At 43.5% G+C, this 57,671-nt stretch carries 41 protein-coding genes and 2 pseudogenes (1 of these 43 running past the window's edge); 29 read left to right on the top strand and 14 right to left on the bottom strand.

Features of this window, described 5'->3' with window-relative positions; all coding sequences use genetic code 11:
• The 3 genes from H6F42_RS17455 to H6F42_RS17445 all read right to left on the bottom strand — a co-directional run.
• Positions 1-243, bottom strand: partial view of a type II toxin-antitoxin system RelE/ParE family toxin gene (locus H6F42_RS17455; RefSeq protein ID WP_190400651.1) — the 5' portion only. 30 nt of this gene lie to the left of the window's left edge; the window shows 243 of its 273 coding nt (coding positions 1-243); the start codon lies at positions 241-243; the stop codon falls past the left edge of the window.
• Positions 244-430: 187 nt separating this feature from the next.
• Positions 431-1,471, bottom strand: a complete 1,041-nt coding sequence (locus tag H6F42_RS17450; protein WP_190400650.1) for a 30S ribosomal protein S1 — start codon at positions 1,469-1,471, stop codon at positions 431-433.
• 279 nt (positions 1,472-1,750) lie between these two features.
• A complete protein-coding gene (locus H6F42_RS17445; protein ID WP_190400649.1) occupies positions 1,751-3,124 on the bottom strand; it encodes a 16S rRNA (cytosine(967)-C(5))-methyltransferase in 1,374 nt (457 codons plus the stop codon).
• A gap of 256 nt (positions 3,125-3,380) precedes the next feature.
• Here H6F42_RS17445 and mraY point away from each other — a divergent pair, with 256 nt between their 5' ends.
• The 13 genes from mraY to H6F42_RS17380 all read left to right on the top strand — a co-directional run bounded on the left by mraY (position 3,381) and on the right by H6F42_RS17380 (position 21,703).
• Positions 3,381-4,481, top strand: a complete 1,101-nt coding sequence (mraY, locus tag H6F42_RS17440) for a phospho-N-acetylmuramoyl-pentapeptide-transferase (RefSeq protein WP_190400648.1) — start codon at positions 3,381-3,383, stop codon at positions 4,479-4,481.
• A gap of 225 nt (positions 4,482-4,706) precedes the next feature.
• Entirely contained in the window at positions 4,707-7,226 is a 2,520-nt protein-coding gene (locus H6F42_RS17435) for a filamentous hemagglutinin N-terminal domain-containing protein (protein ID WP_190400647.1), read from the top strand.
• A 61-nt stretch (positions 7,227-7,287) separates the two neighbouring features.
• Positions 7,288-7,638: a heterocyst frequency control protein PatD gene (gene patD / locus H6F42_RS17430; RefSeq protein WP_190400646.1), complete on the top strand. Its 351-nt coding sequence runs from the start codon at positions 7,288-7,290 to the stop codon at positions 7,636-7,638.
• Positions 7,639-7,807: 169 nt separating this feature from the next.
• Positions 7,808-9,679: an NAD(P)H-quinone oxidoreductase subunit F gene (locus H6F42_RS17425; RefSeq protein WP_190400645.1), complete on the top strand. Its 1,872-nt coding sequence runs from the start codon at positions 7,808-7,810 to the stop codon at positions 9,677-9,679.
• Between the two features lie 201 nt (positions 9,680-9,880).
• Entirely contained in the window at positions 9,881-11,404 is a 1,524-nt protein-coding gene (locus H6F42_RS17420) for an NADH-quinone oxidoreductase subunit M (RefSeq protein WP_190400644.1), read from the top strand.
• 217 nt (positions 11,405-11,621) lie between these two features.
• Positions 11,622-12,263, top strand: a complete 642-nt coding sequence (locus tag H6F42_RS17415) for an LON peptidase substrate-binding domain-containing protein (RefSeq protein WP_190400643.1) — start codon at positions 11,622-11,624, stop codon at positions 12,261-12,263.
• A 223-nt stretch (positions 12,264-12,486) separates the two neighbouring features.
• Positions 12,487-14,790 (top strand): MASE1 domain-containing protein, encoded by a 2,304-nt coding sequence (locus tag H6F42_RS17410; protein WP_190400642.1) that lies wholly within the window; start codon positions 12,487-12,489, stop codon positions 14,788-14,790.
• Positions 14,787-15,869 carry an alanine dehydrogenase gene (gene ald, locus H6F42_RS17405; RefSeq protein ID WP_190400677.1) on the top strand — a complete coding sequence of 361 codons (1,083 nt, stop codon included), beginning with the start codon at positions 14,787-14,789 and terminating at the stop codon, positions 15,867-15,869. Before H6F42_RS17410 ends, ald begins: the two co-directional genes overlap by 4 nt.
• Before the next feature lie 304 nt (positions 15,870-16,173).
• Positions 16,174-17,235 (top strand): hypothetical protein, encoded by a 1,062-nt coding sequence (locus tag H6F42_RS17400; RefSeq protein ID WP_190400641.1) that lies wholly within the window; start codon positions 16,174-16,176, stop codon positions 17,233-17,235.
• 72 nt (positions 17,236-17,307) lie between these two features.
• Positions 17,308-18,078 (top strand): tetratricopeptide repeat protein, encoded by a 771-nt coding sequence (locus tag H6F42_RS17395; protein WP_242018497.1) that lies wholly within the window; start codon positions 17,308-17,310, stop codon positions 18,076-18,078.
• 23 nt (positions 18,079-18,101) lie between these two features.
• The gene (locus tag H6F42_RS17390) at positions 18,102-18,905 is read left to right on the top strand and encodes a dolichyl-phosphate beta-glucosyltransferase (RefSeq protein WP_190400640.1); all 804 of its coding nucleotides are present in this window, start codon (positions 18,102-18,104) and stop codon (positions 18,903-18,905) included.
• Entirely contained in the window at positions 18,898-19,641 is a 744-nt protein-coding gene (locus H6F42_RS17385) for a class I SAM-dependent methyltransferase (protein WP_190400639.1), read from the top strand. Before H6F42_RS17390 ends, H6F42_RS17385 begins: the two co-directional genes overlap by 8 nt.
• Positions 19,634-21,703, top strand: a complete 2,070-nt coding sequence (locus tag H6F42_RS17380; protein WP_190400638.1) for a hypothetical protein — start codon at positions 19,634-19,636, stop codon at positions 21,701-21,703. The genes H6F42_RS17385 and H6F42_RS17380 overlap by 8 nt, the downstream gene beginning before the upstream one ends.
• Before the next feature lie 126 nt (positions 21,704-21,829).
• Here the strand turns inward: H6F42_RS17380 and H6F42_RS17375 are convergent, their stop codons facing one another.
• Positions 21,830-23,212 (bottom strand): phospholipid carrier-dependent glycosyltransferase, encoded by a 1,383-nt coding sequence (locus tag H6F42_RS17375; protein ID WP_190400637.1) that lies wholly within the window; start codon positions 23,210-23,212, stop codon positions 21,830-21,832.
• 154 nt (positions 23,213-23,366) lie between these two features.
• On the opposite strand from H6F42_RS17375, the gene H6F42_RS17370 reads away from it, so the two are divergent.
• The 4 genes and pseudogenes from H6F42_RS17370 (at position 23,367) to larC (ending at position 28,217) form a co-directional block, all read left to right on the top strand.
• A complete protein-coding gene (locus H6F42_RS17370) occupies positions 23,367-24,488 on the top strand; it encodes a DnaJ domain-containing protein (protein WP_190400636.1) in 1,122 nt (373 codons plus the stop codon).
• Entirely contained in the window at positions 24,478-25,461 is a 984-nt protein-coding gene (gene queG, locus H6F42_RS17365) for a tRNA epoxyqueuosine(34) reductase QueG (protein ID WP_190400635.1), read from the top strand. Before H6F42_RS17370 ends, queG begins: the two co-directional genes overlap by 11 nt.
• 182 nt (positions 25,462-25,643) lie before the next feature.
• Entirely contained in the window at positions 25,644-26,741 is a 1,098-nt protein-coding gene (locus tag H6F42_RS17360; RefSeq protein ID WP_190400634.1) for a pentapeptide repeat-containing protein, read from the top strand.
• Between the two features lie 106 nt (positions 26,742-26,847).
• Positions 26,848-28,217, top strand: a pseudogene (gene larC / locus H6F42_RS22360) (nickel pincer cofactor biosynthesis protein LarC).
• 249 nt (positions 28,218-28,466) lie between these two features.
• Here the strand turns inward: larC and H6F42_RS17350 are convergent.
• Entirely contained in the window at positions 28,467-29,069 is a 603-nt protein-coding gene (locus H6F42_RS17350) for a superoxide dismutase (RefSeq protein WP_190400633.1), read from the bottom strand.
• A gap of 99 nt (positions 29,070-29,168) precedes the next feature.
• Between H6F42_RS17350 and msrB the strand changes: the two are divergent.
• Positions 29,169-29,543: pseudogene (gene msrB, locus H6F42_RS17345) on the top strand (peptide-methionine (R)-S-oxide reductase MsrB); the annotation flags it as partial.
• Between the two features lie 169 nt (positions 29,544-29,712).
• Here the strand turns inward: msrB and glgB are convergent.
• The gene (glgB, locus tag H6F42_RS17340; protein WP_190400631.1) at positions 29,713-31,971 is read right to left on the bottom strand and encodes a 1,4-alpha-glucan branching protein GlgB; all 2,259 of its coding nucleotides are present in this window, start codon (positions 31,969-31,971) and stop codon (positions 29,713-29,715) included.
• Between the two features lie 316 nt (positions 31,972-32,287).
• Between glgB and H6F42_RS17335 the strand changes: the two genes are divergently transcribed.
• Positions 32,288-36,106 (top strand): PAS domain-containing protein, encoded by a 3,819-nt coding sequence (locus H6F42_RS17335; protein WP_190400630.1) that lies wholly within the window; start codon positions 32,288-32,290, stop codon positions 36,104-36,106.
• Positions 36,107-36,130: 24 nt separating this feature from the next.
• On the opposite strand, the gene H6F42_RS17330 is transcribed toward H6F42_RS17335, so the two are convergent.
• The gene (locus H6F42_RS17330) at positions 36,131-37,018 is read right to left on the bottom strand and encodes an MBL fold metallo-hydrolase (protein WP_190400629.1); all 888 of its coding nucleotides are present in this window, start codon (positions 37,016-37,018) and stop codon (positions 36,131-36,133) included.
• 578 nt (positions 37,019-37,596) lie between these two features.
• On the opposite strand from H6F42_RS17330, the gene H6F42_RS17325 reads away from it, so the two are divergent.
• On the top strand, positions 37,597-39,963 hold the full coding sequence (locus tag H6F42_RS17325; RefSeq protein ID WP_190400628.1) for a heavy metal translocating P-type ATPase: 2,367 nt from the start codon (positions 37,597-37,599) through the stop codon (positions 39,961-39,963).
• Positions 39,964-40,070: 107 nt separating this feature from the next.
• Here H6F42_RS17325 and H6F42_RS17320 read toward each other — a convergent pair whose 3' ends face one another.
• The 3 genes from H6F42_RS17320 to H6F42_RS17310 all read right to left on the bottom strand — a co-directional run bounded on the left by H6F42_RS17320 (position 40,071) and on the right by H6F42_RS17310 (position 44,808).
• Complete coding sequence (locus H6F42_RS17320; RefSeq protein WP_190400627.1) at positions 40,071-42,743, bottom strand: tetratricopeptide repeat protein; 2,673 nt, start codon at positions 42,741-42,743, stop codon at positions 40,071-40,073.
• A 13-nt stretch (positions 42,744-42,756) separates the two neighbouring features.
• A complete protein-coding gene (locus H6F42_RS17315) occupies positions 42,757-43,629 on the bottom strand; it encodes a hypothetical protein (RefSeq protein WP_190400626.1) in 873 nt (290 codons plus the stop codon).
• A 144-nt stretch (positions 43,630-43,773) separates the two neighbouring features.
• Entirely contained in the window at positions 43,774-44,808 is a 1,035-nt protein-coding gene (locus H6F42_RS17310; RefSeq protein WP_190400625.1) for a hypothetical protein, read from the bottom strand.
• A 524-nt stretch (positions 44,809-45,332) separates the two neighbouring features.
• On the opposite strand from H6F42_RS17310, the gene sugE reads away from it, so the two are divergent.
• Positions 45,333-45,653 (top strand): quaternary ammonium compound efflux SMR transporter SugE, encoded by a 321-nt coding sequence (gene sugE / locus H6F42_RS17305; protein WP_190400624.1) that lies wholly within the window; start codon positions 45,333-45,335, stop codon positions 45,651-45,653.
• 22 nt (positions 45,654-45,675) lie between these two features.
• Positions 45,676-47,304, top strand: a complete 1,629-nt coding sequence (locus H6F42_RS17300) for a type II CAAX endopeptidase family protein (RefSeq protein WP_190400623.1) — start codon at positions 45,676-45,678, stop codon at positions 47,302-47,304.
• 101 nt (positions 47,305-47,405) lie between these two features.
• On the opposite strand, the gene tilS is transcribed toward H6F42_RS17300, so the two are convergent.
• Positions 47,406-48,413 (bottom strand): tRNA lysidine(34) synthetase TilS, encoded by a 1,008-nt coding sequence (gene tilS / locus H6F42_RS17295; protein ID WP_190400622.1) that lies wholly within the window; start codon positions 48,411-48,413, stop codon positions 47,406-47,408.
• 582 nt (positions 48,414-48,995) lie between these two features.
• Here tilS and H6F42_RS17290 point away from each other — a divergent pair.
• On the top strand, positions 48,996-50,048 hold the full coding sequence (locus H6F42_RS17290) for a hypothetical protein (protein ID WP_190400621.1): 1,053 nt from the start codon (positions 48,996-48,998) through the stop codon (positions 50,046-50,048).
• Between the two features lie 89 nt (positions 50,049-50,137).
• On the top strand, positions 50,138-50,827 hold the full coding sequence (locus H6F42_RS17285; RefSeq protein WP_190400620.1) for a hypothetical protein: 690 nt from the start codon (positions 50,138-50,140) through the stop codon (positions 50,825-50,827).
• Positions 50,828-50,909: 82 nt separating this feature from the next.
• Here the strand turns inward: H6F42_RS17285 and tyrS are convergent, their stop codons facing one another.
• The 3 genes from tyrS to H6F42_RS17270 form a co-directional block, all read right to left on the bottom strand.
• Positions 50,910-52,130 (bottom strand): tyrosine--tRNA ligase, encoded by a 1,221-nt coding sequence (gene tyrS, locus H6F42_RS17280; RefSeq protein WP_190400619.1) that lies wholly within the window; start codon positions 52,128-52,130, stop codon positions 50,910-50,912.
• Positions 52,131-52,199: 69 nt separating this feature from the next.
• The gene (locus tag H6F42_RS17275; protein ID WP_190400618.1) at positions 52,200-53,111 is read right to left on the bottom strand and encodes an Rpn family recombination-promoting nuclease/putative transposase; all 912 of its coding nucleotides are present in this window, start codon (positions 53,109-53,111) and stop codon (positions 52,200-52,202) included.
• 32 nt (positions 53,112-53,143) lie between these two features.
• Complete coding sequence (locus H6F42_RS17270) at positions 53,144-54,850, bottom strand: ABC transporter ATP-binding protein (protein WP_190400617.1); 1,707 nt, start codon at positions 54,848-54,850, stop codon at positions 53,144-53,146.
• Between the two features lie 326 nt (positions 54,851-55,176).
• Between H6F42_RS17270 and rpmE the strand changes: the two genes are divergently transcribed.
• The 5 genes from rpmE to H6F42_RS17245 all read left to right on the top strand — a co-directional run bounded on the left by rpmE (position 55,177) and on the right by H6F42_RS17245 (position 57,536).
• Positions 55,177-55,404 (top strand): 50S ribosomal protein L31, encoded by a 228-nt coding sequence (gene rpmE, locus H6F42_RS17265; RefSeq protein ID WP_190400616.1) that lies wholly within the window; start codon positions 55,177-55,179, stop codon positions 55,402-55,404.
• 3 nt (positions 55,405-55,407) lie between these two features.
• Positions 55,408-56,514 (top strand): peptide chain release factor 1, encoded by a 1,107-nt coding sequence (prfA, locus tag H6F42_RS17260; protein WP_190400615.1) that lies wholly within the window; start codon positions 55,408-55,410, stop codon positions 56,512-56,514.
• A gap of 17 nt (positions 56,515-56,531) precedes the next feature.
• A complete protein-coding gene (locus H6F42_RS17255; RefSeq protein WP_190400614.1) occupies positions 56,532-56,753 on the top strand; it encodes a DUF2442 domain-containing protein in 222 nt (73 codons plus the stop codon).
• A gap of 79 nt (positions 56,754-56,832) precedes the next feature.
• Entirely contained in the window at positions 56,833-57,069 is a 237-nt protein-coding gene (locus H6F42_RS17250; protein ID WP_190400613.1) for a hypothetical protein, read from the top strand.
• Entirely contained in the window at positions 57,066-57,536 is a 471-nt protein-coding gene (locus H6F42_RS17245; protein WP_190400612.1) for a type II toxin-antitoxin system VapC family toxin, read from the top strand. Before H6F42_RS17250 ends, H6F42_RS17245 begins: the two co-directional genes overlap by 4 nt.
• Positions 57,537-57,671: the final 135 nt, after the last annotated feature.

Raw genomic sequence — 57,671 nt, 5'->3', positions numbered from 1 at the left:
AGCATGACCGTCTTTAAACCTAAATGTAATTCGCCAGTTTCCAGTTGCTTTTATTGCCCAAACGCCTTTTTTATTTCCTTTTAGTTCATGTAAATCATATCCAGGTAGCTTAAGGTTTTCTATTTTTGAAGCTGAGTCGATATGTTCAAGTCTCTTTTGTAGTTTTTTTTGTTCTTTAGTTGTTGCTTGTATTTCACCATTTAGTAATTTCTCAAGCAATTTATCTTTAAAATTTTTTATCATTATTTGCTATTTCATTCCTAAGTACGACTGCTCAATGTATTCATTAAAACCTCTGATTTGAGAAATGGTTAACTATGGTTAAAAATGTAATCTTATAAGTTACAGTTGTCAACGTTAAAAAATAAAACAAGGTAAGAGAATCTTACCTTGCTTGTAGAAACTATTATTTTTGTCGAAATGTAGATAACTAAGCTTCAGCTACAGGTTCTTCTACTGCTTCAGCTTCAGCGACAACTTCTTCAGGAATTTCAGGCTCTTCCATTGCATCAGGAACTTCATACTCTTCCTCTTCAACTGCTGCTACAGGAATTTCCATTACGGCAGGAGGTGCATTCAGTTGTTCGCGATATTTCGCAGCCATCTCTTCAGCCTTAGCGTAAACCAGTTGAGGATCTTTGACCATATCTCCAGGCTCAGCTTCGAGTTGCTTGGTGGAGAGGGAAATGCGTCCGCGCTCTGCATCAAGATCAATGATCATCACCTTCACTTCGTCATTGACGTTGAAGACGTTGTGAGGAGTTTCGATATGCTCGTGGGAGATTTCAGAGATGTGCAGCAAGCCACTGACACCACCGATATCGATGAATGCACCGTAAGGCTTGATGCCGCGTACCACGCCGATGACGACTTCGCCAACTTCGAGCTTGTTCATCTTACGCTCAACCAAGGCGCGACGATGACTCAGGACGAGACGGTTACGGTCTTCATCCACTTCTAGGAACTTGAGTGGCAACTCTTCGCCAACTAGTTCTTCCTTAGGCTTCCGAGTGCTGATGTGTGAACCAGGGATAAATCCGCGTAGTCCTTCAATTCTGACCAATGCGCCGCCACGGTTGGTAGCAAAAATAAGCGATCGCACGGTTGCATCTTCTGCTTGCAACTGACGTACGCGCTCCCATGCTCTCATGTACTCAATGCGACGAATCGAAAGGGTTAATTGTCCTTCTTCGTTTTCGTCAGCGAGGATGAAAAACTCACGGGTTTCATTATTTTGTAAAACTTCTTCAGGTTGATCAACGCGATTGATCGACATTTCCTGAATCGGGATATAGGCTGCTGTCTTTGCACCAATGTCAATAAGTGCGCCTCTTGGCTCGATGCTGAATACTGTGCCTGCAACGATGTCGCCAGGGCTGAAGTGATAATCGTATTTATCTAAAAGTTTTGCAAAGTCTTCATGTGTGAAGCCGACATTGGTAGCTGTAGCAGTTTTGGCCCGATTGATCATAACTAAATTTTTCCTTGTTCCTGTTTTGAATTTATCTGGATTTCCTCCCAGAAATGTAAGAGCAGTAGCTATTTACAGCTTGGTGCGGTTTACATCCTACGCCTATTTGTGTCGTTAATATTTTTAGTAAAACCTATAGGCATAGGTTTGTAATTATAGCGTATTTAAGCTTCATCGCAAAAGTGTTAGGGAATATTTTTTTGATAACCTTGTAGGCGATCGCTATTAAAGACTCGCAATTAAGAAAGAACCAATTTTTTGTAGCGAAGCAAAGCCGCGCTACAAAAAATTGGTTCTTTGACGTTTTTGTAACTTCACCATGAAAAAGCCATCCATATCATGCTCATGGGGCAGGACTTTTATCCAGCCCCGATCGCTTGCAAAGTGAGCCGCAGGATTATCAGCATCGGGCGGGACAATTTGCCAATCAGGATAATTTGCTAAAAATTGCGTAATTACTTCTTCATTTTCCGCAGGATGAATCGTGCAAGTACTGTAAACAATTACACCCTCGGGTTTAACCCATTGCGTAGCACGTTCCAGAATTTCGGCTTGGGTTTTCGCAAGTTTATAAGGTTCATCAGGAGTTTGTCGCCACCGCGCATCGGCGTGACGATGTAATGTTCCTAAGCCAGAGCAAGGCACATCTAATAAAACGCGATCGCATTTTGCCTCTAACACTTTTTCCCCATCAAATTCGCGGGCATCGATCTCAACGGTTTGCACATTCGTGATCCCCAGACGTGCCGTATTTTGATCAACTTTTTTGAGTCGGTTAGCTAAGCGATCAAGGGCATAAACTTTACCCGTGTTTTTTAGGCGATCGCTAATATGCGTAGTCTTACCTCCGGGGGCAGCACAGGCATCAATAATAATTTCATGGGGTTGCGGATCTAGTAGATAAGTCACTAACTGAGCGCTAGCATCTTGAACTGACCACCAGCCCTCTTTAAATTTAGGCAATTTACTGACATCGCCCGACCCTTGAGCTACCCGAATCCCGTCGGGTAAATAGGGAATGGGGGCGGCTTCAATTGAGGCTTCGGCAAAGGCGGCGAGTACTTGCTCCCTTGACGCATGGAGCAGGTTAACGCGCAAATCAAGGTGGGGCGTTTGATTAAACCAATTACCAAGTTTGGCGATCGCCTCTTGACCAAATTCTTTTTGCCATAGCTCAATTAGCCATTCAGGGTAGCTATAAAAGCTGGCGGGATCACTAATATTTGCCAGAATATCTTCCTTCTCTTTGGCTCGGAGTATGGATCGGAGAATGCCATTAGTAAAGCCAGAGAGACCTTTTAAATTATTTTCTTTGACTAACTCGACGGTGGTATGAACGATCGCTGACGGTTTAATGCGATCGAGAAAACATAGCTGGTACACACCTATCTGTAGAATTATTAATAGATCTGGTGGTAATTTTGTGGTTGGTTTTTGTGAGAAGTTTTGCAAAACCGCTAACAAGGTCTTTTGGCGGCGTGTGCATCCATAAACTAACTCAGTAATCAGACGGCGATCGCTTTCTGGAAGGGTAATGTTATCTTGTCTCGCCCGTGAAAGTGTACAGTCAAGTGCAACGTCAGCATAAGCGTTTCGTCTTTGGATCAAGCGGAGAGCTTCTAAAGCAATCTGTCGAGAATTCTTACTCGTCATCGGGAATTTATAAAATCAAATTAAAGGGCAAATTCAAAAGCTGTTTAATGCCAATATTTTATTGAGTGCTTGGTGTCAGGGTGTAGGATTTAGCAAAACTCAATGATTTCGCAGTAGACAAATGCAACCATTATTTGGTATTTAAGTGCGTAGATTTAGGTAATTTTTAATTACCTAATACCAAAGCTGCATAACAGCTTGCGATCTGAAAGGAATATGACAGTTTATTGTGGTTATTTGGGTGTGAGGAGTGGCAATGGTTGATACTGGTGTAAGAGTTAGGAGAGCAAAATTCCCGTCAGGGAGTAGCCTAGCACTTGGGTTAGCAATTGGTTTAATAAGTTTAATCGTTGGTGTTGATCTTTTACTGAATCCTAATATAAGTTCAAGTCTTTTGCTTCCCTTTACCTTCGGTGGTGCTGGTGTTGCCATGCTTGGCACTTTTGCAGTACCAGTTTTACGCAACCTCAAGGCTGGACAAATCATCCGCGAAGATGGTCCCCAAGCTCACCTCAAAAAACAAGGCACACCCACGATGGGGGGGATATTCATTATACCCGTCGGGATTCTGCTCGCTTTGGTCTGGTCGGGTTTTAATGACAAAGTAATAGCCTGTAGCTTACTAACCCTATCTTTTGCCTTTATCGGTTGGCTGGATGATTGGAAAATTTTACGCCGCCACTCTAATAAAGGTCTATCACCTCGGGCTAAATTAATCTTGCAAGCTGGGTTTTCGGCTTGCTTTTGTGCGTGGTTAGCCTTCACTCAAAACTGGCAGGCGATCGCCACAATCAATTTGCCACTAAAGTTTGCTATTCCTCTCGGACTTTTATTTTTCCCTCTTGCCCTATTTGTGTTTCTGGGCAGTAGCAACGCGACCAACCTCACCGATGGTCTAGATGGCTTAGCAGGGGGTACGGGGGCGATCGCTTTGTTTGGGATGGGTTTATTACTATTCCCTGCCAACAAAGAACTGGCTATTTTCTGTATGTGTCTCAGTGGTAGCTATTTAGGATTTCTCTGGCACAATCGCTATCCTGCAAAGGTATTCATGGGGGATACGGGATCGCTTGCTTTAGGTGGTGCACTTGCCTCAACAGCAATTCTTGGTAATTTGCTTTGGGCTTTTCTGATTGTGGGGGCAATTTTCATTTGGGAGTCCATTTCAGTAATTGCACAGGTTTCCTACTACAAGGCAACTAAGGATGAAACGGGGATGGGTAGGAGACTTTTTAGAATGGCTCCTTTTCACCATCATTTAGAGCTAAGCGGCTGGCATGAGTTGCACGTAGTTAAAGCCTTTTATATAACTGGGGGCTTTCTGGTAGGCATCGCAATTTTAATCAGTAAACTTTAAACACCAAAAAAGAAGCGGGGCAATGTCCCGCTTCTTTTTTGGTTTACTTCATTACAAATTTACAAAAGTGTGACAACACCTTTGTAAATTTGTAATGAAACCCTGTAAGGTTTTTTAAATTAAGAAATGACGTAGTCATTTCTTAATTTAAAAAACCTTACAAATAAAATAGGATTGCTATCTCAACTAATGATTACCTTAGAAACAGCGATAAGTTTATAAAATATGGCTGCTCCAGATCGTTTAAAGCTTTTATTTGTAATTGTTTTCGCAAGTCTTGTCCAGACTAAAGAAGCCTATGGACAGATTATTCCAGACGCTACGACAGGCACACAAATAATACCGAATATTCTCATTCAAGGGGTTTTAAGCGATCTTGTAGAAACTGGAACTTTGAGAGGCTCTAATTTATTTCATAGCTTCTCAGAATTAAATATTGCGAATAATCGCGGACTTTATTTTAACAATCCTGCAACTGTAACTAATATTTTTGCGCGAGTTACAGGAAACAATCCGTCAAATATATTGGGTAGATTAGGAGTCTTAGGAAATGCCAATTTATTTTTATTAAATCCCAATGGAGTTCTCTTTGGCGAGAATTCGAGTTTATCTCTATCAGGTTCTCTATACGTCACCACAGGCGATCGCCTCCGCTTTGCCGACGGTACAACCTTTAGTACCAATAATCCCGAACCCTCGGCTCTATTGACCTCAAGTATTCCTATTGGCTTAGGTTTCGGCACAAATAATAGCAACGCTAAGGGCGCAATCACCGTGCGATCGCAGGCTGATCCGATTTTCCCCTTGCCCTTACCTCCAGAAATTTTGCCAGTCATCCGTCCGCCGTCAGGATTGATTTTGCTACCAAGTTCCACGATCGCCTTAGTGGGAAATGCGGTCAATGTTGAAAATAATGGTTCTCTATTTATATTAGGTGGAGAGGTAGAACTGGGTGGGGTACGTAATGGCGAAGTTGCCTTAAGTCCCTATGGAAATAGATTTACGCTCTCTTATGAAAATGTAAAGAAGTTTGGCAATATTCAAGTCTCAGATCAAGCATCGGTGAGTAATATTGGCGCACAGGAGGGACAAATTAAGCTGATTGGCGATCGCGTACTTATACGAGATAAAGGATTAGTGTTGACGACCTCCCTCAGTCCTCTATTCAATGGCAAAATTTCTGTGCAGGCGAATAGCCTCATCGAGCTAGTTGGTTCTAATAACTATGAAAAATCCGTTAAAGGATTAACTTCCTTTAACCCTGACTTAAAAACTATTAATGGATTATTTAGCTTTAGCGTAGGTAATGGTAATGGCGGAGATATTAGTCTAAAAACTTCACAGTTAATTGCTCAAAATAGCTCTTTTATCGTTTCTTCGATCTTATTTGACGGTAGAGCAGGAAATATTACGATCAATGCTCCCGAATCAATCACCCTGAACTCTGGAGCAATTTTTAGTGGAACGGCAGCTACGGCTACAGGCTCTTCTGGAAGTATTGGTATTCAAACAGGTCACTTGATCTTGCGAAATAATAGTGCAATTTCTTCCACCATTTTAGGCTCTGGACAAGAGGGAGGCAATGTAACAATTGAGGCTACGAAATCAGTTGAGATCTTTGGAAGTAGTCCCATTTTTTCTGCTCAAGATATTGCAATCACTACTGGCATTATTACAACTACTGTAAATAAAGCGATCGCTGGAAACATTACTGTTAATACTCCCTTTCTGTCTCTACTAAATGGTGCTGTCCTGACTACGGAGACAAGAGGAGGAGGAAAAGGTGGCGCAGTGACGATCTTAGCCGATCGCCTTTATTTGTCGGGAATCGATCCGAGTCAGCAGGTCCCAAGCGCTATTTTGGCGGTTACTAGGGAAAGTTCTACAGGTGATGGCGGTAATGTGAATATTACTGCCAAAGAGATTAAGATTCAGGATCGCGCAGGTGTCAGTGTGGCTAGTTTTGGTTTCGGAGATGCAGGGGGGTTAAGTATTACCGCTAATAATCTTTCTTTGAATCGCCAAGGTTCTCTTGCGGCTTTGAGTTTGGTGGGTGCAGGAGGAAATATTAACTTGCAAATCCGTGATTTACTTTCTCTAAACAATAGTCTTATTTTGTCAGCCTCCGAAGGAACTGAAAATAGCGGCAACATTAATCTAAATGCGGGTATTGTCGTGGGTCTAAACCGTAGCGAAATTAATGCTAGTTCGTTCGGAGGAAATGGAGGCAATATTTTTATTAAGACCCAAGGCTTATTCTTTTCTCCCGATAGCCTTATCACTGCAAGTTCTCAATTGGGAATTAGCGGTAATGTTGCTATCTCTAATCTCGACTTGACTCCTAAAAATGCCTTTGTGTCATCGGTAGAAAATTTTGTCAAAGTGGATGCGATCGTTTCCAATAGTTGTTTAGCTAGACGCAATGCTGCCCAAGGTAGTTTTGTAGTAACTGGCTCAGGTGGTTTGCCCGAAAATCCTTACAATCTCTTAGTTGCGGAATATCCTGCCACTAAAATCCAGCCAATTCCTAGCATGACTAAATCGCCCTCTCCAGTGTCATCGAATCCCGCCTCTATTTCCGATCAAGCTCTCGATCAGGATAATCACCCTTGGCAGCTAGGCGATCCGATTGTGGAAATTAGAGGACTAAAGAAAGGAACTAATGGAGAGATTTTGCCTGTAGTTACCTATGCAGATGCGCGCTCTCTAGGATGTACAGAGCAGCCCAACAAGGAAAAATTTTAAAAGCATTGCGAAGCAATGCTTTTAAAATTTTTCCTTAATTCAATATTACAAGGTGGTTGAATTGTCAGAATCCTATTTAAATCTCATTCTTGATTTACAAGATCGCCTAGAATCTCTGCAAACAGCGATCGCTTCTCAACCAGAACCCGCACCTGCGATCGCTCAAGATTGGCAGCGATCGCTTAAGGAAATCCAAGCTTTTTTTCAGCAGCAAATTGTAAATACCAGTTTAGAGGTCACGCCCCCTCACCTATCTTTGCAAGTAGAAATTGATAAGCAGCTAAAAATGCTAGGGGTGGACTTAAGTATGTTGCAAACTTCGCGTAGTCTCGCCACTTGGCAGAAGCGCCATCAACAGATAAGCGATCGCTTTGTCACTTTGCAAAAGTATTGTCAAATGCATACTTCATGAATATTGGTACGCAGTTTCGCCGCTTACCAATATTCATGATAATGGTAGTACTTTGTACCGCCAATCTCTGGATTAGATAGCCTTCTAGACACGAAGCGTTTTGATGTAAACTTTTAAAATATTTGATAGATCTTAATATAAACATAGTAAAAACTCTATAGTAGAATCAATGATCCTAGAAACAGCTTGGCTACTTCCTTGCTATGGTTTGCTGGGCGCAGGCATCACCCTACCTTGGTCACTCAGGTTAGTGCGACGGACTGGCCCACGTCCTGCGGCTTATCTCAATATGTTGATGACGGCACTGGCGCTAGTACATAGTTGTGTGCTTTTAACCTCGATTTGGGGTGAACCTGCGAAACAAGTTGAATTTACTTGGTTTCAATCCTTCGATTTAAATATTGCCTTCTCGTTTGATATTTCGGAAATCAGCGTGGGGGCTTCGGTGATGATCGCCACGATGAGCTTAATTTCGCAAGTCTATGGACTCGGCTCACTGGAAACTGATTGGGCGATCGCCAGATTTTGTGCATTAATTGGCTTTTTTGAAGCCGCAATTACAGGCATCGCCTTTAGCGACTCCCTATTTTTTAGCTATGCCCTCCTCGAAATGCTCACCCTGTCCACCTATTTACTAGTGGGATTTTGGTATGCTCAGCCTCTGGTGGTAACGGCGGCTCGGGATGCTTTCTGGACAAAGCGCGTCGGTGATTTATTTTTGCTAATGGCTGTAGTGACGCTATCAAATTTAACCGATAGCCTAAATTTTACAGATTTAAAGGAATGGGCGGCGAATCCGCAAACGATCGCCTATTTTGCTGAGCATCAACAATTCGGAACATTATTAGGACTAGCACTAATTGCTGGTCCTTTGGGCAAATGCGCTCAATTTCCGTTGCACCTCTGGCTCGATGAAGCGATGGAGGGTCCCAACCCCGCTTCGATTTTGCGAAATTCGGTAGTGGTGGGTGCGGGAGCCTACGTATTGATCAAGTTTCAGCCCGTTTTATCCCTATTTCCCGTGGCAGCTCAGGTTTCTGTGATCATCGGCGCAATTACGGCGATCGGGACTACGTTAGTGGCGATCGCCCAAGTCGATATGAAACGCGCCCTGTCCCACTCTACCAGTGCCTATCTCGGTCTGGTCTTCATTGCTGTCGGTATGCAAGAGCCTGAACTAGCCCTAGGCTTACTCTTTAGCCATGGCATTAGCAAGTCTTTGCTATTCCTCAGTTCGGGAGCAGTGATGATGACCACCGTGACTCAAGATCTTACAGAAATGGGCGGCATCAAAACCCGAATGCCTGCAACCCTAATGGGATTTATTGTCGGCTCCTTAAGTCTGGTGGCGATGTTGCCCTTTGGCGGATTTTGGACGCTGTTGCGTTGGGAAGAAACCTTCTGGAATAGCGAACCTTGGCTAATTGCGATCGCCCTAGCCGTTAATTGCATTACTGCCTTTGGCTTGATGCGGATTTTTGCCCTCGTCTTCCTTGGACCAATCCAGCCGAAAACCCGTCGCGCTCCTGAAGTTTCGTGGCAAGTAGCCATTCCCCTAGTTTCCCTTACGATCATTACGTTACTGGTTCCAATCCTCTTGCCATCTTGGAATTTTGTAGATATTGACTTAAATACAGTAGATATTTGGGGCAGTGTCGTACTTGCAGCTTCAGGCTTAGTCGGTTTTGGTATAGGTGCATATATCTACATCAAGCCCTATGAGACGGGAAGCTCCGTACCCATGCCACCAAAACTTTTGCGTAGCTCATGGAAAGCCTTACAGGACTTGTTAGCCTATGACCTTTATGTGCAAGCAATTTATAAATATACGGTAGTTCTTATTGTGGGTGGCGGTTCTCGGCTCCTTGCTTGGATCGATCGCTATCTTGTTGATGGCACGGTTAACTTCTTTGGCTTAGCCTCGATTTTGAGCGGTGAGAGCTTGAAATATACAGTCACAGGTCGCTTACAGCAATATGTCTTGACGATCATGATTGGATTAATTGTGATTGGGTTTGCCGCCTTTTACGGACTTAAATAAATGGTGTTATGTGCGCGTCAAGCCCTCACCCCTAGCCCCTCTCCCGTAGGAGAGGGGAATAAGGAAAAAATAGGGTTTTGCTCCCCTTCTCCTGCGGGAGAAGCGAATGGGAAATGAGGGCAGATCTGCGCTCTGCTTAAATTGAATTAAATAAAAATTCAGATTTTAAATTCATCATAAATTCTTTTTTCTTTTTTCCTTATGCTAAGTACCTTAATCTGGATTCCCATCGCTGGGGCGCTTTTGGTGGTTTTATTGGGAGGAGTTCTCGACTCCAAACAGTTACGCAAAATCTCCTTAGCGATCGCGATCGCCACCTTCGGCTGGTCATTATTTTTGCTCACCAAATTTGATATGGGTGCTTCCTCAATGCAATTGAGAGAATCCCTCCCTTGGTTAGATCAGATTGGCTTGAGTTATCGCCTTGGCATAGATGGCTTAGCCTTCCCGCTCGTACTACTTAACGGATTACTGCTGAGTATTGCCATTTATATCAGTACCGACATTCAACGTCCAAGACTGTATTTTCCTCTGATGCTGATCATTGGGGGGGGCGTGAATGGAGCCTTCTTAGCTGAAAATCTCCTCCTGTTTTTCCTTTTCTTTGAAGTCGAACTGATTCCTCTATATCTTTTGATCTCTATATGGGGCGGCGAGAGACGGGGCTATGCAGCTACCAAGTTCTTAATTTATACCGCGATTTCAGGGGTATTGATTTTAGCGGCTTTCTTTGGGATGGCGGCTCTAGGCAGTGGCGATGGCAGTACTTTTGCTCTCACCTTTAACTATCAAGACTTACATCTGGAAAATATTTCCCAAAGCACAAAAGGGATTTTGCTAATTTTGCTAATTATCGGTTTTGGTATCAAAATTCCGATTGTGCCATTGCATACGTGGCTACCCGATGCCCACGTCGAAGCTTCTACACCCGTTTCCACCCTACTCGCAGGGGTTCTCCTGAAATTAGGAACCTATGGACTATTGCGCTTTGGTTTAGGGTTACTGCCCGACGCTTGGCAAGCGATCGCCCCATTTCTCGCAGGTTGGGCGGTGGTCAGTGTCATTTATGGCTGTCTGACGGCGATTAACCAAACGGACATGAAAAAAATGGTTGCCTACAGCTCCGTTGGTCACATGGGTTATATTTTACTAGCCCTAGCCACCGCCACGCCTCTATCCCTTTTGGGTGCAACCTTCCAAATGGTCAGTCATGGCTTAATTTCGGCGTTGTTATTTATTTTGGTGGGTATCGTTTACAAGAAAACAGGAACCCGCAATCTTAACTCCCTCAATGGTTTGCTTAATCCTGAGCGGGGTCTACCCGTGACAGGTTCGCTGATGATTTTGGCGGCGATGGCAAGTGCGGGTACGCCGGGGATGGTGGGATTTATCGCGGAGTTTATAATTTTCCGTAGTGGATTTGCGGTTTTCCCTGTGCAAACTCTGCTTTGTATGATTGGGACTGGTTTAACTGCCGTCTACTTTTTGATCATGCTCGATCGCGTATTTTTTGGACGATTCTCAGTTCGTAAGGATGGCAGCGATCAGCCGATTACTTCGATTCCCTTCGCGCAGTGGCAAGAGAAATTTCCTGCGATCGCCCTTGCCTTGATCATTGTCTTCTTTGGGCTATTGCCTAACGTTGCCACCAACTTGATCGAGAGTTCTGCCAAGGCGATCGCGCCTAACCTCACCTCAGTTAGCCAAGTCTCCAATATTGGTTAACCTCAAAACCGAAAACAAAAGAGGCGGCGCTTCGCGCCGCCTCTTTTGTTTTCGGTTTTGATTTGCTATTAAATATCCCCCTAATCTTCCGCACCTTTATTCCTACGGTACTATTGCTTACTAACTTTATGCCTTTACGATCGCAAATACTAACAACAGCCATAAAACTCAAGCTAAACTAAGAAGAACGTCTTAACTAGTGTCAAGTTTAGCCACAATGACTTCATCATCGGTTTCCGTTCGAGAATTACCTCTCTTCCCTCTACCAGAGTTAGTCCTGTTCCCCGGACAATCACTACCTCTACATATTTTTGAATATCGCTATCGCATGATGATCAATACAGTGCTGGAAAGCGATCGCATGTTTGGCGTACTCATGTGGGACTCAGAAACAGGTAAACCTGCTAACGTCGGATGTGTCGCTCAAATCTTGCAATATCACCGTTTACCAGACGATCGCTTCAAAATTTTGACTATGGGGCAGCAGCGTTTTCGCGTATTGGAGTATGTGCGCGAAACTCCTTACCGTGTGGGCTTAGTAGAATGGATTCAAGACGAACCAAGCAATGATGCCCCCTATTTACTTGCCACCGAAGTCCGTGAATTGCTAAATGACGTAATTCGTTTATCTCAAAAGCTCACCGATCAAGAAATTGAGCTACCTAAAATTCCTCGTAGTCCCGTTGAATTGTCCTACTGGGTTGCCAGTAACTTTCAAGGTGCAAGTTTGGAGCAGCAATCACTACTCGAAACTTGCGATACAGCCGCTCGGTTGCGCCGCGAAGCAGAAATTTTATCTTCTACCAGAAGTCAACTAGCAGCCCGTACAGTTTTAAAAGATACTTTCAAAGAGATCTAAATTTTTAGGTTTTTAGGGGCTAGTATCCTTTACCTATGGTTAAGGGGGATGTTAGGAATTTATAAACATCTAAAAATCAAATTAACCTTCCAAAAATATAGGTTTTAATGTGATGGTATAGTTCGATTGTCTGTCAAAATCTTAAGAATATAGGTTTGCAAATTATCTAACTTTCTAATTAACTTGCGATTTCTACATTATTAAGAAGAAGTATGGGGGAAAGATGTTTGTTCTCTCGCAGCAACGACTAAAATCATTCCCACGTATCGTAGCGATTGCCATACTTGCCTTAATTTACTATGGCACAGCAGAGCTATCACGGCATATTGCCTCTACGCCGCAATCAGTTACTCCCGTTTGGCCGCCCGACGGCTTTGCTTCGGCGGCGATTCTCATTTTCGGCATCCAAATCTTACCAGGAGTATTAATTGGCTCATTTTTAGCAAATATCTGGGCTTTTTTTAATTCTGACAATTTATATACGGCGATCGCCTCCTGTCTACAAGTTTTAGGAATTGCGATCGGGACAAGCATGGGGGCTTGGCTGGGGAGCTATCTTTTAAGAAAGTCAATTAAAGGGCGAAATCCCCTATTAAAATTAGCGCACGTTTATCGTTTTTTGGCATTAACAGGATTTTTAGCGCCGACGATTAATGCCACGGTAGGAGTTTTATGTTTGTGTTTAGGGGGAAATTTATTTTGGGCTAAGTTCCCGTCCGTATGGGTGACTTGGTGGATTTCTAATGTCGCAGGAATCTGTATTTTTACGCCCATGCTGCTGAGTTTGTATGAGTTTTATAAGCAGAGAATTGACAATCAAAAGTTCTTATCAAAAACAGAACGACAAAAAATCCAAATAGTGATTCTTCAGAAATTTCCAGAAGCGATTGCTTTACTATTAATTGTCGTTTGGATTAGTATTTCTTCTTTTTATCAAAGCTTAAATTTAGAATATATATTAATACCTTGTTTGTTTTGGGCAATAATTAGATTCGGACAACTATGGGCAACTACCTTAATAGTTGTAATGACTACTATTGCTGTTTCGGGAACAGTTAAAGGCTTAGGTGCATTTACAAGCTTTGATGCTAGTTATTCTTTGATTTTATTACAGATATTTATTATCGTTATAGTCGTTACAACATTGAGTTTAGGAGCAGTTTTATCGGAAAAACAACAGGCGATCGCGAATCTATTACATTCGCGATCGCGACTAATTGACAAATCAATTCAGCTTGAAAATAGTAGATCTAGTCTGGATAGAACTACCTTAATGCTAGAGCAGCAAAATGTCGAATTGACTGAATCAAAAAAGATTGCTGAAGCCGCCAGTCGCACTAAAACTGAATTCCTCTCTAATATGAGTCATGAATTGCGAACCCCTCTAAATGCAATTTTAGGGCTAGTGCAGCTTTTACAGGATTCTAAAAACATGGATATCCAAGAAAAAAAAGATATCCAAACTATCTATGATTCGGGTAATCATTTACTAAATTTAATTGAAGATATTTTAGATATTTCTAAAATAGAAGCTGGCAAAATGGAGCTTTATATTCAGGAAATTTCTTTAGTTTTATTTCTCAATAATTTAGTAAAAATAATTCAAGTGCAAGCTAATCAGAAAAATATTGATTTTCTTTACCATTTCTCCTCTGATTTACCGCCTTTAATTCGTGTCGATGGCAAACGTTTAAGACAAATCTTGCTTAATTTATTGAGTAATGCCGTTAAGTTTACGAATAAAGGCTATGTTATTTTTCGGGTTTCTTGCTATCAGTCGGCGATCGCCGATGTAGTTTTATCTAATTCTTCGATCACCCTTAATTTTGAAGTAGAAGATTCGGGCATAGGGCTTGAAACTGAACAATTAGAAGCAATTTTTCTGCCCTTTGAGCAAGTGGGAGAAAGCAAATTTCAGGTTCAAGGTACAGGATTAGGATTAGCTATCAGCCAAAAGATTGCCAAGATGATGGATAGCAAAATTACCGTCACCAGCAAAAAGGGGGTCGGTACTACCTTTCGATTGTCTCTGCTGCTAGAAGTGCCCGATCTTCAGTCTTTTCCTTCTTTCCATACCTACCAAAGTTCTAAATCAAGGGAAAAGTCTATTTTTGATGAAGATTTAGCAAGAAAACTGCCCTTAAATATTCTATTAGCTGAAGATAATATCGTTAATCAAAAGGTAGCTTGTAAAATGTTGAGCCGACTGGGGTATACGGTCGATATTGCCGAAAATGGCTTAAAGGTTTTGGAGGCGCTACATAGGCAATTTTATGATGTAGTTTTAATGGATGTGCATATGCCTATGATGGATGGGTTGGAGACGACTCGCCATATTGTCTCTGAGATCGATGTGCCGAAGCGTCCTTATATTATTGCGATGACGGCTAATGCGATGGAGAGCGATCGCCTTGCCTGTTTAGCCAGTGGCATGAATGATTACCTTAGCAAACCCGTTAAGGTAGATCTATTAATAGCTGCACTATGGCGATCGCAACGACATCATCCACAGGAGAGACAAGAATGAGAATTGGTGTACCCAAAGAAATTAAGGATCGAGAATTTCGAGTTGGACTCACTCCTGCGGGAGTGGCTACCCTAACTGCGCGATCGCACCAAGTTTTTATCGAAACTAATGCTGGGGTTGGCTCTGGTTTTAGTGATGCCGAATATCTGCAAGCGGGGGCGAAGATCGTCGCCACACCACAGGAAGTCTATGCCCAGCAAATGGTGGTTAAGGTCAAGGAACCCTTACCTAGCGAATATGACTTACTGCATCCAGATTTAATTTTGTTTACCTATCTGCATCTTGCCGCCGATCGCCAATTAACCGAGGCTTTACTGAAATCTGGCGCAACCTGCATCGCCTATGAAACGGTGCAGTTAGATAATGGTCAATTACCTTTGCTCGTACCGATGAGCATTATTGCAGGTCGCCTATCGGTTCAGTTTGGAGCGCATTATCTGACCAAACAACAGGGGGGCAGTGGGGTTTTACTCGGTGGTATCCCGGGGGTGCGATCGGGGCATGTGGTCGTGCTTGGTGGCGGCGTAGTGGGGACAGAAGCGGCGAGAATGGCGATCGGCTTGGGAGCAAGGGTGACTATTTTAGATGTCAGTCTGCAACGACTAGGCGAGTTAGAATCCCTCTTTGGCTCTCGTGTACAACTCCTCTATAGCAATGCCTTCAATATTACTGAGTCGGTACTATCCGCAGATTTGGTCATCGGGGCTGTGTTAATTACGGGCAGACGCGCTCCGACTTTGGTGTCTCGCGATTTGGTGGCAAGAATGCGATCGCATTCAGTCATTGTCGATGTGGCGGTAGACCAAGGCGGCTGCATTGAAACGGTGCGCCCCACTTCCCACACCGAGCCTATTTACGAGGCGGAAGGCGTATTGCATTATGGTGTCCCGAATATGCCGGGAGCCGTTCCTTGGACGGCTACTCAAGCTTTGGTTAATGCCACTTTGCCCTATACCTGTGCCTTAGCTGATTTGGGGTTAGATGCGATCGCCCGCGATCGGGCTTTAGCCAAAGGCGTAAATATTCAAAATGGGCAAATTGTCTATCCTGCGATCGCCGAAGCTTTTCCCGATCTTTAATTGCCAATCCCAAAATCGAGTGGCAGCAATCGATTTTGGAGTTTGTATGCCCACAAAGCTGACGATATAGCACTTTGCGCTTTCTTAAAAATACAAGAAAAAATTTTTAAGAAAGCGGCGATAGTCTATAGCTATCAAACCCAAACAAAAAAAGCGGCGCGATGCGCCGCTTTTTTTGTTTGGGTTATGTAAAAAAGTGGACACTATTGGGTAACATCGCCTTGTTAGAAAACAGAGCAACTATCAAACTCAACAGTTGCCAAGAGACGAAGACCTAATAGGGGTCTAAGGTGAGGATAAATTCATGAAAGCAGTGCGATTAAATCTTGAAGATAAACAAGCTTGGCAGAAACTCCAACATGTGCTGACTAGCCTTGCTTCCGATTATATGGATCTCGTGGCGGCTGAGCAAACAGAATATAAGTTTGAGCAGCAAGTTCTTTCCATTGCTTTTACCTTATTTTCTGCCGATACAAATCGCGATCGCCTTAACGAATTCACCCAAAATATTGATCGATATTTCAATCGTTTGCAACTGGTGGGAGTGCGACGCATTGAATGGGAATTTTATTTAATTGGCGAATCTGCTCCTATATTAGCTCAGGGACGCGATATTCAACTTATTACGGCTCCTGCGCCATTGCCTAGTAATGCCCTAGTCCGCAAAGATAACAAACGGGCGATCGCTAGTCCAGCTAAAAATAATGCCCTTACTAAAGGCAAATCGCAAGTTGCGAACTTAGTCCAACGTGTGCGGGGCTGGCTCGTTGATCCTCAGACCTTAGAGGCGGCTCGCACTGGCAGCAGAATTGCCATTCGCGATCCTAGAGGCGCATTAGAAGCTGTCAAAAATACGGCGATCGCTAAGTTCAACGACACCATTCAATGGGTCGATACTTTCCCTTGGGAAAATTGGACTAAGGAGAAGATGCAGCAAATCAAACGTCGCCATCAACGGAATTTAGCCCGTGCGGTGATCGAAGATTTGTTGATTTTAGGAGTGATGCTCTTTGCGGCTTGGTGTTTGGTGGAGTCCCTCTCTGCGCCAAACTTTAATTTGGCTCTGCTACCTAAGCAACACATTGATACCAACATGACCGAGGCGCGTTATCGTTGCGGCAATCCTGCGGTATCCCTCAAAAATTATGTTTGTTTGAGCAAAGGAATGCGCTATGACGAGGTGGTGAATATTTTGGGGGGTGATGGTAAGCCATTGGGCTTTGATCTCAGATTTGGTGATCCCAAGGTAGTTAAAGACAAAGCGGTGATCGTGAGTTGGGCAAGTCCTGAACTAAACTTAAATATCACATTTATCAACGATCGCCTAGTTTCTAGAGCCTACCGCCAATATACCGCAAGCAAATAAAAAACAAATCAAAAAGGCGGCGCGATGCGCCGCCTTTTTGATTCAGTTAAAGCTGCTATACTGCACTGCTGTATGAACAGAGTCCTCACATATAATTTTCGGTCTAATTTCCAAATTTTGAGTTTGGTGGTGATGCTTGCCGCCAGCAATCTTTTTGTTGACAAGGTGATGGGACAAGCGATCGCCGTAAATTCTAAGATTAAAACTTCGCAAACCGAAACATCACGCATTGATAAACGCGCGGCTGATGAATACCGTCAACAGGGCTTGAGCTATCGGCAACAAGAACGCTTTGACGAAGCGATCGCCAGTTTGCAAAAAGCAGTTAACCTTGATCCCCAAAATGTCGATGGTCGCATTATTCTCGGCTGGACTCAGCATCTCGCTAGGAAACCCGATCAAGCCGCCGCTTCTCTCTGGGAAGCCATTTATCGATCACCCACATCTTTACAAGCCTTCAATGCGATCGGCATCGTCTATTTAGTGCGGGGCGATCTGTCCCAGTCCGTTCTCTTGCATAGCTGGGCAGCATTGCTCAAAAATGATAATGAAATCGCCCATTACAATCTCAGCCTCGCCTATCAAAGACTGCAACAATACGACTTAGCGATCGCCTATGCCCAAAAAGCAATGGAACTAGAACCAAGTAACCCGCATCCCTTTGTGGCTCTAGCGATCGCCCAATGGACATCAGGTGATCGAACTGGCGCGAAGAAAGTATTTCGCGAAGCCGTGGGAATTGATGGGCGCTATCGTAGTCCTGAATTTTTAAGCTTTCTCAACGAAGCAGGCTTTAGCAACGATCAAATTCAAACCGCCAAACAGGTTTTATTAGCGATCTAAGTTCCCCATTAATTCTCAAAATTATGATGCTTTCGATCATTTTACCTGCCTATAATGAAGCTCGCTCTATCCGATCTTCGATGGAAGAGATGAGAGTGAAAATGCCATCTATTTGTGCAGAAATCACTAATCATTTGAGGGGTGAGCTATCAACATCCTTTGAAATTATCATCGTCAATGATGGCAGCACCGATCAAACGGGAGAAATCGTACGCCAGTATATAGCCGCCTTTCCGAGCTTTAATTTGCAGCTAATTGAACTATCGGCAAATCATGGCAAAGGCTATGCCGTTAAAGTGGGCATCGAGTCCGCTAAGGGAAAATATCTTGTATTTATGGATGCCGACCTGTCCACATCCCTGATGGAACTTCCAAAATTGATCTATGCAATTCAAAGGGAGAAATCCATGGCGATCGGATCGCGAGGCTTACATCAATCTCGCATCGTCAACCATCAACCGATCTATCGCGAATTGATGGGAAAATTTTTTAATCTCTTAGTCAAGCTATTGGTAATTAATAATATTCACGATACGCAATGCGGCTTTAAAGCATTTCGTTATGATGATGCCAAACGTATTTTTAGCCTTTTACAAACCCCTAGATTTGGGTTTGATGTGGAAATATTACTGATTGCCCAAGAATTAGGAATCTCGATCCAAGAAATTCCCATAACTTGGAGTAATTCTATCTATTCTAGTGTTTCGCCAATTCGGGACTCATGGGAAATGTTTGGTTCTCTCTTGCAAATGAAGCAACGAGTCCGACCACGAGTACGGCGATGTCTACTATCCGCACCATCTGAAGAGAAAATCTTACATGGATAATCAACTTTATCGAGAGATGCAGCATGTTGAGCATCAGCATTGGTGGTTTCGGGCTAGACGCGAGATTTTGACTAATTTAATTGCGCGATCGCTACCGCAAGGCGCAATCCTTGACGTGGGCTGTGGAACTGGATTTGTCTTAGAACTTTTGCAATCTCAATACGCATCTCAGTATGAATCGTGGGGGTTAGATATTTCCGCGATCGCCCTTCAGTTTTGTCATGATAAGGGATTAAAAAAAGTCGAGCAGGGGGAAATTGATCGCAATACTTTGCCAGCAAATTACTTTGACCTGATCATGTTTCTCGATATTATTGAGCATCTTGATCATGATTTGGAAACCCTGAAACGAGCTAGGCAATATCTTAAATCGCAGGGACAAATCCTGATTACCGTCCCTGCCTATCAATTTCTCTGGAGCGCCCATGACGAAATCCATAATCATAAACGGCGCTATACGAAGTCCCAAATTGGCAAACTTCTTCAGCAGGCCGGCTATGAAATTAGTTTTATCTCCTATTTCAATACATTTCTGTTTCCTTTGATTTTCCTAGCTCGCAGCATGGGTAAGCTATCCCGCCGCCACCATGCATCCGATGTCAGCCTCCCTTCAGCCTTAGTAAACCAGAGCCTCTATCAAATTTTTAGTTGGGAAAAAAATTTAATTCCCTCAATTTCTTTCCCTTTTGGAGTATCAATTCTCTGCCTAGCTCGTAAACTCGAAATCCATGACTAGAGATAATTTGTTTGTTCGCGGACTTAAATTTTTCCTCCTCAGTGTCGCCTCGATTGTGCTTTTGCCCATCATCGTAATTGATTCTATACGTTCACTGTTAGCCACGATCGCGCGTTTTCTAGTTGTTCAAACTCATTCCGCAATTCAGAAATTATTAATTAATGCTTTTTTCAAACAGATATTTGCTCTAGTTATTACTGCGATCGCGAGCCTCAGCGCCATGCGACCGATGCTAGTGGGTGGCTATCCCTCTAATCATTCCTTTGTATTTAATACGAGTTGGATCTTTCAATATCAACAACAGTTTTTGGCGGGACAAATTTATCCCCGATGGTTAGAATTTTCCTATTTAGGTTTTGGCAGTCCCACCTTTGTGTTTTATCCGCCGATGTTGGCGATCGCCACTTTGCCCTTTAGCTTGAGCGGCATGGAGCTATCGAGTAGCCTGATCGGGAGCATGGTATTAGCAGCCCTCACCCTTGGCTATGGAGTCTATTGCTACGCAAATTTATTTTTTCCTTTGGGAATCTCTCTGCTAACTTCAGGATTAGCGATCGCCTCGCCCTACTTTCTCCTTGATATCTATCAACGGGGATCGCTGGGAGAAGTATGGGCGATCGCTATCATTCCTTGGATCTTATTTTTTACCCAGAAACTGATTAATCAAAGGCATCTCCCACAGATGCAACGCCATCATGCAATTAGCCTCGCCTGCTCATGGGGTTTGCTAGGGCTAAGTCATTTACCGACTTTGTTAATCATGTTCTTGACATGGTTAATCATGCCCCTATGTCTAGTCCCCTTCCAATCAACCAAAAACTATCTGCTCGAAGTTGGGCGTTGCTATCTCAGTGCAAGTTTAGGATTTGTAGGAATTAGCTTTTTTCTATTACCCGTAATTCTCGATCAGAAACTTGTTCAAATTCAGCTAGTTCATCTTTCGGCGGAATATTTCCCACAAAATCGGTTGCTCCTTGACGGCTTACTCCGCTTCCATCCTAAGCTGTCAACCCATTGGTTTGAGAGTATGTCAGGGATGATTCCCTATTTCTGGATTGAGATCGCCATCATCACTCTCGGTGCGATCGCTCTCTGGCGATCGGCTCGGCATGAGCATACGACTCCCCCCGAACTAACCCCATCAGAAAAAGAAATTCTGGCTCCGTCTAGCCAAGAGCGATCGGTTTTATTTTGGTTAATTGCCGTAGCGATCGCCATCTTGATGACCACCGATATTCTGTCATGGATATATCAAGTGCTGCCCATCCTCCAAAAAATTCAATTCTCTTGGCGATGGTACGGCTTAACGGTTCCAATCCTTCCCCTAGTATGGGGCTACATCATCCGCCAAACATGGCAATTAGGGAACTCAATTCAACTCCAAGCTTGGCAATCCATCCTTAAAAGTTTCCTCCTTTTCGCACTCCTCTCCACCACCGCAGCGAGCTACATTTACACCAATCAAATTATGTTTCGCGGCACAGGATTTGATGCTTCCAGAATTGAGAATTTCTCAAAAAATGCTCAACAAATCCAAAAACCGCACCAAATTTCTCAATCATCGGAAAAATCGACACATACATGGCAAAACTGGAGCTTTCCCAAAGAATTAATCATAGCTGACGCTCAGGAATATCTGCCTGTCAGGGTGATTCCATTTGCCAATTATTCTCTAGAGGAAGATCGTCCCTTAGCGGCTTGGCAATCCTCTGATCAAGAAAATATCTCCACAGATAAATCAACCGACATTCAAATTAAACGCTGGCAATATGGATTGCGCGAAATTGCAGTCAACAATCAAAATTCAGATCGACAATCTCAATATTTAATCTTGCGAATGTTTTATTATTCTGCATGGCATAGCTGGATTGATGGAAAACCCGCCAAAGTAGAGCGCTCGTCTAAGCAGCAAGCGCAAATAGCAGTGCCAGCAGGTCAGCATTCGATTCTAGTGAAATATAGTGGCACTGCCGCAGAACGATGGGGCAAATTAATTAGCTACGCTGGGATAATTCTGGCTATATCCAGCTTGGTGCGGCTCCGCCGCACCAAGCTGGATTAAAGTCTGGAAGATTGGGACTCTGCTACAACCTAAGGGATACCAAAAAAAGTTGAAAGCACGGCGGAGCCATGCTTTCAACTTTTTTTGGTTTTAAGTCAGCGCAAAGCGCTGTAAGTGTCACAGCACTTAAATCCAATCAAATCCTTTAATAGCACTTTTGGGCTGAAACCACATTCTTTCGTAGAAAGCAGTAGGAGATAAAGGTAAGCCCAACCAAATTGGCATAAAAAATATTTGAGATGATAGGATCGCGGCGATCGCCATCACAGGAATTGTCCTCGCCCAAACTTGCTTTTGTTGATAAAGAGCCGCCATGATCATGGCTAACGCCACGAAGCTAAACACCAAAGGACTCATATAGTGATAAATAAATAAGCAACGCTTAACTATCAACCAAGGAAAATAGTTAGCCGCATATCCCACCGCTACATAAATTAACTCGCCGCGCACCTTAGCGATCGCCCAAATAGCGATCGCCACCATCGCCAAAGATGATAACCACCACAAAATCGGATTACCTAATGCATGGACATCTTGCCAAATATCTCCATTGACATGGAAATAGTAACCCACAGGACGCATCGACAAAAACCATGAAGCAGGGCTAGAGCAGTAAGGATGGATCGGATGATCGGGAGAGCCGACGGAGCTAGGCGAAGTATTCCATAAATAAATATTCTGATTACTAATGAGGAAATGGTACACAAAAGCCTTGAGCCATTCCCACCCCTGAGCATTGGGCGCAAACACCTTAAGCACCATGATGACGTGAGGAGTCCATTGTCCAACATAGCCAACTATGGGAAGGACAATAAAGCAAACTAAATATTGATACCAAGGTAAATCAGCAAACCTCTTTAAAATTCCTAGCCTGAAGAAGAGGGGCGGAAATAAGAACTTCGCAATTAAAGCGATCGCCATTAAACTGAAAGTCATTAACCAAAAGCCCAGCCCATTCCACTTCACGCCCGCACAAGCACCGAGCATGATTCCTGAAAAGCTCAATAAGAGTAACCGACCTTTACCTTGACGCTCTAATCCCGCTAATAAAAAAATCTGCGAAATTAAGCCAAAGGCAACCAAAAAAACATTCATCAGCCCATAGCGCGACTCCACTAAAAGCAAGCCATCCGCAAAGGTCAATAACCCTGCTAAAACCGCCACTCCCGATCGCCGAGTCAATTGATAAACTAGCCCAATCACCAATAAAGGGATCAGCGACCCAAATGTCGCGCTAGCAATGCGGTAACCAATTTCATTGTGACCAAACAATAAAATTCCTAAAGCAATTAAATATTTTCCTAAAGGTGGATGTCCATCATTAGGTGGATTGCCATTTAGGTAATTTTCGGCAAATTTTGGGAAATGGACTTCATCAAATACTGGGTAAGCAAAGCGATCAAGATCCCATAGCCTTAATCCCAAAGAACCGATTAGTATTAATAAAGCCCCAGTTATTAATAACCAGTTTTTAGGGGTATAAGATATTCTGTTTTCGTTTATAGCCATAAATAAACCATATCTAAATATAATTTGGGAATAACTATGGAAAATATGTAATTATTGCGATTACAACCTAATCATTGATGGGTAAGTTATTATTACTTATCTCGTTTAAAATCTAAAAAATTTTGTTTGGGTAACGAAACGCCGAGGTCAGATAGTGGAAAATCCAAGAACATTTCGTATAGATCGTGGCATCGGTCAATACGACTTTAATGATTACTATGCCGTACTAGGCTTACCACTAACAGCCGAAGCTTCTCATGTGCGAAAAAGATATCTACTTATAGCAAAGTCATTACATCCTGATATTCACGGACGCACACCAAACGAAAAACAGATAGCAACCCAGTATTTATCAAAGCTGGTAAATCCGGCCTATGATGTTTTGTCACAAGAGCGAGAAAGAACAGAATATTCAGCAATCTTAAAACTACTGGGCAAGCGCTTGATGAAGCGCAACCAAAAATTTATCCCCCAGTCTGAAATTGCTAATCGATATTTAACTGCTCCTAAAGACTTAAACTACGAACATACGGTTCAAGAAATAGCAAAAATCCAATATCAACAACTTGAGCTATCCCTAGACAATATTGGCGTATTAAGCGAACTTAACTTAGTTTACATACTATTACAGGAAGGATATAACCATAGTCCCAGTGCTTCTATGAGCAGTTCGGTTGCACCTTATGCTTCACCAGCGCAGGGTCAAGGGATGATTAATAAGAATTCAACCGCTAGCAATTCCGCTATTACTGGCGGCTCGGTTCCTAATTCGATGAGTAGTGGTAGTAATACAAGTAATTTAGGCAGTGATAGAACCAAATCTAGTTCTAGTAATACTTATCAGATGCGAAGTGAGTCAAAGGTTCCGCCGCGTAATGTTAATAATTCGACCAGTAGCTCTGGTACTACTAGTAATGGTCAATCCAGCACTAATGGCGCGGTTGGGTCAATTAACCAATATATTCAACAGGCCGAAGAATATATTAATCAGCAGCTTTGGGCTTTTGCCTTAAAAGAGTTGCGTAATGCAATTCAGATTGATTGCAACCATAGTAAATGTCATGCTCTCTTAGGATTTGTCTATATGAATCAAAAGTTAGCTGGCATGGCAAAAGTCAGCTTTCAGCAAGCGCTAAAGCTCAATCCAGAAGAGCCTTTAGCCCTGAAATATATTACTCAAGTTGGTGGTACTACCTCTGTTAATGCAGACAAAAATCAAGCAAAGCCGAAGAGTGATAAAAAGAATGGATTTTTTGGTTGGTTAGGTGGTGGTTAAAGCAGAACTCAAACAAGCGATCGCCCAAAAAGCTTTGGATTTAGGCTTTAGCAAAGTAGGGATCGCGAAAGCGGAGTCGGGTATTGAAGCAGAACGTCTACGCGATTGGCTTGAGCTAGGCTATCAAGCCGATATGGAATGGATGAGCAATCCTAAACGTCAAGACATTACGCAGGTAATGTCGGGCGTTAAGTCTTTGATCTGTGTCGCTTTAAATTACTACACCCCTCATCAACACGCAGTTAATCAACCAAAGGATCAACAAAACGAGCAACCAGTGGGCAAAATCTCCCGTTACGGTTGGGGACGTGACTATCACAAGGTTTTATCTAAAAAGCTCAAAGCTTTAGCTACTTGGTTAGAATCCCTAGGCGAAGTCGATGGTATCAAAATCCAAGCTCGTTACTATGTGGATACGGGGCCGATCGCCGAAAAAGCTTTTGCTCAGCGAGCGGGGATCGGTTGGATTGGTAAGCATAGCAATGTGATTACCCGTGAATATGGCTCTTGGCTATTTTTGGGCGAGGTACTGACTAATCTCGACCTAGAACCCGATCGCCCCCATACTGACCATTGCGGTACTTGTACTCGTTGTATCGATGCTTGTCCTACGGGAGCGATCGCTCAACCCTTTGTAGTTGATGCAAATCGCTGTATCGCCTTCCATACCATCGAGAATAAAGCCGCCCAAATTCCTGAAGCGATCGCTGCCAATCTCCAGAATTGGGTTGCTGGCTGTGACATTTGCCAAGATGTCTGTCCTTGGAATCAGCGTTTTGCTCAGGAAACTTCAGAACTAGACTTTCATCCCTTTCCCCATAATATCGATCCACTTTTAGCAGATTTAGCCACCATGACCGAAGAGGAATGGGATCGCAATTTTACAGGCTCCGCTTTACGCAGAATTAAACGCGATCGCTGGCAACGCAATGCCAAACAAATTCTTGAGCAAAATCCACCCCCCAAGAATTAGGGATGCGGTTGCCCTGCCCTCGCATCCCTAATTCTTGCCTAGCAAAGGAATAAGCCATAGAACTTAGGCAAATCTAATCCAATGCGTAAGTCCTAAGCCATTTAACGTATCTAGATTTATTAAAAAAAACAGCTTAGATTAGAATCGTTATCAAAACTTAATTCATTAAAGTAGTAACTCCCTTGGCTGATCTAAGAATTGTTAAAAATATCAAAGACGGCACTGAGTGCTGGAATGCTTGGCGCGAAAAGACGCAACCAGCAGCAATTGACTTACAAAAAGTCGATTTGTCGTCATTAAAACTTAGTGGAGCTGATCTAAGTCAAGTCAATCTTAGTAAATGCAATTTTAGTAAAACTGATTTAAGCTATGCCAACCTGTCAGGAGCAACCCTGAGTGAAGCAATTTTTGTCAATGCTAATCTGAAGGGCGCAAATTTGAGTGGGGCGATTCTAGGGCAAGTTAGCTTTCGTCAAACCAATATTCAAGATATCAATTTAACTAACACCGATCTGCGATCGCTAGAACTAATCGGAATTAATCTGGGTAATGCAAATCTGAGTGGCACAAATATGAGTGGCACAAATTTGAGTGGGGCAAGTTTCAAAAATATTAATTTTAGTGGTGCAAATCTCAGTGGTGCGAGTCTCCAAAATACAGATCTGAGTGGTGCTAATTTAAGCAATGCTAATTTGAGCTTAGCCAAACTGAGCCGAGCCAAATTGAGGGGAGCCTTGTTAACTCGGGCAAATTTGTATGGAGCTTTACTCGACTTTGCGGACATCAGCATGGCGGGATGTTTGATGGCAAATTTCAGCGAAGCGATTTTGAATAGAGCCACTCTTAATAAAGCCAATTTGGGTGGCGCAATTTTAAGTGGAGCGCAGTTGGTCGGCGCAGAACTATGCGATACCTTCTTAGGCGATACTTTTTTAAGTATGGCAAACCTGACTAAAGCCAATTTAAGCAATGCCGATCTGAGCCGAGCCTCTCTCTATAAAGCAGTTTTAGTTCAAGCTAACTGTTTTGAAACGAAATTTCGTCATGCCGATTTGCAGGATGTAGATATGAGTATGGCTAATCTCAAAAGTGCCAATTTTTCTGTAGCTCAACTTCAGAATGCTTATTTAGGAGGTGCAAATCTTAGTGGTGCGGTTCTCATCGGGACTAATTTCCAGAAAGCCAATCTGGCGGGAGCGAATCTAACGGGAGCAACTATTGAAAGCACAATTTTTGATGAGGCAAATCTCCAAGGGGTAATTGGGCTAACCCAAAAATAGTAGGATGCTAAAAGAAATAGATTTTTTGTGACGAGGCGAAGCCTTGTCACAAAAAATCTATTCTTAATTTTATGGTTGCTATTTTAGAGACTTGGGAAAGAACAGTATGGCAAATATTGCTTATTTAGATTGTCCAACGGGTATTGCTGGCGATATGTGTTTAGGTGCGCTGGTGAGTGCGGGCGTACCTTTAGAATATTTGCAAGATATTGTTCGTAAATTAGGGCTAGAGTCCGAAGTTAAGTTATGGACAGAGCTAGTAATTCGGGGCAGCCTTGAAGCAACAAAACTCCATGTGGAATTGTTAAATCATACGGGTGATGAACCGCCAACCGTAGCCGCTAAGCATTCCCATGAAGTTCATAGCCATCATCACGAGCATAGTCATGGAGAACATGCCCATGAATCCCATAGTCATGAACATAATCACGATTCCCATGAACAAAATCCCCATGCTCCCCATCGCCATTTGCCAGAAATTGAGAAGCTCATTCGGGAGGCTAAATTAGCCCCACAAATAGAAGCTAGGAGTTTAGCCATCTTTCGTCAACTAGCGATCGCGGAAGGAGCAGTACATGGTATCGCTCCTGAAGCAGTACATTTTCATGAAGTAGGTGCAATTGATGCGATCGTCGATATTGTCTGCACCTGTGCAGGCTTTGCATGGCTAGAAGTCAAAAAAATTTATTGTTCCGCTTTACCTGTGGGGGGGGGGTATGTGGATTGCGATCATGGGAAAATGCCTGTCCCTGCACCTGCGACACTGAAATTATGGGAGATGCATAACGTCACGATCTGCGATAACGGAATTCGCAAAGAGTTAGTTACGCCCACTGGTGCGGCGATCGCGGTAACTCTCAGTGAGAAGTTTGGCGAAGTTCCCTTAATGAAAATCAAGAAAATCGGTTTAGGGGCTGGTTCTCAAGATTTAGAAATTCCTAATGCTCTGCGGCTCTGGATTGGTAAGAGTAAGAAAAAAAAAGCCTAAATCTGGAAGACATTCATTTCTCTAAGAGAGAATCTCTTCACACTACAGAAACGATCGCAATTCTCGAAACCCAAGTAGATGATATGACCGCACAGGCGATCGCCTTCACGATGGAGGAGCTATTGCGGCATGGGGCTTTAGATGTCTATACCCAAGCGATCGGCATGAAAAAATCGCGCACTGGTATATTAATTACGGTAATTTGTCTAGGTGATCGCCTTGCTATTTGCGAGGAGATTCTCTTTCGGGAGACGAGTACTCTCGGTATTCGATATCGCTTTCAGGAGCGCAAAATTCTCGATCGCGAAATCCATGAGGTGGAAACAAAATATGGAAAAGCGAGAATTAAAATTGCATGGCGTGATGGTTTTGCGACAATTCAGCCTGAGTATGAGGACTGTGCGAAGTTAGCGCGATCGCATCAGGTTCCATTAAGGCAAGTGCAGGAAGCGGTCAAACTCGCGGGAGATGCTAAAGCCAAGAAATAGCAGTGCGTGGCAAAGCCACGCACTGCTATTTCTTGGTTGGGAAAGGATTTTCAAATGAAGAAATGGCTACACCATTTCTTCATTTGAAAATCCTTACTGAGTTTGGTCTTTAATTCCCAAAAGTGTTGTCACACTTTCGTGAATTGATATTATTGCTTAATTTTAGACCAAATAAAAAGAGAAGCCTCGGAAAGCGAGGCTTCTCTTTTTTAGTCAAAAAAGTCAAAAAGTGCTATGCACTTTTTACACTTAGGCAGCCGCGAAGTTGTCAGCGACGAAATCCCAGTTGATTAGCTTTTCCACAAAGTTAGCCATGAAGTTAGGACGACTATTTTGGAAGTCCAAATAGTAAGCATGTTCCCAAACATCCATGGTCAACAAAGGAACTTGACCTTCGTGAATCAGAGGGTTTTCAGCGTTAGGAGTTTTGGTAATCTTCAAAGCACCGCCTTCAGCAACCAACCATGCCCAGCCGCTACCAAATTGAGTAGCACCAGCATTTTTAAATTCGGTCTTAAAGTTATCTAAGCTACCAAAGCTGGCATTGATTGCTTCTAACAAAGCACCAGTAGGCTCGCCACCACCAGCAGGCTTAATACCATTCCAGTAGAAGGTATGATTCCATACCTGAGCAGCATTATTAAAGATTCCTGCTTTACCTTCTTTGTAGCTAGTCTTGATGATTTCTTCTAAAGACTTATCAGCAAGATCGGTATCTTTAATTAGGTTGTTGAGGTTATCAACATAGGCTTTATGGTGTTTGCCATAGTGAAATGATAGGGTCTCAGCAGACATACCCGAAGCTGCAAGAGCATCTGGGGCGTAGGGTAAAGGTGGGAGTTCAAATGCCATTGTTGTTTAACCTGTTAAAGTTTGAAGTGATTTCTCAGCTTTAAGTATTGTTACAATTATAATCGAAATGGTAGATAGTAGTAACTGTTACTTTTTATGAAAACTGAAGATGAATGGAAACAAGTCCTCACACCCGAGCAGTTTCGCGTTTTACGCAAGCATGGCACTGAGCGAGCTTTTACAAGTCCCTTAGATAAGGAATATAGCAAGGGTACTTACAACTGTGCAGGTTGCGATTTGCCACTGTTTATATCAGATACAAAATTCAATAGTGGTACGGGCTGGCCGAGCTTTTTTCAACCTATCGAAGGGGCAATCGCCACTACCGTTGATATTTCCTTTTTTATGAAGCGCGTTGAAGTTCATTGCAGTCGATGTGGGGGACATTTAGGTCATGTCTTCGATGATGGGCCGAAGCCAACAGGCAAACGCTACTGTATGAATGGTGTTTCCATGAAGTTTATTTCCAGCTAATTTTATAGCTACAGCGCTTTGCGCTTTCTTAAAACCCAAATAAATAAAAAAGCTGGCGAAGCCAGCTTTTTTATTTATCTGTACTACCCAAAGCCTAAAAAGCCTCTATTGTCCTTCTTGATGTAACCAAGCAAAAAAGCGGCGCTTCGCGCCGCTTTTTTTGCTTTTTTTAAACTTCGCCAGTGTATTTCAATACCACTACACCTAGAGGAGGTGCGGTGACATCTAGAGAATAAGGCTTGCCATGCGTACCATACTCATCGGCATATTTGCCGCCCATATTGCCAAGTCCGCCACCACCATAAATTTGGGAATCACTATTGAGAACTTCTTTGTAGAAACCTTTTTTGGGAACGCCAACTCGATAATTATGATGTGGAACTGGAGTAAAGTTGCAGACCACCAATACAAAATCACCATTTAATCCCTTACGGAGAAACGAGATTACTGAGTTTTGGGTGTCATTACATTCAATCCACTCAAAGCCTTCAGGGGAGAAGTCTTGAGTGTAAAGTTCAGGAAGCGATCGCAAAAGTTTGTTGAGATCGCCGACATATTTTTGAAGTGTCTTGTGGTTGGGATATTGCAGCAAATGCCATTCCAAATCACCCCAAACGTTCCATTCTGCCCATTGTCCAATTTCCATGCCCATAAACATGGTCTTCTTACCGGGGTGAGTAAACATATAGCCGTAGAGACAGCGCAGATTAGCAAACTTCTGCCATTCATCTCCCGGCATCTTGCCAATCATTGGACTCTTACCATGCACCACTTCGTCATGGGAAAGCGCCAGCATAAAGTTTTCGCTGAAGGCATACCAAATGCTAAAGGTAAGATAATTATTGTTATGTCCACGGAAGTATGGATCAAGCTTGAAATAATCAAGCATATCGTGCATCCAGCCCATGTTCCACTTCAGGTTAAAGCCTAAGCCACCTGAGTAAGCGGGCCATGTGACCATCGGCCAAGAAGTTGATTCTTCGGCGATCGATAAGGCTCCGGGGTAATAGGTAAAGAGAATACTGTGTAAGTGACGAAATAACTCGATCGCTTCTAAACTTTCGCGACCACCATATTCATTAGCAAGCCATTCGCCAGATTTACGATTGTAATCGCGGTAAATCATAGAGGCAACGGCATCGACACGGATTCCATCAATGTGATACTTCTCAAACCAAAATAGAACATTGGCAATCAGGAAGTTTTTAACTTCACTACGCTTGTAGTTAAAGATTTTAGTTCCCCATTCCTTATGCTCACCGATGCGAACATCTTCAGGCTCATAGAGGAATGTGCCATCAAAGAAGGATAAGCCATGTCCATCCTTAGGGAAGTGAGCAGGAACCCAGTCCACAAGGATGCCAATGTCATTTTGGTGACACTTGTCAATGAAATACATCAAATCTTGGGGCGTGCCATAGCGGGAAGTCGCGGCATAGTAGCCTGTGACCTGATAGCCCCATGAGCCGTCAAAGGGATGCTCAGCGATCGGCATCATTTCGATGTGGGTATAGCCCATCTCTTTGACGTAGGGAATGAGGTCTTCCGCAAGTTCACGATAGGTGAGAAATCTTGCGCCCGGCTTGAGATCGGCTGCCGATACCGCAGGATAGCCACTGGCGGGAGGATTGGCACTGGAGGCGTGCATCCATGAACCTAGATGCATCTCATAGACAGAAATGGGCTTTTTCAGCGGATCTTCAGTGCGGCGAGTTTCGAGCCATTTCTGATCGCTCCATTCATAGGTGCTGAGATCGGTAACGATCGAGGCGGTCTTCGGACGTACTTCTTGGAAGAAGCCATAGGGATCGGATTTTTCGTAAATATGTCCTGCGGGACTTTTAATTTCGTATTTGTAGACTGTGCCAACCACTAGCTCAGGAATAAACAAGTCCCAAATGCCTGTATTACCTCTACGCATTTGGTGCTTGCGTCCGTCCCAGCTATTGAAGTCGCCAATGACAGAGACGTTACGGGCATTAGGAGCCCAGACAGCGAAATAAACGCCACTCACACCATCAATGGTGGTAGGATGAGCGCCCATTTTTTCGTAAATTTGATAATGCGTACCTTCACCGAATAAATAAGCATCAAATTCGGTGAGTAGTGGCGATTTAAAATAGTAGGGATCGTGGATTAGGCGATCGCTTTCACCAGACTTGACTCTAAGCTGATAACTAAATAGGTGGGGCGCGTCACTAATTATACATTCAAAAAAGTGAGGATGATGCACCGAATGCATCGGATATTCTTTGTGTTGGTCGGGCGTAACTACGGATACTGCCTCTGCGTCGGGTAGATACGCTCTAACCACCCATACCGACTTACCATCTTGCTCAATTTCATGGGGACCAAGGACTGTAAAGGGGTCGTGGTGTTGATTCCACACAATGCGATCGATTTGCTCGGTGGGGAGGGTTGGGGTCATATCTCTTTAAATAAACACACTTAATTAAATTACTGCATATTAATACTTAAATAGCGGCATATAACCTAAACTAAAGACCGATACACATTTTCTTGTATTTTTCGTGTGCTTAAAGAAGAGGCAAAATCAAGATTTTTTAGAGATATCGCGATCGCCAATAGAGCGTTGCAGACGAAAATAATCAATTTTTACCCGTACGCTATATAGCAAAGCTCACATTGCTATACAACCAAATGAAAACCTCAATAGGCTGTAATATTGTTAATGAAATATTTGTAGTTCATAGTGGAACAACTAACCGAAGAATTCTTAGCCGATGACTAACAATCTGAATGTCTTAATTGTGGAAGACTTAGAAGATGATGCAATTTTGCTTGTTCTGGAATTACGTCGGAGCGGATTTCAGGTTGACTGGGAAAGGGTAGAAAGCGCCGAAGACTTACAAACAGCACTAACTAAGCGATCGTGGGATTTAGTAATTTCTGCTTATCATTTGCCAAATTTCAGTGCGCCTGAAGCCCTAACCATCCTTAAAAATAGTCCATTTGATTTACCTTTTATTGTTGTTTCAGGAACGATTGGTGAAATCTCCGCCGTTGAACTAATGCGACAAGGCGCTAGTGACTACTTGATGAAGGGGCATTTGATACGGTTGCCTGAGGTGGTGCGGCGGGAACTTCGGGAAGTCCAAATTCGGGCGGAAAGAAAAAGGAATATTTTAGAACTAGATTATGTCAAAGAACGGTTAAGGCTGGCGATCGAAGGATCGGGCATCGGTTTATGGGATTGGCTAGTGCAGGCGGGGGAAGTAGAAATTAACGATCGCTGGGCGGCGATATTAGGCTATAGCCTTGAGGAACTACAGCCTTTAAGCGTTGAGACTTTCCATCACCAAATCCATCCTGAAGACTTTTCAAGGGTGAAAATTACTTTAGAGCAGCATTTTCAGCGAGAAACGAATAGCTATGAATGTGAATTTCGGTTACGTCATAAATTGGGGGGATGGGTATGGGTGCTTAGTAAGGGCAAGGTAGTGAAATGGGATGAGGACGGGAAGCCCTTGCGAATGCTTGGCACAAATTTAGACATTTCGGGGCGCAAGCAAAGCGTCGAAATGTTGACGCAACTCAATGAAACTCTCGAAGAAAGAGTAAAGCAGCGTACCCTTGAGTTAAAGAAAAGCGAAGCTAGCTTAAGAGAAGCCCAACAGATTGCCCATCTAGGTAGTTGGGAATTGAATATTCATACTCATCAAATTGCTTGGTCGTCAGAATTATTTAGAATTTTAGGCTTGGAATCTGATCTGCCTGAACCAAGCTATGAGGAATCGCTAAATTTTTTGGTAGAAGAAGATCGCCCCAAATTTCTTAATCTCATCAATGAAGCAATTCAGTTTCGCGAATCCAAAGAGATCGATGTACAGATTCGGCGGGTTGACGGGTCTATGGGCTATATCTTGTTGAGGGGTAAAGCCTTAGCGAATAGCGAAGGACTAGTCACTCATGTGGTCGGTATTGCCATGGATATTAGCGATCGCAAGCAAGTAGAGCTACAGCGTCAACAGTTATTACAGGAAGTATCTTCCATTAAGCTCGCTCTAGATCAAACTGCGATCGTGGCGATTACCGATAAAAAAGGCACGATCACCTACGCGAACGAGCGCTTTATTGAGATTTCGGGCTACAGCAAAGAGGAACTCCTCGGGCAAACCCATCGCATAGTAAAGTCTGGCTACCATCCCTCTAGCTTTTTTAAAAAACTATGGCGAACCATCTCCAGTGGAGAAATTTGGCGTGGAGAAATTTGTAATCGCCGCAAAAATGGTTCTCTTTATTGGGTCGAGACCGCAATCGTCCCATTTTTAGACTCACAGGGAACTCCATTTCAATACCTCACAATTCGCTTTGATATGACCGCTCGCAAGTTGGCTCAAGCAGCACTACACAAGGAAAATACTTTCCGTCATCAAATTGTGGAAAACATGACGGAGGGGCTATGTGTTTGTCATGAAATTGAGGAATTTCCATTTCTGCGGTTTACGGTTTGGAATCAACAAATGCAGTTGATTACAGGCTATAGCTTATTTGAAATTAATCGCTTTGGATGGGATCAATCTCTTTATCCCACAATCATCTCCTCGCCCCAATTTGAGCCTAACATCCATGCTCTGGAGTTGCAAACCAAGACTGGCGATCGCCCTACCGTGGAAGAGTGGGAAATTAAGCGTAAAGATGGACAAATTCGCAAGGTCTCAATTGCGAGATCGATGCTCTCCAATGAGGAGGGTAAAGCCTATTTACTTTCTTTGATCCAAGATATTACCGATCGCAAGCTCAATGAGTTGAGATTGCAGCAAAAAGTCAACCAAGAAAGTTTACTTACTTCGATCACGCAGCGCATCCGCGCTTCTCTCAACCTCTCCGAAATTCTTAATGCCACGGTCGAAGAAATCCATCAATGCTTACAGACCGATCGCGTGCTGGTCTATCGAGTATTTGCGGGTGGCACAGGATCTGCCATTGCGGAAGCAGTTTCCGCAGGGTGGACGCGAGTTTTAGATATAGCATTTCCAGAGGAAGTATTTCCTGAGATAAATTATGATCGCTATGTTCAAGGTCGCATCTATAGTTTGAACGATAGTCTAGATCCTGAGCAGTATGTTTTACCGTGCTTGATCGAATTTTTACAATCAATTCAAGTTCGAGCTAAATTAGTGGTTCCCATCGTTTTTAATCAAAAGCTTTGGGGACTATTGATTGCCCATCAATGCGATCGCCCGCGTCAATGGCAAAGTGGGGAGATTGATTTGCTCAAGCAAATTGCTACTCAATTGGCGATCGCGATCCAACAATCGATTCTCTATGAGCAGTTACAACAAGAACTTTCTATCCGCCAACAAGCAGAAGCACAACTTACGGAAACTAATCAAAAGCTGGCGATTTCCAATGAAGAACTGATCCGGGCCACCAGACTCAAGGATGAGTTTCTTGCCAACATGAGCCATGAATTGCGAACACCTCTTAATGCGATTTTAGGCATGACCGAAGGATTGCAGGAAGGCGTATTTGGAGTAACCAGCGATCGACAAATCAAGGCTTTGCAAACCATTGAGCGCAGTGGGATGCATTTACTGTCGTTAATTAATGACATCCTAGACGTAGCCAAAATTGAATCAGGTCAAATGACCTTAGATTTAGAGATGACATCGCTACAAATGCTATGTAAATCCAGCATTTCCTTTGTTAAGCAGCAAGCAGACAAGAAATCTATTCAATTAGTTGATAACATTCCTAACGCCTTACCAGATCTGCTCATCGATGAGCGAAAAATGCGCCAAGTTCTGATTAATTTGCTAAATAATGCCGTCAAATTTACCCCCGAAGGAGGGAGGATTATCCTCGAAGTAACGGTTACTCCTAGTTCCGAGCATCTCCCCTCTAGCTATGTGCAGATAGCCGTAATTGATACAGGGATTGGTATTTCTCCAGAGAATATTAATAAACTCTTTCAACCCTTTATCCAAATCGATAGCGCTTTGAATCGTCAATATGTGGGGACTGGGCTAGGGCTTGCCTTAGTGAAAAGACTTACCGAAATGCATGGGGGCAAAATCGGGCTAACGAGTGAGGTGGGTGTGGGCAGTTGTTTTATGGTGCGACTTCCCTATGACGGTCTTCTCAAGCCGGTTAATTCATCCACACCTGAACCACAGATTGCAGATTCCCATGATAGTGATAACGTTACTTTCTCGCCATCTCCACAGCAATTACCTTTAATTCTATTAGCTGAAGATAATGAGGCAAATATTAGTACGATTACTTGTTATTTTGAGGCGAAGGGCTATCGGATGATCTTGGCTCATAACGGAGAAGAAGCGATCGCTATGGCAAAAGAACATCACCCTGACTTAATCTTGATGGATGTGCAAATGCCTGTCTTAGATGGATTAGAGGCAACTCGGCAAATTCGCCACGAACCTGCTTTGGCAAACACGCCCATTATTGCGCTCACGGCTTTAGCGATGACAGGCGATCGCGAAAAATGCCTAGAAGCAGGAGTAAATGATTATTTACCGAAGCCCATCAAGCTCAAAAATCTATCCCGAATGATTCAAAGTTTGTTAAACCAACCTTAGAAATGGCACAGCCATTTCTAAGTTCTAGATTACTTGGACTAAAGGCTTAGCATCGGCGCGAATCGGAATAGAAATACACATACCTTCCTTCGCCATCACCGTACCCGCAAACTTTTCCTTAGCTAATCGACCAACCTCATCTAATTGATCATCACTATGCAAAGGATCATGGTGGAAAATTACAAGGGTTTTGACATTGGCAGCCTCCGCCACCTTAATCGCCTCTTGCCAAGTGGAATGTCCCCAACCCAGTTTTGGCGTTGTACTTGACCAATATTCCTCATCGGAGTAAGTCGCATCTAAAATCAACACATCAGCATTACGCGCCAAATAAACTAAATTATCATCGAGGCGATTTTCAAAATGCTCCGTATCCGTGGCATATACAGCCGAGCGATCGCCACAACTTACTCGATAGCCCGTGGCTTCCCCAGGGTGATTGAGTTCTCCCGCCTCCACTGTAACCCCATGCCCCAAATCCATTACACTCGGCACTTTGACATCAAAGAAATCCATACAAGAACCCATCACTCGCAGTGGTACAGGAAAGTTGGGATGATGCATTTGTTCTTCGAGACGTTCCTGCATCGTTTGTCCCGTGGGCGCAACTTTGCCGTAAATCTTAAACTTATTGCCCTTAACAAAAGCTGGCGTAAAAAAAGGAAATCCCTGAACGTGATCCCAGTGACTATGGGTAAAAAAGATACTCGCTTCTACAGGCATCTGCTTGAGTAAATGCTGTCCTAAGACTCGGATACCCGTTCCCCCATCAAAAATAATACGCTCACCGTGGCAGCGTATTTCTACACAAGGAGTATTGCCTCCATAGCGCACTGTGCTAGGACCTGGGGTGGCTATACTTCCACGTACACCCCAAAAATGAATAGAAAACTCGCTGTCAGAAATGGACATTAGCTAACTCAGTGTCAGAGAATTTTGAACCATTGGGGCAAGTCTAAAAATCTAGTAAATTTTTGACAAGAGTATTGATAAAAATCTCTAAGTTTTTATCTTTTTGTTAATTAGTGCGAATACTCATCGTAAATACTAGTCAGTCGGTAAAGCCTTGCTAAGATTTAGGGTCTGAAGATATTTTGCATAAATTACCTAGATTTAGGGGCTAGGATGAATAGTAGATAACACTATTTTCCTTAACTTAACCGAAATATCTTTAAAGTTTAACAGTCACCTATAGCAATCCTAAATCATTTAGAGAATCTACGTCCTAGGGAGCAAAGTCCTTAAGCATCTTGTCTTGCGACTGATTCATTTGAGATTGCTATCACCCAGAGCAAGAAAATTAGACTAAAGCCAATGCATTTAGACTTTGTATCCGAATAATTACCCAATCTATCAAACTAGATTTGCGTATATGCTAACCCTATGTACTGCTTTGTGGCTATCAGCTTTTAGTACTAGCTGTTTTTTTGCTAAAAAAGTACAGTGGCTGTGTAGCCATAAATGTGGAAATAAATTTGGGAAACAAGTTTGTGACAGTAACTCAATCAGTAGTAGCAACCCCGAAAGTGGAATCTAGCTCCTTGACTCTAGCGATCGCTGGCATGAAATGTGCTGGCTGTGTGGCTGTGGTCGAAAAGCGCCTGCTTGGCTGCAAGGGCGTACTTGCCGCTAGTGTCAATCTATTAACCGAAAAGGCAACGGTGATCTATGGCAATGACCATTCGCCGCAGGAGTTAGCACCACAGTTAATTGAGGCGATCGCCAAGGCGAACTTTCGAGCCACACTGATTGAGAAAGGCGATCGCGCCAAACATTCACCCAAATCTGGGGATGCGTTAACAGGCGCAGCTTTTGCCAAATCTCCCAAACTTTGGTTAGGAATTACGCCCGAATTAGCGATTCCTGCCTTTTTAGTTGGTTTAGCAATCGTGGGGCATGTGGGCTTAATTGGTATCGCTGATTTGCCCTTGATTGGCAATATGTACGCCCATTGGGTAGTCTCGACGATCGCCTTGGGATGGATTGGTCGCCCGATCTGGTGGGATGGCTTGAAATCTCTCTGGTATCGCGCCCCTAACATGAACTCCCTTGTGGGTTTAGGGACAATTTCGGCTTATTTAGCAAGTACGATCGCCCTATTTGTACCCCAATTAAATTGGCAATGCTTTTTTGAAGAACCTGTGATGCTGTTGGGGTTTGTGCTGTTAGGACAAGCTTTGTTAGAAAGAGCCAAGGGCAAAGCCTCGCAAGCAATTCGCGCCTTGATGGAGTTACAGCCTCCTAGCGCCAGATTATTAGTCAATGGTGCGGATGGCGAGATCCAAGTACCGATGGCGGTAGAAGATTTGCAGGTGGGCGATCGCATCGTGGTCTTTCCGGGAGAAAAAATTCCTGTGGATGGCGAAATTATTAGCGGTAGCTCCAGCATTGATGAGTCGATGCTCACAGGCGAATCAATGCCTGTGCATAGACAGGTGGGGGCGCAAGTGACGGGAGCTACTCTCAATTTGACGGGAGCAATGACGATCAAGGTGATTCAAACTGGTTCGGATACGACCTTGGCAAGAATTGTTTCCCTCGTGGAGTCGGCACAGGCGAGCAAAGCCCCAATTCAATTTTTAGCCGATCGCGTGGCGGGATATTTTGCCTATGCGGTCATGGCGATCGCCGCTTTAACCTTTATCGTTTGGTATGGACTACTCCATACAGAATTGATCTTTAGCTTACGCTTAGCGATCGCCGTGCTGGTGGTGGCTTGCCCCTGTGCGCTGGGATTAGCTACGCCGACAGCCATTATGGTGGGGACGGGCTTGGGCGCAGAGCGGGGAATTTTGATTAAGGGCGGCGCAAGTCTGGAAAAGATCGATCAACTTTCGGCGATTGTTTTTGATAAAACGGGGACTTTAACGACAGGCAAGCCAGAGGTAACCGATGTAATCACCAATGATTTATTGGTGTTCGGGCGCACGATGGTCGAGCAAACTACTTTCAAAAGTTTAGGCGATCGCGAAATTCCTGATTCGGCTCGTCGGGTTTTGCAAATTGCTGCGAGTGCGGAGGTGGGCGCAAATCACATTCTCGGCGCAGCTACAATCGCTAAAGCCGAAGATTTAAATTTGGCACTCCTGCCTACCGCTTCTTCGCAAATTGTGATGGGTTGCGGCGTAGAAGCCACACTCAGCAAGGGCGAAAAAATTCTCGTGGGCAATGGTGAATGGTTGGGCGATCGCCTTGTGGTAATTACTGAAGAGATGCAAACGCGATCGCAGCAATTGGCGGAATTAGGCAAGACTCCTATTTTTGTGGCTGTGGATGGTCGGCTATTAGGACTGATTGCCATCCGCGATCGCCTCAAGCCTGAAGCGGCAAATGTAGTACGTCAAATCGAAGCGATGGGTTTACAGGTCTGGATGCTCACAGGCGATCGACAAGAAACGGCGATCGCGATCGCCTCACAGCTAGGCATTCCCCCAGAACGGGCGATCGCCGAAGTCAAGCCCGACGGCAAAGCGGCGGCAATCCAAAACTTATTGGCAAGTGGTCAGCGTGTAGCGATGGTGGGCGATGGCGTGAATGATGCTCCCGCCCTAGCCAGTGCGACGGTTGGCATTGCCCTCAGTTCAGGAACCGATGTGGCAATGGAAACGGCAGATATCGTTTTGATGCGCCATGATATTAGCGATGTCGTCCCTGCGATCGAGCTTAGCCGCGCTACTTTTAGCAAAATTCGCCAAAATTTATTCTGGGCTTTCGCCTATAACACCCTTGCGATTCCCATCGCCGCAGGGATTCTCTATCCTAATTTTGGGATTACCCTCAATCCGACGATCGCTGGTTTAGCGATGGCTCTAAGTTCTGTAAGCGTAGTCCTAAGTTCGCTCTCATTACGAAAATAATTCAACGTTTTGCGCGTTTTATACCAAATAAAGAAATGGCGTAGCCCTTTCTTTATTTAACGGCAGCAATGTACAGAGAGGCGGCGCTTCGCGCCGCCTCTCTGTTGTTATAGACCATTGCCAATAATGAAAAAGGCTGACCAGTAGGCGGGGTGATTAAACTTAGTAGAGCCGATCGCTTTTAGTTGGGCGCTTTGCAAAGTTTCGGAAATAGTCAAATTCCCTTTTTGGAGTTCGCGATAAAAAGCCTCCATAAGAGCCTGCGTGCCGCGATCGTCCACTGACCACAACGAAGCGATCGCTGTTTTTGCGCCTGCTTTTTGGACTTGATAGCCAAAACCTAAAATTTCGACACCATTACCCAGCTTGCCCACCCCTGTCTGACAGGCACTCAAGACAATTAAGTCAATATTTTGTAAAGGCAGAGCTGATATTTCCCCTAAATTGAGAATATCGCCATTGCCAAAGAAGATGCGCGAATTATTGGGGCTACCTGTATTGAATTCGGCATGGGTAGCAAGATGGAGAATATTGTGCTGTTTCAGTCGCGATTCTATGCCTTGGCGACTGAAGGTATTTTCTTCTAGAGCAGTAGAGTTTAGCTGCGATCGCACGATCGCCCGAATCTCATTAATCGTGGCCGGGATGCCATATTGTCCAAACTTCAACTCGCCATTTTTGCCGCCAAAGGCTCCCGCGAGAATACTATGGGCAATTTTAGGCTTCGGACTAAAATCGCTAAGACTATAGGCGATCAGATTACTCACTCGATATCGCTCGATCAGCCAATTTTTGCCATCGTAAAGCGCGGCAAGGGGAATATAACGCAGTTGGCGATCGGGGGCATAGAGAATTGTCTTTGCTTTGGTTGCCACTAAGTCGCCTTCAATTGGCTCGATCAACAGCTTGTAAAGACGATAGCCTGAATCTCTGGCATCCTCAGAGGTGAAATCTTGCAAGTCAGACTTAAAATCTTGAATTAGCTCGCTCAAGTCGGCTTGGGCGATCGCCACGGCGCGATGGATCGGCAAGGAATTAGGAGAAAAGAGAACAATCTCAAGGCGATCGCTAAGGATCATCGGATAGAGCAGCACATGACCTTGAGGCAGCTTTTGCAGGTATTCAGGAACCCTGTTTATTTCAGAATTGGGTAATTGCCGAATTTGGCTTGCTAGACTGCGATTAAGTTCCGCAGTTTTCTCAAAGCTAAGGGTTAATAGGCGATCGCTAACTACTCGCTCTGGTTCTAATATCCGCACCCCTTGCGAAGTGCGATCGTTCCCTTGGATATTTTTGAGATAGTCTTCTAATTCTTGGATTTTGAGCAGATCGAGAATTTGCAGAGCTTCCATGACGCGCCCCTGTTTGACTAGCAAGTCGGCAAGGCGGCGATAACTACCAGCAATGGTGTTGGTATAGGATTGCTGCTCGGTTTTATTGAGATTTTTAATATCTTTGCGGATGGATTCTCTAACATTGACCGCTTGCTTGTAATAGAGAATGGCAAGTTCGAGTTGGTTCTGTTTGGCAAATAAATAACCCAGATTGTCGAAGGAAATACCTTCACCATCACGATCCTTGAGTTTCTTGGCGATCGCTAGGGACTGCTGTTGATAGGCAAAAGCCTTGGCATAATCGCTCAGAGAGGTATAGGCAAAGCCTAAATTGCCAATTACGACCCGTTCGCCAAAGCGATCGCCGATCGCCCGTTTGATTTCTAAAGACTGTTGCTGATAAGCGATCGCCTTGTCAAAGTCTCCCAATTCCCGATAGGCATTACCAAGATTATCTAGTGCGACACCCTCTCCGAGTCGATCTTTAATTTCCCGTAGGATTTTTAAAGCGTTTTGCTGATATTCGATCGCCTTGTTGTAGTTCCCCACCGCAAAGAAAACATTGCCCAGATTGCCTAAGGCGGCTCCCTCACCCAGCCGATCCTTGGTTTGTCGTAAAAGATCTAAAGACTCTTGGTGAAACTTGATTGCCTTGCCATAGTTGCCAAGAGACTTATAGGTATTGCCTAGATTTCCCAAGGCGATGCCTTCACTTTGGCGATTTTTGAGCAATCTGGCGATCGCTAGGGACTCTTGATGAGATTCAAGGGCTTTGCCATAGTTGCCGAGGGCTTTATAGGCAAGCCCCAGATTTCCTAAAGCCATGAATACGGCTTGGCGATCATTGATTTCCCTTGCGATCGCTAGTTCCTGCCCAAAAAGTTCAATCGCGCGTTCGTATTTACCAAGGGTTTCATAGGTGATCGCTAATTTACCTAATACGGCTCCCTCTGCTTGGCGATCGCTGATCTCCTTAGCGATCGCTAGTTCCTGTTGGTAATATTCGAGCGCCTTATTGTAGTTACCAAGTGCATTATAGGCATTACCAAGATTGCCGACAGATATCCCCTCTCCCTTACGGTCTTTAAGTTCTCGGTCAATTGCTAAGGCAAGTTGATGGTAGGCGATCGCTTGGTCATATTTGCCCAGTGCGTCGTTGGCACTACCGATGTTACCGAGGGCTTTGCCTTCACCCTCTTTATCTTTGATGACTCGATAGATCGCCAGAGCTTTTTGCCAAGACTCAATCGCCGCCTCAAACTGGTCGCTACGATATTGTTGTTTACCTAGCTCTAGTAAACGATCTGCTTCAGGGCGTGAGGTTGTCTGTGCGATCGCAGGTATTGCCATCGCGATCGGAGCGATCGCGATGGCGGAGATTGTGAGGATGGCGATTGTAGGGGCGGCGATCGCCGTAATTAGGAGTAATTTTAATCTTGACAGCATAGGAGCTTGGGTTCTAGCGAATGGAGGCTCTTAGCTGGCGAAGATTTTGACCGATCAGTTTGAAGTCTTCGTTTTTAGCAAGATTGGCGACGGCTTTAGGGTTGCTCTTGTCGATGACTTCGTTATAAGCCAAAAGGGCTTTATTCAGCTTATTGGCATCGACTTGGACAGCCGCACGGGTTTGAGCGATAAGGAAATTTTTGTCATCGATGGATTTAGTTTTAATTCCTGTTGCAGTTAGTAATGGGTTATCAAACAAAGCCGTTAGCTTAGTGGAGGGAAGGCTGGCTATGTCAAGATTAGCGAATAATCCACTCAACGCTGCTACTAGCCTCATACAGGCTTGGGGATCGGCTCCAGTACCTGCGAGAGATGCGGCTAGTTCGGCTTGCTCAATCGTTCCCCCCGCCTCCAAAATTGCGGCCGCCGCCGCCGCCGCCGCGAGAGGATCTTGATATTTAGATCGCCTTAATATAAGAGTTTTATCCCCAGCTTTGATGGTGATGTTCTCAGAAGCAACCAGATCCTTATAGATTATTTTCTTATTTTCAAATAACGCTAAAGCAGCATCTAAATTTAAATTACTAGTCTGCAAGCCGAGAATGGTTACCAGCTTGGCAGTATCACTACCACTCTTCAAAATACCTACCAGCGCCTGAGCCGCGTCATTTAAAGCAAGTTGCTGGGCTTCGGTGAGGATGACCGTTTTCTCAAGATAATTATTCTTATAAAGAATACTCAGCCCATTGTTGCCACTAGCCGAACCTGCTAGCCCCTTACTAGGCGACAAAATTTGTGTCGTCTGGGCAAGGGCGGCGATTTGAAAAGCACCCAAGGAAAGGGGAAGTAAACTGAGCGCGATTAGAAAGGGTTTGATTTTAGACATAATTTTGTAGGAAGTAATGAATTGGGCAATGGAGATTCGTCTTCTACCAATTCACGAAAGTGGGACAACACTTTTATGAATTAAAATGCAAACCCTTTAAGGTTTTTAAAACTAAGAATGGCGTAGCCATTTTTAGTTTTGGCACTATTTTGTCGGCAAGAAATTAAACCCATAGCTAACACCAAAAAGTAAAACCCTGCCACCAATCGAATTATCAGTAAGATCTAATCCTGAAATGGAGATGGTGAGAGGAATTGAAGTAACAGGAACGTAGGAAAAACCTAAATTTAAACCCACACCACTCCAAGCTGCCCCTAAGCCTATCTGTGGATGCACCTGTAAACCAACGCCTCCGAATACACCCGTACTCGCATTGCCCCTCCTAAAATTACCGCCACCCGCTCCTAGCGTAAAAGAAATGGGCATCTTATTAAATGAGTCATTGGGCTGCAATAGCGTATAGCTGCTCACCGCCCCATAGGCGGATGAAGGTCTTACCCCTTCATTGCCATACTGAGCAAAGGCATCCCAACCCGCCGCCACTGCTATCTGGGTTGCGCCCTCGCTATAAACTACACGGTGTAACTTCGCATCAAAAGTCCCATTTGAGCCAAAGTTTCGGATGCTACCCATATTGTAGACAACCTCTAGACCGACAGCGTTTCGGGCATCTCCCACACCAAACCCTGTACTGATGCTGCCATCCACTTGACCATCGCGAGACTTACCCGCCGTAGCGATCGCCGCCGAAACAAAGGCATCGCCCCAGCTTGCTCCAAAGGCACTAGGAATGCCAAAACCCAAGCTCGGTGCATTTACCGCAGGGGGCGTAACCGTCGGCAGGGGATCGATCTTGAGATTTTGGCGGAGATTGCTGTCTGATGTCTCTTGCGCTAGGAAAATCGACTTTGGAGAGTTAACTTGAGAGTCTAAACGTAAATATTTCGCCTGATTAACTGCGCTGTCTTCACTTTTTTTCGACACAGGCGCATTTTTGCCGATCGCCTGTTTACTTTGAGTTTTATCAGGGCTTTTATTGGAGACTTTAGTTGGGCTATTTTTAATTTGAGTTTTACTTGGAGTTTTACTTTGAGGCGCAGCATCGACAGCGATCGCACCACCAACTACCACCAAACAAGCGATCGACAATCGCAAGGAAACCTGAAACCAATCCTGCATCGCCACTCCTCACCTCAAATGGTTTTATTGTTTGTTCTTAAAAAATAACGGCAAAGTGCAAAATTATGACGACTCTTTTGCACTTTTGTATAACTATAGCTGTTGCCATTCTTGTTAGGACACAAAACTAGAAGGCTAGTTGCGGCGCTTCGCGCCGCAACTAGCTTCTTAGGTTTTGATTTGTTCTAATGCAAGTGACCACAGATATATATCGAATATCTAGATCGAAGCACGAGTGGGAAAACCTAGAAAGAGCATTTTGTATTGCATTACCAAATTTCACCACCAATACCCAAGCACTAAATAGCTACGCCATTTAGTGCTTTTAAAATCCTTATTGGGTTTAGTTTTTAATTCACGAAAGTGTTGTCCCCCCTTTTGGCTAGCCAATTTTTGCCTTGGCGCTAAGCCGTCCACCTAAAGAACTAAAGCCTTTGCTTCTTCTTTTCCCCATGAGGTTGAGCGGCTTTGCCGCTCAACCTCATGGGATTTTGGCTATAGTTGATGAAAAATTGAGTGAAATAATGGATTGGATTTATTTAATTATTGCAGGACTATTGGAAGTCATCTGGGCAAGCAACCTCAAATATACCGATGGCTTCACTAAACCCATTCCAAGCCTCATCACCCTTTCCACCCTTACCGCCAGTTTTATTCTGCTTGCTCAAGCCCTCAAGACCTTGCCCGTCGGCACAGGCTATGCCGTTTGGACAGGTATTGGCGTAGTTGGCACAGCGATCGTTGGTTCCCTCTGGCTGGGAGAACCCAAAGACTTACCGCGATTTATTTTTATTGGTCTAATCGTCTTAGGAATTGCGGGTTTGCGATTTACAGGATCGAAATGATAGGATGAGCGATGCCTAAGCCATGCCGCCATCTACCTATAAAAGAATGGATTCTAAGCCGTTGAGTGATAAATCTTTGAATGCTAAATCATTGTTACTAAGCATTCTCAGCTTATTGTCTATTTTATTTATTGTGCTGACTTTGCAAGCCAGTTGGAACAATCCTCAAGAACAAACCAAATTAGATTTATTGCAAACGGACTTGATCCTGCAAGCATCGCAAGTACAGGATCAAGCTCCCAATAACGCGACGGATGATCTCCTCCGTAATCTCATTGGCGATGCCAAGCCGCAAAATATCTATACTCAAGCTCTCGGTAGTTATCAAGAAGTCCTCAAAGCCAATAAGTCAGTATTAACTCGCCTCGATCGCCTATCTCAATCCTCAGATAACGACACCGAAGATTCTCTCCTTATCACCAAACAAAGGAAAAAGAAACAGGGTAGCATCAGTGAAATTAGCGTTCGCATGGGTTTGCTGCAAGTGCAAACTGGCGATCTGCAAGGGGCGATCGCCACATGGAATAGTGTTAGCGATCTAGAGGGAGAGACGATGTCTACTCATGGGCTAACGGCAAAAATTCTCAAAGGGCTATGGTCAGAACCAGTCCTCCTCTTTCCCAATGCCGAACCTCAACTTCGCCGTACCCTTGATGGTTGGTATCGTAAGTTAGCTCTATCAAAACTCTACGAATCTCAACAAAGAAATGAAAAAATCCCAGAAATAGAACAGCAGTTTCAAATAGAAGTCAATGCAGCCCTTAATCGTCTCCTGATTGTTAACTCTATTCCTCTTGCTGGGGGCGGTATGGGCATTTTGGTTTGGCTAGGACTACTAATTCAATGGATTTTCTTTCGCAAAGCTTCTCCTTTTTATAATCCCTCTAAAAATGAATCAGCAAATAAATTAGATCAAACTGCTCCTCTCACTCAATGGCAAGTACCTTGGGGAATTGATAAAACTTGGGAAGTGATGGTTCTCTGGTTTTCGGCTTTTTGTCTAGTTACCCAGTTAGTTTTACCCCTACTTTTTGAACTATTGGGCTTACAGTCCCGCGCCACTGAAGACTTCACTTTACAATCTCTCTTAGTTCTAATTCCCTATGTGTTGTCGGTTTTACCAATGCTGCCGATCTTGCAAGCCAGCCTATCCGCTTATCAACCCTTGCCCGATCGCTGGTTTAGCTTTCAACTCTTTCCACCCACATGGTTAGGATGGGGCATTTTAGGATATTTTGCGGCGGTTCCTCTAGTTCTATTAGTTTCCGTAATTAGCCAAAAATTTTTGCATGGTCAAGGGGGGGGCAATCCCTTATTACCGATCCTCGTGGATAGTCAAAATAATTTACCAAAATTTATCCTCTGGACAACTTTGGCGATCGCTGCACCCTTTTTTGAAGAATATTTGTTTCGAGGATTTTTGCTACCTTCGCTCACCAAGTCTTTACCTGTGTGGGGCGCGATCTCTTTAAGTGGATTTCTCTTTGCTCTCGCTCACTTAAATATTGCGGATATTATCCCACTTACGGTTTTAGGCATGGTGATGGGTTTTGTCTATTGGCGATCGGGTAATCTCTTATCCTCAATGCTTTTACATTGCCTCTGGAACAGTGGCAGCTTTTTCGCCTTGATCGCTCTGGGCGGCAAATAATCCCCAAACCAAAGAATCCCAAATTTTTGATAGAGAGGCTTCGCCTCGCCATCAAAAATTTGGTTCTTTGGTTTGGGCGCAAAGCATTGGAAGTCTTGGTCTCAAGCTTCGGGGATGTTAAGAATAATCCAAGGATGCTCCACATAAGCCGTAATATTGCCCTTAAAAGGTGCGCTTTGCGATCGGTTTTGGGCGGTGAATAATGCTAAAAATCTCTCTATATCCTCAAAATTAACCTGATGCATTAAATAGCAACCTAGAAATTGCCGCACAATTCTTCTTTGCAAAGCCAAGGGTTGCTCTAGCAAAAGCTGTCGATGCAATCGCGGAGAGCGATCGCTCCAAAACACCGATATCTCATCCTCAAAAAATTTACGCGCCTGTGACTCTAAATACATCACATCCCCATGTAAAAGTTCCGAGGTTTGGGCGATCGCCACTTCTAACTGCGGATTAAAATTGGCTTGCAAATAGGGAATCGTCTCCAACCGTAGGCGATTACGCCGATAGTCCAGATTTTGATTAGTGCTATCCTCCCAAATCGAGATCTGATTCTCGCGACAAAATTCGGCAGTATCCCGACGGCTGACATTGAGTAAAGGACGTACTAATTTAATTTTGTCCGTTAGCGATCGCTGCCAATTCAAAGAGGCTAAACCATCTGCCCCACTGCCGCGCATTAAGTTATACAACAAAGTTTCCACGCGATCGCTACGAGTGTGTCCAGTCACCACGTATTCACAATTATAAATATCTGCCATTTCTCCTAGCATGGCATAGCGCCATTCCCTCGCCATCGCCTCACTTTTGGGGGCAATTTCCGCTTTTCTTAAACAAAAATTAAGATCCCAATTACTCGCAATTTGGCGGACATGCTCAGCATTAGCAATCGAATCATCTCGCCACTGATGATCACAATGAGCAATTGTCAAACGCCAGTTAAATTTAACCTGTTGCATCCGCAACAAACTGGCTAAACATAAAGAATCTTGTCCTCCTGAAACTGCAACTAAAAGACTTGTGTTAGCAGGCAATAAATTATGAGGTGATCGTAAAACTGCATTTAACTCAGCCCGTAATTTCTTAGTAAAGGGTTTACCAAAGCTCAATATCTACCTCCCGTGCCTAATAATCTATGATTAAGTACCAATAGACTGTAAAACTATTCGCTTAACTAGTTTGACGATATAAATTTGGGGCTATTAAATTAATTATCAATACCTTTTAAAGATTACTGAGTAAGGATTTCAATTATTCCCAACTATTTTCTAAAGTAGGATTGAAATATGATTAGAAATAGTTATGATTAAACGATTGTAATATTTTAAGATTGTCAACTTGTTTGCTTACTTTTAGCCCCTATAAGTTAATTCGAGTTTTTTATTTTGAGACTTATTGTTATTGCTTTATAAGGATTTAAATAGTCTCAGAATCCGCAAGTTTAAAGGTTTGAATGAAGTTTACATGCTCAAACCCTTCTATTCCAAGTTAAATAGCAGTTAAAATTACCAATTAAGTCACTATAGACAATATAAAGCAGTTAATAAGACTTTAAGCTTAAAGGTGTACGTGCTACAGTAAAAATAGGGTATATTGTTTCACTAAGAAACAATCGCAATTCTGAAGTCTTAATTCAAAGTCAAAAGTACACAATTTCAGCAAAGTTAGCTTGTGGGTGAGGATTACAATAAATGTTAAAGAAAGTCTCTAGTATAAAGACTTTATTACTAGCACTTGCTAGTGGTATCGTTGGTCTTGGTGGAATTGGGCAAGTTAGTGAGGTAGCAGCTCAGTCTACTGTTGCTGAAAATAAGACTAGTATCTCTGCTAAAGATTTACAGAAATCTCAGCCCAGCATTTCCGATATTCCCTTATCTTTTAAGACCAGTTCGTCAATCAATATATCTACCAAGACCGATGAAAATCTTGTAGATATTGCCAAGTCAGCAGATCCAGTTATCGCTCAGTCGGGTACTTCAACATCAACCTCTCCTGACATTCTTCGCAATCAATTATTGATTCGCCCGATCAACACTCAGACTCAAAACGTCTTCATTAAGCGCATCTACACACCCTCGTTAAATGCGGGTACTCCTGTTGGTTTCGGTCTAGAAACAGGTGATGCCTTTATTGGTGTATTTGGTTCTACTGCTGGTAAGCAAAGAGACACCGTTGATGGCAGCATCTCGGTAGGTACTGGTTTAGGTAATGCTAGCCAATACTTTGCGGTTGAAGGTGTCTTCAACATGACTAGTATTCGTAATTTTGGCTCTAACGGCTCCTTTGACTTGAAGGTTCACCGTCTGGTGTATGAAGATTTCTACAGACAGGTAGGGGTTGCAGTTGGTTGGACAAACTTTGCTAACTATGGTCGTGATGCGGGTGGGGTTAGATCCTCAGTATATGGCGCTGCTACTATCTCCCAGTTGACCGATCCTGATAACTTGGATAGCCCTAAACCTCTAATTGCAACTGTTGGTGTTGGTGGTGGTGTGTATCGCAAATCTACCAGTAGAGATGGTGTTGGAATTTTTGCTAACCTTGGCTATCAATTCGATCCTCAGTGGGGCGTTAGTACCGCGTGGTCTGGTCAAGGTTTGAACTTTGGTTTAGGTTTCTTACCCGATCCTACAGTTCCTCTTAACTTGACCTTGACTTACTCTGATGTCACCAATAATAGTGACGCTGGGACTCAGGTTATATTTGGAATCAGCTACGGCTTCAACTATTCAGGTCGCAAGTAACTGATATTTTCATGACAATCTAGCATCTAACCAAAGCTATAGATGCTAGATTTCGGTAAATCAAACTGTCACACAACTCAGACAACTTTATGAAAAAAATAATCTTCCCAATTCTTGCTTCGGCTCTGTGCTTTACAGGTAGTTTGCCAGCTTTTGCGGGTCAAGCAAATCTGGGTGGTTCTAATCTGGGAGGAACCTTTGGTAACTCTGACAACATTCGTGTGTTTGACAATATGTCAAGGCTCAAGGTGTTTATTACCATTGAAGGACAAAGGCTCATTCTTGGTGAACTTAATGCCAACAGCTTACCAATTTTAAATCCCTTAGCTCAAAGCAATCCAGCTATCCAAGACTTTGTGTTCTTGTTAACTGGAGATAAAGGCAAAGTCAGCTTTAACAGCCCTGAAATCCAGAAATCTCAATCAAGCTTAATCGCTAAACTAACAAGTTTGGGTCTGGACTTAAGTGATGGCAGACCAGCAAGACAATTGGTTACAGCTCTAACTTTATTGATTCCTTTTGGGAACAACGCTACACCATCCGAAACCATTGGAGTTGCGGCGGTTGATGGGACTAAATTTTTCCAAGCCATTACTGCTTGGAATCAATTAATTGATGGTCTTGTCATCACTTCTCAAGGTACAGGACCTGATGCAGTTAAAGCTCGTGCAATCATCAATGCTTTATTGCAAGATGATACAGCTAAATCTATCAGAGAAACTCTAGCAGCATTAAGAGCACAACTTAAGGATAGAGAGCGGAAGGAAGACGACAAGTAATATAGGAATCAATATTTCTAGTATTTTTTAAAATAGGTGTGAGAAACCAAGTTTCTCACACCTATTTTTTAGCTTGTATTATTTACTGCAAAAGGATTGTCAATCGTAGAAATTTTTTCTTGCCGACTTGTAAGACCTTACCTGATAATTCTTCAACATTGGCAAAGGTGCGATCGCCTAATTTTTCCCCATCAAGCTTCACCGCACCATTTTTGATTTGGCTTTGGGCTTCACTGTTACTTTTGCAGAGTCCCGAAGCCTTAACTAGATAATGCAAAGGCGCAGGAAAATTAATTTGAGCGAGGTCAAATTCAGGAATATCACCAAGATCGGTAGTATTACCTGCCAGCACAATTTTTTCAGCATCCTGTTGAGCTTGTAGTGCTGCTTCAGGACTATGGTATTGACCAACGATCGCTAAAGCTAGTTGTTTTTGCTTTTCGCGAGCATTTTCGGGGAGAGTGGCAAGATCAATATCCGTAAGTAGCTCGAAATATTTGTCAACTAGAGCATCGGGAACTTTTTCGAGTTTAGAATACATACTCAATGGCTCGTCGGTAAGCCCAACATAGTTGCCAAGGGATTTAGACATTTTTTGAACGCCATCTAACCCGACCAGTAAGGGCAGCAGTAGTCCAAACTGTGCTGGCTTACCTTGACGATTGGAGTCTTTAAGTTGCAGGTCGCGCCCGACCAGAATATTAAACTTTTGATCAGTACCGCCTAGCTCCACATCGGAGTCGATCGCTACGGAGTCATAACCTTGCAAAAGTGGATAGAGAAATTCATGTAGGTAAATAGGATTGCCTTTGTCGTAGCGATCGCTAAAGCCTTCTTTGGCGAACATCTGACCGACAGTCATACTTGCCTGTAAGTTGATAATTTGCTGCAAATCAAGTTTATTTAACCATTCGCCATTACGACGCAACTCGAAGCGATCGCTAGAAAAGTCCAGAATCTTCTTAGCCTGATCGAGATAGGTTTCAGCATTGTAAGCAACTTCTTCAGGTGTGAGACGGGGACGCGCCTCTGAGCGACCTGTGGGATCACCGATTTGAGCAGTGAAGTCACCAATGATTAAGACTGCTTTATGTCCTGCATCTTGAAATTGACGTAATTTTCGCAGGGCTACTGTATGTCCGAGGTGCAGATCAGGACGGGTGGGATCAATACCTAGTTTAATACGAAGGGGGCGATCGCTCTTTTGGATGCGATCGCGCAAGTTGTCAGATTCGCTATTAGGAAATATTTCGACAACGCCTCTTTCTAAAAGGGTCGCTAAATTGGGTTGGCTTTGAGACATTCTAAAAAGTTACTTAAAATTTTTGTTAACTATAAATTTGTGAAATCACAAGGTTTTAATCATACTACGCTAAAGGTTTGAGGCTTTTAAAGCTTCTAACTCCGCGATCGATAAACCAGTAATTTGACAAATCGTGCGATCGTCTACAAGATTCAACATTTTTCTAGCCATTTCAAGCGTACTTTGCTGAATACCTTGTTGAATACCTTGTTGAATACCTTGTTGGATACCTTGCTGAATGCCTTGTTGAAGACCGTCCTTGATAGCTTTAGTGATCGCACCACGCTGATCTTGAATAAAGATCTCACTTTTTTCTTGATCTTCTAATTCATCAAGGGTGAGATTTGCCTGATTAGCGATATAAAAAGCTTTTTTGATTTCGGGAACTGCCCCTATGACTTCAGGAACTTCAGACAGAGATCGCGCTTGATTAAGAAAATAAAGCCACTTATCGACAATATTTTTTAGCTCTGGCAACTGCTTTTTAAACTTTGGCAATTCTACAAAGATTAGTTCAATGTCATAAATGGGGTAGTCGATGAGATAGTCTTTTTCTTTAAGAATAAATCTTGAGATGACGTTACCAAGTTCGGAGAACATCACAAAATCGGTAATTGTCAGAGCTATGACTGGATTAAGAAGATTGTAGCTTTGGGCTGAGGTAAGTTGCGTGGAATAGGACTTGGCAGCATTGTACAAAATCCGCTTTTCAAAGCCTTCTACGTTTAAGACTTGCATCTCAATGATCACAGTGCGATCGCTACCATCAGTTTCTTTAATTCTGGCTTTGATATCGAGATAGGTATCCTTAACGCCGCGAATTTTTGGTGCTAGGTAAGGATTTAGGATTTCTAAATCTTGAATGACGGGCTGCTCTTCATAAATTAGGGCATTGAGAAAGCTGATCAAAATATCTTTGCTATCTTCGGAGCCGAAGATTTTTTTGAAAGCAAAATCTATTTTAGGGTTAATGAAGATCATGGCAAATTACCGTTACACAACATTAGGAGCCTTTAGCCTATAGTATCAAATTGGCGAGAATGTAGCTGAGCATAACGTCCTGATTTTTGCAGCAATTCATCATGGGTTCCCGATTCGACGATTTGACCTTGTTCTAACACGATAATGCGATCGCTATTTCTAATCGTCGCTAAGCGGTGCGCGATGATGAATACTGTGCGTCCTTCCATTAAGCGCTGTAAGGCTTCTTGGACAAGGCTTTCTGACTCAGTATCGAGAGCAGAAGTCGCTTCATCAAGGATCAAGATTTTAGGATTATGGAGAACGGCTCTAGCGATGGAAATTCTCTGACGCTGACCGCCTGAGAGATTTACTCCTCTTTCTCCTACCCAAGTATCGTAACCTTGCGGAAGTTCCATAATGAAGTCATGGGCATTGGCAATTTTTGCCGCATTCTCCACTGCTTGGGCATCATAATCTTTCTGACCAAATGCGATGTTAGAGGCAATGGTTCCTGAGAAGAGAATATTTTCTTGGGGAACGAGAGCTAATTGATTACGAAGGCTTTTAATTTGGACATCGCGAATGTCATAGCCATCAATAAGAATTTGTCCAGAGTTGACATCATGAAAGCGCATTAGCAAATTCATTAATGTGGATTTCCCAGCCCCTGATGCACCAACTAAAGCGATCGCTTCGCCTTTATTAGCTATCAGATTGATGTCCGTAAGAACTGAGCGATCGCTTTGATAATGGAAGCCAACGTTAATATATTCGACTTTGCCTGTGACTTCAGGAAGGGCGATCGCGTTAGGCTTTTCAGTGACGACAGGCTGAATTTCAAACATCTCGAAAATACGATCAACAGAAGCTTCCGCTTGCTTGAGTTCGTTGTAGCTATTGGTGGTATTCGCGATCGGGTCAATTAGTAGCGCTACCCCTGCCCCAAAAGCAACAAACTGCTCTGGCTTGAGCCAGTTGTTAGAGATTAGCCAACCTCCTAATAAAAACAAAAAGCAGATTCCTGCGGCTTCCAAAAAGCCAACTACGGGGTATTGAATCGCTCGGACGCGATCGGCAGCATATTTACGGCGGCTATTTTGTTCTGATTCCTCTTTAAATCTCTCGATTTCATAGGATTCGGTGGCAAAAGCACGAACAAGGCGAATGCCGCTAAAGGTTTCGGATAAGAGGGCGGCGAGATTAGAAACTTGGTCTTGACTGCGGCGGCTGAGGCTCAACATGCGATCGCCAAACCATGCAATTAACAAAGCAATCAAAGGCGCAACCGCCAGAGTGGTCAGCGTCAAAATCCAATTCAAATAGATCATGTACGCCAATACAAAAATCAATTGCAATACTGACGGCACAAATTGATGAAAAAATTTGCCGATAACTTCGCCAATGCGATCAATATCTTCGGTGAGGCGATAGGACAAGTCCCCAGTGCGCGATTCGGCAAAATAGTCCAAATCAAGGGTTTGCAAATGGCTATACACATCAACGCGCAGATCCCTTGCTGCGTTTAGCGCCGCTTGCGCCATCATGGAGTCCTGCCCATACTGACCCAAGCCTCGAAATACAAACATGACTACAGTGAAAGCAGCAATCTGCAAAATGGCGTTGACATCACCTTTGCCTAGAGCCTGTGCGACGCGCCCCAATAATTCTGCAAGCAAAGGCATCGTGCCAATAAAAACTAAAGTGCATAAAAATGCTTTAGCAATCAGAAAACGTTGCGGATAAACGTAATCTCGCATTTGCCAATAGGAAGACCGCTTTGAAGATCGTTGTTTCAAACTTGTAGCTCAATTGTTTGCAATTCATCACTGTTAAGTCTCTCACTTTCCCGCCTATTTCAAGCAATTTCCCATCAAACGAACGCCGAGAAATTTTTTAAAAGCCTTATCTTGCAAAGCTTTTAAAAAATTTCTCGACGTTCAGGTTTAGCTGCAAAGCGATGTAAGGGCTTTGCCATAAGTACAAAAAATATTGCAAAACAGCATTTTAAAATTTAGATATTTCTAATTGTTAGCTTCTGTGTTAGTCTAGAAAAGCTTAATTTTTGATTTTTATAGCTAAGACTATGCCTAAAGCTGGAATTCACCCCAAGTGGTATCCCGAAGCAAAAGTAATTTGCAACGGCGAAGTAGTAGCAACCATTGGTTCTACTCATCCTGAAATTAATGTTGACGTATGGTCGGGCAATCACCCCTTCTATACAGGTACACAAAAGATTATTGACACTGAAGGTCGTGTAGAGCGCTTCTTGCGTAAATACGGCATGTTTGATGAAAACGCTAAAGACGCATAAAAAATGCCTGCTGCTTATCTAATTAAGAAACTTCAATCGGTTGAACAAACCTTCAATGAACTGACTCGTCGGATGGGTGATCCTGACGTGGCGACCGATCACGGCGAGTTTCAGCGCATTGCTAAGGTGCGTGCTTCTCTCGAAGAAACGGTTTTGACCTATGAGGCTTTTCGTAAAGCAGATCAGGACTATAAGGAAGCGCAAGAAATCTTCAAGGAGTCCCATGATCCTGAGTTTAAGGAGATGGCAGGGCTAGAAGTTGCAGATTTAGCAGCTAAATTGGAATATTTAGAGCAGAAATTACAGATTCTCCTCTTGCCCCAAGATCCTAATGATGACAAAAACATCATGTTGGAAATTCGTGCGGGGACGGGTGGCGATGAGGCTGGCATCTGGGCGGGTGACTTGGTGCGTCTATACACACGCTACGCAGAGCGTCAAGGCTGGCGAGTCAAGATGGTCAGTGAAACCCTCGCGGAAATGGGTGGCTTTAAAGAAGCCATCATTGAGGTACAGGGCGATCGCGTTTATAGCAAGCTTAAGTTCGAGTCAGGTGTGCATCGGGTGCAACGTGTACCTGCTACTGAGTCGCAAGGGCGGGTGCATACTTCAACGGCTACGGTAGCAGTGATGCCTGAAGTAGATGCGGTTGAGGTACATATCGATCCAAAAGATATTGAAATGTCCACCGCAAGATCGGGTGGTGCTGGTGGTCAAAACGTAAACAAGGTGGAAACAGCCGCCGACCTATTCCACAAACCAACGGGAATTAGAATTTTTTGTACTGAGGAGCGATCGCAGTTACAAAATAAAGAGCGAGCGATGCAGATTTTACGCGCTAAGCTCTATGAAATAAAATTGCGTGAACAGCAAGCCGAAATTACCTCAATGCGGCGATCGCAGGTCGGCACAGGTTCTCGCTCTGAAAAAATTCGCACTTACAATTACAAAGACAGCCGCTTAACCGAGCATCGTCTGGGGCAAAACTTTACTTTGCCTCCAATTTTAGAAGGCGATCTGGAAGAAGTAATTCAAAGCTGTATCTCGAAGGATCAGCAAGAGCGTTTGCAAGAATTAGCGATCGCGACAGGTGATGATCTAGTTTCTTAAAAACGGTAAGTAATGATGTGACTACGGAAGCGAAAGACCAACTAATTGCTGAGGCAAGAGTGATAGGCGATCGCTTATTAGTTCTTAGCTGTTCTATGGAAAAGTTAGAGGTTCCTTTTGATTCCTTGCCAACATTAAAGGGAGTGGCTACTAGGGAACGTAGTAACTTTACTATTGATAATGATGGTAGCTGTCTTTATTGGGAAGATGCAGACACGCATGAGCAGATTTTAGTCTAAGCTTGGAAGTGAGCATTTCGTGGGATCGGTTAAACTGATATCGATGGTTGATAGCTTGATAATCTTTGGAGGATTTGAAATGCTTGCCGATAAAATTTTGCGGGTTTCGCCTGAAACATTTCGGAATAGGTTAAAGAGTTATCCTGATTGGGAAAAGCCTACTCAGGTAAGTCTGGCTATGAAGTTTTTGGAGAAAAGAAGACAAAGGCTGGCTCAAATGTCTGAAGTAGATATTCAAGACGCGGAGCTTGCTTTTGAACGTTTTAAGGTAAGCATTAATAGCGATCGCCCTGATGATGCAAAGCTTTACCTATGATCGTCTTTTTAGATTCAGGGGTAATTGGATTACTGTCTAATCCTAATAAGCGCGATCAAGTTCTTGCCTGTGAAAATTGGTTGTACGGCTTGTTGGCTAAGGGTGTATATATTGTTAGTTCAGATATTTGCGATTATGAAGTAAGGCGAAATCTGGTACTTGAATCGATGCGTTTTGAGAAGCGATCGCAACCATTAGCAGCTTTAGATGAGTTGCATGAGTTTGTTGAATTTTTGCCAGTTACGCCACAGGTTTTGATTACGGCTTCGGATATTTGGGCAAAGTCGCGTTTACAGGGGCAAGCGATGGCAAATGCTATAAGTATTGATGCTGATGCGATTATTTGCGCTCATTGGGAGTTGTTGAAGGAAGAGTTTCCTAGTCGTTATGTGGTGGTGGCTACGACTAATGTTAGGCATTTATCGCGCTTTACGGAAGCGTTTGAGTGGGAGTCTATTCAGTTGTAAGAATTTTATTTATCTAGTAATATAGCAATCCTAAATGATTTGTGGAAAAATAGAGAAGAAGAAATCAAAGCAAAGACTTGGAAGAATTAACTGAATTTATAGAGAGTAACCCCAAGAGTAAGGAACTCAAAAGAG

This window comes from Pseudanabaena sp. FACHB-1998, from assembly GCF_014696355.1.
GTDB lineage: Bacteria > Cyanobacteriota > Cyanobacteriia > Pseudanabaenales > Pseudanabaenaceae > Pseudanabaena.
Note: the sequence above shows the minus strand (reverse complement) of the source record. Positions and strands in the feature narration are given on the sequence as shown.

What these genes read in the sequence shown, in the direction of transcription:
- H6F42_RS17450 (WP_190400650.1), bottom strand. Translation starts at nt 1,471, where the DNA reads ATGATCAATCGGGCCAAAACTGCTACAGCTACCAATGTCGGCTTCACA.
- H6F42_RS17445 (WP_190400649.1), bottom strand. Translation starts at nt 3,124, where the DNA reads ATGACGAGTAAGAATTCTCGACAGATTGCTTTAGAAGCTCTCCGCTTG.
- mraY (WP_190400648.1), top strand. Translation starts at nt 3,381, where the DNA reads ATGGTTGATACTGGTGTAAGAGTTAGGAGAGCAAAATTCCCGTCAGGG.
- H6F42_RS17435 (WP_190400647.1), top strand. Translation starts at nt 4,707, where the DNA reads ATGGCTGCTCCAGATCGTTTAAAGCTTTTATTTGTAATTGTTTTCGCA.
- H6F42_RS17425 (WP_190400645.1), top strand. Translation starts at nt 7,808, where the DNA reads ATGATCCTAGAAACAGCTTGGCTACTTCCTTGCTATGGTTTGCTGGGC.
- H6F42_RS17420 (WP_190400644.1), top strand. Translation starts at nt 9,881, where the DNA reads ATGCTAAGTACCTTAATCTGGATTCCCATCGCTGGGGCGCTTTTGGTG.
- H6F42_RS17415 (WP_190400643.1), top strand. Translation starts at nt 11,622, where the DNA reads ATGACTTCATCATCGGTTTCCGTTCGAGAATTACCTCTCTTCCCTCTA.
- H6F42_RS17410 (WP_190400642.1), top strand. Translation starts at nt 12,487, where the DNA reads ATGTTTGTTCTCTCGCAGCAACGACTAAAATCATTCCCACGTATCGTA.
- ald (WP_190400677.1), top strand. Translation starts at nt 14,787, where the DNA reads ATGAGAATTGGTGTACCCAAAGAAATTAAGGATCGAGAATTTCGAGTT.
- H6F42_RS17400 (WP_190400641.1), top strand. Translation starts at nt 16,174, where the DNA reads ATGAAAGCAGTGCGATTAAATCTTGAAGATAAACAAGCTTGGCAGAAA.
- H6F42_RS17395 (WP_242018497.1), top strand. Translation starts at nt 17,308, where the DNA reads ATGAACAGAGTCCTCACATATAATTTTCGGTCTAATTTCCAAATTTTG.
- H6F42_RS17390 (WP_190400640.1), top strand. Translation starts at nt 18,102, where the DNA reads ATGATGCTTTCGATCATTTTACCTGCCTATAATGAAGCTCGCTCTATC.
- H6F42_RS17385 (WP_190400639.1), top strand. Translation starts at nt 18,898, where the DNA reads ATGGATAATCAACTTTATCGAGAGATGCAGCATGTTGAGCATCAGCAT.
- H6F42_RS17380 (WP_190400638.1), top strand. Translation starts at nt 19,634, where the DNA reads ATGACTAGAGATAATTTGTTTGTTCGCGGACTTAAATTTTTCCTCCTC.
- H6F42_RS17375 (WP_190400637.1), bottom strand. Translation starts at nt 23,212, where the DNA reads ATGGCTATAAACGAAAACAGAATATCTTATACCCCTAAAAACTGGTTA.
- H6F42_RS17350 (WP_190400633.1), bottom strand. Translation starts at nt 29,069, where the DNA reads ATGGCATTTGAACTCCCACCTTTACCCTACGCCCCAGATGCTCTTGCA.
- glgB (WP_190400631.1), bottom strand. Translation starts at nt 31,971, where the DNA reads ATGACCCCAACCCTCCCCACCGAGCAAATCGATCGCATTGTGTGGAAT.
- H6F42_RS17335 (WP_190400630.1), top strand. Translation starts at nt 32,288, where the DNA reads ATGACTAACAATCTGAATGTCTTAATTGTGGAAGACTTAGAAGATGAT.
- H6F42_RS17330 (WP_190400629.1), bottom strand. Translation starts at nt 37,018, where the DNA reads ATGTCCATTTCTGACAGCGAGTTTTCTATTCATTTTTGGGGTGTACGT.
- H6F42_RS17320 (WP_190400627.1), bottom strand. Translation starts at nt 42,743, where the DNA reads ATGCTGTCAAGATTAAAATTACTCCTAATTACGGCGATCGCCGCCCCT.
- H6F42_RS17315 (WP_190400626.1), bottom strand. Translation starts at nt 43,629, where the DNA reads ATGTCTAAAATCAAACCCTTTCTAATCGCGCTCAGTTTACTTCCCCTT.
- H6F42_RS17310 (WP_190400625.1), bottom strand. Translation starts at nt 44,808, where the DNA reads ATGCAGGATTGGTTTCAGGTTTCCTTGCGATTGTCGATCGCTTGTTTG.
- sugE (WP_190400624.1), top strand. Translation starts at nt 45,333, where the DNA reads ATGGATTGGATTTATTTAATTATTGCAGGACTATTGGAAGTCATCTGG.
- H6F42_RS17300 (WP_190400623.1), top strand. Translation starts at nt 45,676, where the DNA reads ATGCCGCCATCTACCTATAAAAGAATGGATTCTAAGCCGTTGAGTGAT.
- H6F42_RS17290 (WP_190400621.1), top strand. Translation starts at nt 48,996, where the DNA reads ATGTTAAAGAAAGTCTCTAGTATAAAGACTTTATTACTAGCACTTGCT.
- H6F42_RS17285 (WP_190400620.1), top strand. Translation starts at nt 50,138, where the DNA reads ATGAAAAAAATAATCTTCCCAATTCTTGCTTCGGCTCTGTGCTTTACA.
- tyrS (WP_190400619.1), bottom strand. Translation starts at nt 52,130, where the DNA reads ATGTCTCAAAGCCAACCCAATTTAGCGACCCTTTTAGAAAGAGGCGTT.
- H6F42_RS17275 (WP_190400618.1), bottom strand. Translation starts at nt 53,111, where the DNA reads ATGATCTTCATTAACCCTAAAATAGATTTTGCTTTCAAAAAAATCTTC.
- H6F42_RS17270 (WP_190400617.1), bottom strand. Translation starts at nt 54,850, where the DNA reads ATGCGAGATTACGTTTATCCGCAACGTTTTCTGATTGCTAAAGCATTT.
- rpmE (WP_190400616.1), top strand. Translation starts at nt 55,177, where the DNA reads ATGCCTAAAGCTGGAATTCACCCCAAGTGGTATCCCGAAGCAAAAGTA.
- prfA (WP_190400615.1), top strand. Translation starts at nt 55,408, where the DNA reads ATGCCTGCTGCTTATCTAATTAAGAAACTTCAATCGGTTGAACAAACC.
- H6F42_RS17250 (WP_190400613.1), top strand. Translation starts at nt 56,833, where the DNA reads ATGCTTGCCGATAAAATTTTGCGGGTTTCGCCTGAAACATTTCGGAAT.
- H6F42_RS17245 (WP_190400612.1), top strand. Translation starts at nt 57,066, where the DNA reads ATGATCGTCTTTTTAGATTCAGGGGTAATTGGATTACTGTCTAATCCT.